Below are 57,671 nucleotides of genomic sequence, written 5' to 3' on the forward strand. Positions count from 1 at the left end.
CTGCATCCACCGGTTGGCTGTGCCATGCCTGGCACCAAGTTGAACTGTGGATTGTGGACGTATGCTTCGTAATATTTCCCAGCCAGGTCGTTCACGATCCAAGCCTGGCTGTCCGGATTGAGCTGGGCGCTCGCCTGGAGAGAGGTAATATTCTCCGGGAGAATTTCGGTATGCTTCACACAGTGAATCTCTCCATCCACGAACTGATACGCAGGATTATCTTCCATCCACGTTTCCCAGTCATTTCCGTACTGGCTCCCTGGACCGGGGCAGCCATCGCCGTTGCCAGATGGATCAGCTTCACAGGTGGGCGGATCCTGCACCTGCTCGTACCAGGTCAGCACCACTGGCGGAATGATAACCGAAGCCTGGATGTCCGCTCCGCGTTTAGCCGGGTCCTGCCCGACTACCAGGGGATGATCCGGGGCGATTTTCTGGATGGCCAGGGTGGGCGGGTTCTGAGTGATGGTAGCTTCCGGGCAAATCGAGGGATTCGGCAGGCAGTTACCTTCAGGGCATGGAGGCAAGAGCCCTTCGCATCCGCCTGGGATGTTAACGCAGTTGGCCACACCGTTGAGGTAGAGCAGCAGGGCATTAACCAGGAAACCACTGTCCCATGACATTTTGATGAGCTCGCCCAGGAAGTTAAAGTTGATGATCGACCAGATATTTTCCTTGCCGTCGATGACTGCCTGGAAGAACTGGCTGGGGTCGATGTAACCCTGGCTTGCAAGATCAGCAAGCTGCTCGGGGGTGAGCGAATTGCCGATTAGCAGCATCAGGATCGACACGCCATTGCCCAACATGCTCTCGGCATCGTTAAGACCGCTCTCCTCGGGGTGCAAGGCCATGAAGAACAGGGTGACTGGTTCAGGAAGGACCAGGACGTTCCCACTGGGCATCTGATAGCGGTGGAAAGTGGCATTCTGATGCACCACCATCCCACCAGGCAAGGTGATATCCATCCAGTTGGCGGGTTCGCTGGTCACGCCAAGATCTACTAGATTATTCCACTGGACGTTTCCGTCCGGGTTGAGGATTTCAGACCATGGCGAACCGTCATCTGCCCGAACCGCTGCGACTGGAGTGATGAGGGACGCAAGAAATGTAATCAAGAACAGGAGACGAATTGCCTTCATGGTTGGCCTGCCTTATTCTCGAGGGCATTCGCTTCGTCCTCGGTAAGGAAGCGCTCGAACTTCCAAACCCCGTTTTCACGCACTACCAATGCCAGCGCCGGGAAGCTGGTCAGGGGCGTCTCTTGCGCAGGCCAAGGCTCAGAAAGTTGGATGGCCAGCTTCCAGACCTGCTGAGGAACATCGACCAGAGGGTTGACCTGGTCGAGCACTTTCTCCTGCGCCGACACCTTGACCGATGTGCTTGTTTTGCCTGATTCCAACTGCGGCCACAAGGCCGGAACGAAGACGTTCTGATCCATGGTGCAACCGATATTTGTGCTAACTGCGCACAACTGGTCGAGCCAAGCCTGCTTTCCCATCTGGTAATCCACGCTGTAGAAAGCTTGCGCCCCTGCCACAGCAGCTGCTTGAGCCGGCAGATCTGCGTCCGGCGTTGAGAGTGAAGCAGCCGCGACAGGTTGTTGAGCTGCCTGCCGACTGGGTAGAAGTCGCCATAAGGTATAGATGCCAAAGGCCACTGCAGCCAGCAGGATTATGGCAAGGAAAAAGGTGAACAACTTCTTTTTTGAGATTGTGATTTCATTCATGCCAATATCTCCTCCAACATTGCGAATTAAAAACACCACATGTGCGTATACCTTCTGGCAGACGCTACGTGTGGTGATTGGATTTCCAACGGTGGCCGGTTGGTCAGGTTGACCCTTCCGGCGGAGGCCATCTCGCACGCGGGCAGGATGGCAGTGATTCTCAATTCAAGAAGTGGTACAAACCTCCCTTAAGTCGTTACCCCGGTTCGTACCAGGTACAAACCCGGTTTGAACCAGGGGGTTCGTACCAGAAGGGAGGAGTTCATACCAGGGGGTTCATACCAGCCTCCCCTCATGAAAAAGACCGGTTTAGGCGAACGTCCAGCCAGATTCCGCCGTCTGCAGCGCGTTTGCCAGCTTGAAGATCCGCCAGGTTAGTCATACAGCACTGGCCAGCTTGTCGACCCAGGCTGAAGTTGATCTCGCTGCGAATGCTGCGCATACAAGACCGGTTGTCACAGAACACGTAGATCTCCCCGCCGCTAGCCTGCAGCTCATTGCGCCACTTAGCCTGGCGCTGCTCGTGATTTTTGTTGGCTTCCACCTCAACCTCGACGTAGAGGGTTTTCCCATTGGGGTCGATTGCCACGATGTCTGGCTTGAACAGGCTGCCATCCGGCAGGTGAATATCAGGTGGGAATGAATTGACCTGGTACTCCGCTTCACACAACACGTCGGCAGCCTGCAGGTTGAGCAAGGTGTGCTCGGGAGAAATGTGACGCGTTAGCAGCGCATCGTATTCGTTTTGAACTGGGTCGGTGCCCGCCAACAACCAGTAGGCCAGGCGACCGTGTGCAGATAACCGCAGCAAATCGGGTGTGCGCCCGCCTGTCTTGGCGCCGCTGTTATCCCAGGGGCGAAAGAACTCGATCAATTGCAGCCCCTCCAAGCGGTTGAACAGGGATTGCAGGCTTCCTCCAGCTTTGCGAATTCCCAACCGTTCCGCCGCCTGCAGTTCGATGAGGGGCCTGCGAGCCAAGCCTGTCTCCCCCAGCAGGCGCAGGACGGTGGCGTCACGCATGAAGGTTTCCGCTTTACGCCATGAAATCATCCAGTCCGGTTCAGGAGCGCCTTCCTTCCGGGGTGATTCTTCTGAAATTTGTCCGTTCGGAGCCGGAACAGGTTTTTGCACCTGCGAAGCAGAGACTTGTTGAAGCGCGGCAAGCTGGTTGTTCAACCCGTCGCGTTCCTCTCTCAGGTTTCGTGCTTCAGAAGCCAGGTGACGATTCTCCTCCCGCATCCGGTCAATTTCACCCTGGATGGTCAAAAGCTGGTTTTTTAATGCTCGCAAATCCTCGCTATTCCCGGTTCCATTAGTCACTTCCTGAGCCTTGCGCAAGTGAGAATTAATTTGCTGATTGATGAGTTGCCCCAGCTCGTCGACCTTCAGGCTGTCCAGGGGTTGACTACTTTTCAACCGCTGCTCGACCTCTTCGGGAGCGAAGGATTCCAGCAGCGAAACCAATATCCGCTGCGCCTGCTGCCAGCGACTTTCAGCCTGCTGGCGCAGATCGGCCTGCACCCCCAGAAGCTGGCGGAGCTGATCCACGGTTATCTCATCGCCAGCCATTTGCTTTCCCTAAAGGTATTCAATTGTAACCGGGCTTGCGCCAGGCTATTTTCGGCATTCGTGCGGTAGGATTCCTGCGGCAGGCTCACCCAACGCAGGGCCAGCCGCGCCGCTTCGAGGTAGGCAGAGGCTGTACCGGCTGCTACTTCTCGCAGACCTTCCAGGGCTGGTGGGGCAGTCTGCACGTCGACCTCCTGGGTAATGCGCAGGGCATGTTCAAAGGCAGCCTGCGCTTGCCGGGACTGGGTAAAGAGATCGGTGTTTTGCCCTGCCAGAAGGGTGGCTATCTCGCCATCCAGCAGTTGCATTCCGTCAGTTGCACTGTTCATCGATCGACGGTATTCTTCCACGGCTTTCACTTCGGGCAGGAGCAGGAGAGGCCTCCCCTGTGCATCACGCGGCGAGGACAATGCGCCCAGCAATATTAGGAACAGCGCCAGAGGAAGCAGTAACCAGCTCCAGGAGAGGCGAAGGGTGTGGTCATCCACCGGCTGCCTCCTCCCTGGAAATTACATCCTCTGGTATGGCAATGGCCAGGTCGTCCAGCTGTGGGGTGTCATCCAAAACGGCATCTGCTCTTCCTCCGCCATCACGATCTTTTCCATTGTGAGAAGGGCGGAGCAAGCCGCGGTTCACCAGATCCTGGCGGACGCGGGCGCCGGTTTCCCATTCGATGTTGCGCAAGAACTCGACTTCTTCAGCCACGATCTCGAAAACCATCTTTCCCTCGCGAGTGGTACGCTGCTGGATGTGGCCGATCACCCCCAGCCGGCTGCCCTTGCGCACGTGCCCGTAAACCAGCTCGGCCAGCGGGCCGTATACGCACACGCGCAGCCCCTTGACTGCTGCCGACCCGACCACGCCTTTGATCATCAGGTACAGGCGAAGATATTGGACATCCTTCGAATCCAAATGAAAGTTATCGTAATAAATGTCGCCGGTAATATCGCCTTTGATCCAGGTCAGGTTGTTCCTAGTCACGCCGTATTACTCCTTGGTGGATATAGTTCGTGTGGTGCGTGTATGATGATTTTAGAAGAATTGGGGGGTGAAGGCGAGAGGTGTATGTCCCGTTGAGGTGGGGCAATTATCCCGTTGTGGGAGGGATATTTGTCCCGTTATATGGTTATTACTTGCTCTGGCTTCTTAATATTCTACAATTAACTAAGTTCTGAGTTTTATCAGATAGTAATGTTTCCTGGTATTGGCAGGCTAAATATCAGCGACCTCACCCCTGACGCGCTGATCCAGCTAGCATACAAGCTCCAACCAGGTAATTAATATTACTGCTGTAGGATGCGGTTCGTCTCGTGGATAACACGATCCCGGGATGGGATATACGGTATTTGCCCTTGCAGGCGCGGATAGACGGAGCTTGGTGAATGTCTGCTGACGGCGGTGCGGGCATGAACAAAATTTAAGAGCAGAAAAAAAACTCGATGCGAGGAAAAAGCCCGAAAACGCTGCAGAATCCCAGCCGTCCAATGCTCACATTGTTAGCCTGTGCATTTATTGTGCTCTCATGCATTACGGTCGTCAATGATCCTAATATCCGATACAGCTACTTGTCCCTCGCTGACTGGAGCGTTGTCAACATGTGTTGACCATTTAATTAACAGCCCATCAAGGTCAACTTTTTCAAAGTCTCCGCGCAATATTATCTCCCATGTGCGAGATAGCCCCGGCAAAATAGGATCGTATCTTGATGGTCCATACTTAGGAATGGATAAGTATATATTGCTTTCGACATCCACAACGTCCCGAACTGTGTTGTCCTCATAATACTCGTAATATTTTTGACCTTCTTCCACTATCATTTCCTCGTTTTCATGCTTGATTTGCTCAATTGTCAACTCATGCAGAAGAGGAAGTGGTATCGATATAAATGTATTGACGAACTGGGCATATATTCCGCCTGTATTGCGAGCAGTAACCTTTAGAACACAACTTGTTTCTATATGTTGTTTATTTTCAAATTGGCTGAAATAGCGTTTGGTTGCAAGTTCAATCTTGAAATCCAAACCAATCTTTGGATATTGCTTTCTTCCCATCGTGTCCCGTATTTCGTAATCTTCCATGGGAACAGCCTGAAAATTAAAACGCTTGTAGTATCTCCAATCAGTTGCCTGATGTGCAGTAGTGCTTTGGGGTATTTCTACGACATAGGCTACGTGATTTAGCGCCGAGTCTAGTTGTATAGGATAAATTAGCAAGCCATCTATTCGTGGACGGATATTGTTTATAACTTGCTCTAACCATTCTTTGGAAATTTTATCTTGTTCAATTGGATCTATTTTTTCTGGGAGATGCTTTTTATCTGGCGATCCATATTCTTTGACCCCATAAATAATCCTTCCACCCGACGAATTTGCCATTGCAGAAACGTCTTTGGTAATTTCTCTCATTTTTCCATCGCTCTTCCCAAGTGCCTCGGCAGCTTTATATTCCAGAACGAGACTTTCTTGAATTTCAATATCAATGTACTGTTGAACTGCTTGTTGATTCCATAGATCAGTCATTACTCACCTTGTCCATTTAGGAATATATTAAGTTCATTATCTAGTAGGCTAAAGGCTGGCGTATGTGGTGATGAGGCGGTCGTGGATTCCGTTCGGGTGTAGAAAAAATTCGAAGCCAGAAAAATATACGAAAACAGCGTCGAGTCCCCGGCGTCTACTGCACACTGTGTTTGGCAGTGATTGCCATTGTGGTTCATTGGTTAATGCCAACATAGATAGGCGTGGAATTTGATAAATGTCAAGTTGGCAGCCATTTGGTGAAATAAGTGATTATTCCGAGATCGCCCACGTCAAGCGAAATATCAACAGTTGCATTTCCGGGTAATGCCTTAAGCTCCAGTAATTTCTGCTGTGTATCAGGTTCCAATGTGGCACTAGGCAGTATTATTGACCGTGGACCAAGATCAAGATCCATTCCCATGAAATGAAGCTTTGATTCAGGATTACCGAATTGCCACTTCGTAATTATACTTTTTTCATAGGCAGAAGCTAACTTTAGCGCAGCATCTATAGGCAGAGTAAAAGTATATTTTAGAGCATTAGTTCGAATCGAACCATATGTCAGTACTTCTACAAGAACTTTCATTTTTCGTCGTTCCGCAATCGTTATCGTTTCAGGGAATTGAATTAGTTGTCCAGTTTTCTTTTGAATTAATGCCAAATCATCAATCATTTCACAGAAATCATCCGCTAACTCTAAATTAATATCTTTGGGTAAGCTCTCTTTGAAAGAGAAGCCAGTTGTCAGATTGGTGATTTGAAACCATCTTCCATTCTTAGTAGCAAGGCTAAATTTTAAAAATTTTTGAATCTCTAATACATTACTACCCGCGAAATAAAATCTAAAATTAAAAGTGGATATTTGTTTTACATAATTCAATATCCATTTTACTTTCAACGGGATTGGTTGGTGCTCGTTCGAAAGCGTCGTTTCTTCTGAGCCGGCTTGAACAACTCTAAAATCAATATATGGAATTTCTCCTAGGTTATTATCATGTTCGTCTAATATTTCGAGTTTTCCTATAAATCCTTCATTTGTCTGTGCCGTTCCGATTTCGATTTCTCTCGTTTCAAACTTTCCTAAATGAGCAAGAAGGTCAGGAGCTATTTGTGCGGGATCGAACCCTTCAAAATAACGTGAGTCAAGTTTTACAGTTTCACCTGTTTTAAAGGCATTTTCTAGCGCTTTACGAGCCTCCTGCGCCTCTTGGCTTTGATCGAACTTAAAAATGCCACTCAATTCCACAGGATGGTCATCTAGAGCTCCTGGGTATTTACCATATGCTTCAATTTTAACGCTTTCTTCATCGAGAGCGGAGATACGATAGCCAACATATGGATTTTGAATTGTTTGAATTGCCGTTAGCCATAAATTTTGACCATGTGCTTTCAAAACTCTTTGTTCTATTTCTTTTACAGCTTTTTGGTCAAGTTTATACTGCATCGGAATACGAATAGTGGCGGTTATTTGATTACACCAGTCCGTCTTGAGGTTATTGCGAATAAAATCTTGAATCCATATCCAATACCCCACCTTCTCTTTAGAATCATAAATTGAAAATATAACGAGTTCTGTACGCTGTAAGAAGTATTGTAAGGTGCTTGTATTGCAACTATAGCTGATATATCCGCTTTTTAAGATTTCTAACGAATCCGTTCCCTTCAACTGTAGTAAGAAATGGGCGCCAGAAACGTTACCATTAATAACAATTTCTACTACTAAGTCAATACCATAATCTTTATAACCATTTTCAATTATCCATTCAGAAGGGAACATTTGTCTAATAAATTGCCTTGATTCATCATCTAAAATATGCTCTCTGGGTCTTTGAGGTAGTCTAACCATTTTTTAAACCTTTGTTGAAATGTCGACTGTGTACGCGTGACAAGAATTCAATGGTTGTCAGCGAGGAGTTTTAAAGATGCCAAAAACAGAACTGGCTAACGATTTGCATTACCAGCTGTCGGGCGGAACGTGGTTTCGGTTTGGGAGCAGGAATCCGATTAGGCGTAGAAAAAATCTGTATACCGCGCAGACTCCGACCACTCAGGTGCAATCTGTGTGAACTATCGTTCTCCCTTCCGTAGGCATGGCTTCGTCTTCAGTCAGTCCTGAGAACTCAATACTGCGAACTTAGTTATAAACCACTTAGCAACTTGTTTGGGGCTCTCGTCCAGTATTTACCCTCCAATGAGCAATATAACAAGCCTGCCAATTTTGTATCATAACATGGTTAATTACTATCTTCATCTATTTCCTGGGGGTGGCGGTGACGGCTCTGCTGGTGGCTCTGGCGGTGGCTGCGGTGATGCCTTTAGCTGCTCTTGTATATAAATAATTGCCATGATATTCACCTCCTTTCTCTGAGTGATTTAATTGCATAACATTGATGTCTCTCTCAAAAAACAAATATTATCGTTCAGAGAGTACAAGTACAGGATCGTTGTCTTCCCCTTCTACCTCGTATATATTAAGTAATTCATTGCCATGCTCTTTGTTGACAAAAGACCAGTAGTTTTCAGCAAAGTACCGCGCAGCCCGTCCGTTTGTGTACGGCCAAGGGCTAAAAAGGACTAAGACCGTATTGTCTGCTTCCGCTCGGGATTTATAGATTAGGAAATTCATATGGTCTTGATTCGGGACAAAAAGGTTGCCTCTTATTTCGTAACAATACTTAGGCACTTCACTCGTCTGTCTGTAACGAATAAGCCCCTTTGATATCCGGTAGAGGATTCTATTACCTTGTGATGTTTGCCCGAAGATGATCAAGTTCATGCGCTCATTCTCATCAAACTGGTCACTGAGATTACCTTCCCCATCACTGAGCACGAGCCTCAGGCCTTTAGACTTTCCTATCTCTGCGAGGAAGGTATAAATGTGAGAGAGACCTATAGCTGAGTCTACACTGAGTACGTTTCTTATTCCCGTGAGTTCTCTTACCAGGTGAGATCTTGCTAAAATAGTCGTTTGATTCCTATTGTCTCTCATGTTTCCAAAGAATGATGAAAGATCATTATGGCTAGTTAAGATGCGCTCCGATACTGAAGACCACTTTCCGCCGATTGCTTGGCAGAGTTTCTTCAACTCCGCTGGCTCATAGATAAGTTCAGAGAGGTTGCACCAGATCGGTACTTTTAATAATGTGGGTACCGCATTTATGTCTAATACAACAGGTATCGCCTTATTATTTAGGAATCCAGGATCTTGATGACGCACCTGTTCTAGTTCATCTTGGCAAAACTTGGAATTACGAAAGTTCTCAGTGCAGATGAACAGGACATGTTTAGAGGTGTCGATGTATTCATAAATCGTGCTTGGCAGGGGTCTGCCAGGTAAGAAATCTGCATAATCAATTGCGTACTCTACTTGCCAAGATTCGATCATGGGTATAAGGAAATCTTTGACCCATTTAATATCATTATGGTTGTAGCTTATGAATAGATCCCGCATTGGATGATCACCTTCTTTATTCATTTATAGTGCTTAAGGTACGACTTTTTTTGTGGATAAAAAGTGCATATGACGCAACTTTGCGGTATATTTTGCTGTCTACACGCCTAATAAATATTATACATCTAGGGTAGCATGCTTCCGCTGAAAAAAGACTTTATGATCAGATCAGTGATTAGTTGCGGCTGAAGAATTAAGCTTACCGGACAAAGAAATCGGATCTGTATTGGATCAAACAATAGACTCAAGATTTATTCCCCGCTGAGACCTTGTCGAGATATACCAGATCTTGCTCAAATCGTGCTGCATAGCAAAACCTATTTACTGATGTATTATTTTATATATCCCCGCTGGTTGGAAACAGACATTGACTTTATTTTTATTTACGTGGCTAGATGTTGCTGAACTTTTCTCAGGCTCGCTCATCCAGCCATCGGACCAACTCCAACCAGGTAAATTGCTTTATCCACCCATTCTCAAGCAAATCATCTCGAGTTTTTATCCATTGGTCTGGGATTTCAACGACCATGGATTTTCTCCCCGATTGCTCCAGCCAGGCTCCTGCCATTTGGAGCATTGACGGTATTAAATCCAGACAATCTTTTTCGACGATAGGTTGAATCAATAGGCCTTTTTGCTGCCGGTCCTGAAAACCAGCGCACAAGAAGCCGATCGTTTCACCCGAAGAAACGATGGCTTTGATCCATCTGGAATACCTGGTAAATCTGGTATACAGTTTTTGCCACCCAGATAAAAAATACTGGGTTTCAGCGCTGCCTTTGACATTCAAAACGGGGTGAGGAGTAGACTTGTTCTCAATTTCTTTGAATAATACCCGATCCGCTCGGTTGATTTCTCGGGCTGATATCGGCTTGCTTGAACCATTAATTTTTGGCAACGGTAAGGTATGTTCGTAGACGGAATACCGATTGAACACTTCAAATCCCTGCTTCTTCAAGTTTTGGAGGGATGCTGTGTTTGTCTCCAGCACTTGCGCCATGGCAAATGGGAAGCCACGCTGGGCTATTCGTTCCAAGCGCCGGACAAGAAGCGCCTGCCCTACTCCCTGTCGCCGGTATTCGGGATCGACCATCAAATTGGTGACCGACATCCGTTTATCACGCCCGATGTACATTCCCCCGCCAACCACTTTCCCATCCTTCTCGGCCACAAACCCTTCCCATTTAATTCCCATCAAGGTCGTTAGCATCCGATACGGTATCATTTTCCAGCGAAATATCCTGCGGGTTTCCCTCTCAAAATCTTCTGGAGTTAGGCCTCCTGCGATCCATTCTCCGGCGAAGGATAATTTAGAGATGCGGATGAAGTCATCCACGTCCGTGTAATTAAAATTCCGGATTTTCAGGTCATTCATTTCAATTTATCCAAAGAGTAGCGGCTTGATTTCACGTTGAACCTGTATACTTAGATCTTCAATTTTACCGAAACTGTCGTTCCTTTTCCTAGCTCAGTGGCAATGTTCAAATCCGCTCCAATCATGGTGGCTCGTTCCTTCATATCCAAAAATCCATAATGCGAACCGACCTGCCCCTGGCCGTCATTCGAAATCCCAATGCCATCGTCCTCGATCGTGAGTTCTAAGAAACCGTCGTCTTGTCTTGCAGTGACGGTCACCTGGTCTGCCCGGGAATGCTTAAGAACGTTGAAGAGTGATTCTTGTACAATCCTGTAGATCGCGGTAGCCTGTTCATCCGGTAACTTGAATTCTTCTTTCAGGCCGTTACGCCAAAGGATCAGGAGATTATCACCGGCCAGTTGCTCCATATCGTTGACCATGTCCTTCAGCGCCAATATAAGCCCCTGATCCAGCAAGCTGGGTCGTTGTGCTTTAATGGTTTGCCTTAGCATTGTAATCGATCGATCAACAAGAGCAGATGCCTCGGTATCAGATTGAGTCAGGCGTTGCTTTACGAAGAAAAGATTCTGCAACACCGAATCGTGCAAATCGCGGGCAACCTTTTTTCGCTGTTCTTCATCCGAACGGACTAGTTTTCGTGTCAAACCTCTGAGCGCTTCGACGAGAATAATATTGGCGATGGATAATGCAGCTTGCTGCCCCACCGTGCCAACAATCTGAAGATCCTGATTCGAATAAATGTCCCCGACTGTGCGGTCTCCTAAGATCAAGACGCCGTATAAAGTTGCGTGGTAAAAGATAGGTACAAACAATTGAGCCCATTGAAATTGCTTCCAGAGTTCAGCCGTGTCAGGGTTGACTAAATTCCATATATTCTGAGCACGGATCGGCCTTTGATCTGCGGACAACATTTTACTTATTTCATCGCCTTGTGCGATGGAAAAGGTATTATCGCCACTTTCTTGAAGCACCAGGTTATCACCTTCTAATAACAAAAGGGCGCTTTTTTCTACCTTCATTTCGGCTGGAAGGTCATGTGTCAGCAATTTTATGAAGGTGGGACGATCAATCGCTTGCGCCAATCGATTCGATAACGTAGAGGTGACAGAGGTAAAGTCATAGTAGCTCCCATACAGTATACGGTCCACCTGCATTTGTATCCTTTTCTGAAATGCAGCTGAAGGAAGGGTTACCAGGACGCATAGGATACTACCTGCAATAGCCACCTGGGAAGGCAAATTGAACGGGATAGAAATCACACTCAGAATGATCAGTGATGTAAACAGGATGCCCAGCGTCATCAAAAAAAAGACAATGGCCCGATTAATGATGAAATCGATTTTTAATAGCTTGTGTTGATAAATGACGTACCCATACGAAATCGGAATCAAAATCATGAAGAGGATACTGATATAGCTCGGGATGAGGATGAACCGGCTATTTGGACCGAATATCAAGTTGGGGAGTTCGCTAAACAAGAAAAAGGGGATGAAACCTGTCAAGGTTCCCAGGAAAATAATACCTGTCTGCCTTTTAATATCTTTGTCCATGATGAAAAAGCGGTTTTTCAACAATAAGCCTATACTCAGAAGGCAGGAAAGGTAAAACACGTAGTTTATCGCGTTAGCCGTTATGGTTGTTCGCGGATACACTTGATGAACCGCATTAAATATTTGCTGGGCGATATAAGAAATCGCCAGTACCAGAGATAAACCAAATAAAATCCGAAGTATGATATTACGGGCCCGACTCGAAAACGTGGGGACAGGAAAGTATAGATGGGCAGCGGTGGTAATGAAAATCGAAGCAGAGAAAGCAAGCATCGTCCATTCCGGTGCTAACCACGTGCAGCTAACATAACCGGGTCCCGTGGTCGTGATCACCACGCCTGCCAATACCCAGACGATTGCCACTAAACGAGCGCGAATATCCGCAGGGCGAGAAAAGAACAGAATGACCAATCCCAAGCTGTAAAATGCCAGGGAGAGTAATTCAATAGGAATTATATTCGCCAGGTAGTCGAGATGGTCTGCATAACTTCCTACTTGAACGGGGATCGTAAGTGTCTGCTGACCGCGCTGGACAACGTACACTTCAATATCCCCAGACTTTTTCGGTTGATGAACTGGGACGTTTAGATTCTTTATTTCGCGTCCATCAATCGTTTTTACGATATCCCCCACACGAAGACCTGCTATTTCACCCGGCCCCCCTGAGTTGAGCCTGCCGATAATGGCTGAATTCTGGGCTTGACTATCGTAATCCAACCAGACCCCGGTAACCGGGACAAAGACATAATAGGTAACGTTATAGAAAAGGATCAGCAGAAACGTCACGAAAGTGAAGCCAACTTGAAAGCCCGTACTTTTGACGAAATTAATAATTTTAGGTAAACTCTGATCGGTTGTTATATTCATCAACCACCTCATTGGCAAGTGAGGGGATTCGTTTAAGGATTAGAGACGGAATTCTTTCCAGGATAAGTTTTTCCCGGGATGGGGGAAGAGAGCTCAAGCTTTCCAATGCTCGCGATTTCCATTGCAATAAGAGCTCTGCTATCGCATGGATCACCCCAGTCTTTTGTAATAAATCACTCCATTCAGCTCTGGAATTTATTTTAGGGAATATAATGTTTTCTTCACTGACCGTCATTAAATATAAAAGGAGAGGCAATGAAATTTCCCAGTTAATCGCCTCTTCGGAATTGCTGAATGCATCCCGACAGTCATCAAAGAGCTGTAGTATCACTCCAAGGGCAGTGCCATAATCCCCCAATGCCTCTGAAATCGTTTCGTTAGCGCCTGCCACTGCAGCACCACCCTGCGTAGCAGCTCGGAATACGCTGCCTGCTTTCAGAATGATGTTTTCCCAATAAGTATTCAGAACCAATTCGACTGCTAACTGTTCTTGAATCAAGTCCCGGTGCTGTCCATAGGCAGCATCAAGGCCGCAGTTGGATAAAATCCTGGTAATTTGATTGGCCTTGGTTGCATCTTGAATTGAGGTTAGGATCTGAAAAGAAGTAAAAATAAGGCCGGTAGCGATGTTTGACGCCACTTCGGGAGAAGTCAAGAATTGATCTCCTGTCAATTCTTTATCTTCGACATTATCCAGAATTTCAGATGCAAGATTAAGAGAGGTCCAAGCAGAGGCCAGGATAGCCCCATCGTCGATTGAACCGCCGGCAGCTATACAGGCAATGACTGGTATTGCAATCTGCCAGGCCGGCATGCTCTGGACGTGGGAAACCAGATAACGAGTGCAATCGGAAAAAGTAGACGATAACTCAATAGATTTCAGTTTTTCAATGACCGGCGACATATACTCATTGAAGAACGGGTCATTTGCTTTGTTATTCATACTAAGTTTCCCGCATTAAAAGACAAAAGGCTATCCTGCCTCTTGCCTTATGCACCCTCGATGATGTGCTTAAGAACAAAATGAACTCAAACGATCCGGTCTATTACTTTTCAACAGATTGAGTGAATTCATCAATTTGGAACCGGGATCATCGATCTTCCTAATCCAATCGATTAAATAACAGACCACCAACCCTTATTTGGAGTGGACGAGACCAGGTTCATTACCGCTAGGGAAACAACTATCACAGAGGGAGTTGCTAGAGTCCGTACGATTTGTTTGTCTTGCACTAACTTCTTACAAGAGAGACTGCACGACCTGGCCAAATCTGCTAGCTTTTTCTTATCCATATTGCCTCCAGTTCTTGACATATTTTTTGTACTCGAAAGACCTCTACCGATGGTATTTTTATTGTATATATTTTCAATTAGGTTCTTAAGAGACAAATGTCCCGTCCAATACGGGACATTTGTCCCGCTGTCCAACCATTTGAATCGGCTCGCCTACTCCTTGGGTATCAATCCTAATTCGCGCCCTTTATTAATGGCAGCGACCCGTGGTGAAACGCCCTCGACCCTATCCACAGCCAACTTATCACAAATAATGACGAGAACATTCCTTACTCTTTTTTCTGAAACACCTAGATTCTTCGCAATCGTGTCAGTTGACAAGCCCTGGGAGAGCAGATTGAGCACCGATAATTCTCTAGGTGTCAGCTTATCCAAATCATTATCCACGATTTTATCGGCCACTGCGGGGGAGAAAAATTTACCACCCATGTAAAGTGCCCTGATCGCCTGTGGAATGCTTAATGAGAAATCATCAGACTTGAGCATGTACCCGCTGGCTCCGGCCTTGACCAATTCACGCACCCAAAGCCCGTCATCGTAGCCTGTCAAGATCAAGACTTTTACGTTTGGATGCTGCTCGTGAAGGGTTTTTACAGTGGATATTGGGTCAAAGGTATCAGCTGTCATTCCTAAATCAACGATCGCGACATCGGGCTTATTGTCCCGGACCAATTTCAGCAACTGCGATCCCTGGTTGGATGTGGCTACCAGCTCAATATCTGGATATCCTTTGAGCAAATCTGTAAGGGCTTTTAGGATCAGGTGATGATCGTCAATGGCAATTACCCGAATGGTCATTTACGCCTCGGTTATATTTCTGGGTAATAAGAATATGGAGGGAAAGAAGGCAGGCATCGAACTACCAATAATAGTAATTTCTATCGCCGACAAAAGCCATCTAAATCACGATTTCAGGTACCAATAATTGATATTTCTTCCTATATGCCTATTTATTTTACTTGTTTAGTCCTGTTTTTGGAAGGTAGCAGGATGACGCACAATAGATATTGTTGGTCAGGGTTTGCGGACTCTGCGTTGTTGCCAAGCTGTTTTAAGGCAATTTACTCAAGAAAATGATGACTAACAACCTGATGACCAGGATTAAAGCGCTTTGGTAGAATGCATAACCTAACGTTTAATAATCTTCCTGATACACTTGATCCCATACAATTTTCGAAGATGAAGATCATGATTATGGAGAAAAATTATTTGACGCTAATACGATAAAATGTAATAATATATAACTATTAGATTAAATCCACCAAGTTGGTCATAATTTCTCCAAGTATCATTGGTAAAAATGGATCATGTAAACGCGGATATATCAACCATAGAAGAGACATCAGATTTATTAAAGCTACCACACTCATTTATTATAGAACCTGGCTCAGGAGGACAAATTCCCTGTCAAGAAAGTTGGCCGTCATTAGCGCTTTCAACGGAAATCCATTAACTAGAAGTCAGGAAAGATGACGAGATTGAAATACGTGCGTTAATTGAGCGATGGTTCAATGGTCAAGTTAGGAAAATTACTGTGAAAGATCACAATGAACTGGATGAATGAGTAGCCTAACCTAAACTAACTGTAAAATATCTCTCTATCACCTCGAAGGAAGACTGTGTGGATACTAATAGCTTTGAAAATCTTCTGAATGAAAGCGAAAGCAATTATCTAGACTTCAAGCAAGATCAATACCGATTCGACGGTGCAACAGAAGAAGAAAAGAGTGAGATTTTAAAGGATATCCTCGCTTTCGTGAACGCTTGGAGACGAACAGATGCCTATATCCTTATTGGTGTTCGCGAAGTTATCGGAGGACGTAGCCAGGTTGTTGGAATCTCAACGCATATCGACGACGCTTCTATTCAACAATTTGTTAACAGTAAAGTACAGAAGCCTATCTCTTTCTCCTACACTGCTTTTGAGTTTGAAGGCAAGCAGGTAGGCATTATTCATATTCCAATACAAGAAAGACCCTTCTACATAAAACAGAAATACGGCAAGATAAAGCCACATACAGTCTATTTGCGTAGGGGTAGTTCAACAGACGAGGCAGAACCGGATGAAATTGCCCAAATGGGAGTTGCATCTGTCAACAATGTGCTAGCGCAAACTCCAGCGATTGATTGCGAATTTGCCAATCCCATTGCACGAAAATTATATGGAAAAGAAATAGAGGTGACTTCTACAGTATTGGAAGTAAATAGCCCTATTCCCAATTTCTCCCCTCGGCAAAATTCTTTAGGTATTACAAGCATTACAAACAGCCCCAACCGTAGTTATTACCGTGATCTTTACAAGTACTATGATTGTAAATATTTGCTTAAAGCAATTAGCTTAAGATTATTTAATACGGGTTCTGTAACCGCCTTTAATGCACGTGTTGAGATAAATATTGCAATAGATGATTTATTATTTATAACGAAGAGTGATCTTCCAAAACGGCCTCGAAAGTTTCTCGATTACTTAACTCCGCTGAGTGAGAGAGTGTCCATCCCGGCTATGGATCAACTTGGATCCCGCCTATGGATTGGTAAGAATGGTGCAGGTTGGATTATCACAATCAACTTTGGCAGCATACAACCAAAAGCGGAGGACTGGTTGGAAGAACCTATCTATATTGGTTCCAGAATACCACAAGACGTTCATCTTGAGGCAGTAATTTACGCCGACAATGCCTCGAATCCTATTCGTGTCCCGCTATGTATACGCTTTCAAACGGAACAATTAGTTCGAACTATAGAGGATATAGAATTAGAGCACGAGGCAATCATCAAGAAAGAGTTAGACGAATTCCTATCTGATGATGAATAATTCCTCCTTAACCAAAGCTTAGCGTAAGGATTCCTATGCCCACACTCGACTGGATCGGCAAAAAAGCCGTCTTGAACCACCACAACGAAGTCCCCTTCCACCTACTGCGCTGCGATCCGGAACTATCTGTCGGCGAGGCCAGCGGGAACCTGCTGGTGCAGGGCGATAACCTACTAGCGCTGAAAGCCCTGCTTCCTTACTACTCCGGCCAGGTGAAGTGCATTTACATCGACCCTCCGTATAACACCGGGAACGAGGGCTGGGTTTATAACGACAACGTCAACAGCCCTGAAATGCGCGATTGGCTTGGGAGAGCGGTGGGCAGCGAGGCTGAAGATTTATCGCGCCACGATAAATGGCTGTGCATGATGTATCCTCGCCTACTCTTACTTCGAGAGATGCTGAGCGATGACGGCAGTTTATGGATGAGCTTAGATGACAATGAAATGCATAATGCCAGAGGAATATTAGATGAAATCTTCGGGGCAAACAATTTCATCACAACTGTAATTTGGGAAAAGAATTACTCACCCAAGAGTACTGCAAAACATTTGTCCGCGAATCATGACTTCATCCTGGTATATGCAAAGAATTCCAGTAAATGGCAGAGAAACTTGCTACCTCGCTCCGAGGAACAAGATAACAGGTATCGAAATCCAGATAACGACACAAGAGGCATGTGGAAACCAGGTGGATTAGATGCGCGGAATTATTATAGCGAAGGGACCTACCCAATAACCACACCATCAGGAAGGGTGATTTCTGGGCCACCTAGGGGGTCCTATTGGAGGGTATCATTCCAGAAATTAATGGCATTGGATGCAGACAACCGCATCTGGTGGGGTGAAAACGGAGATAACGTCCCTTCAATAAAACGATTTTTATCTGAAGTACGGCAAGGTGTAGTTCCTGAGACAATTTGGACGTATGAAGAGGTAGGGCATACACAAGAAGCTAAACAACAAATTGTTCGCATATTACCAGATGCAGCAAATGTCTTTAATACCCCTAAACCCACACGTCTGATTGAACGGGTAATTCAAATAGCATCAAACCCTGGTGATTTAATTTTGGATTCATTCGCAGGAAGTGGCACAACCGGACAGGCATCGATTAGGTTGAATAGGAAATTTATTCTTGTTGAAATTGATACTGTAATTGCCTCAACAATAACACGTAAGCGTTTACAACAGGTTATTCAAGGATATGCTTGGCTGGATCAAAGAGGCAACTCACATCAAGAAGAAGGCCTAGGTGGAGATTTTCGCTACTGCGAACTTGGCCCGACCCTCTTTGATGCCTATGGTCAAATCAGATTGGAAGTCGTCTTTTCAGACTTGGCCCGGCACGTTTTCTTTACTGAAACCGGTCAGCCCTTGCCTGGCGGAGAAGATGAAAACGCTCTCCTAGGCGTGTGCAATGGAACCGCCATCTACCTGCTCTACAACGGTGTAATGCACGATTCGGACAACGTGCTCACGCCACAAACGCTGGCAGAGCTGCCGGCATTCGATGGCCCCAAGGTCGTTTACGCCGATGGCTGCAAGATTGGGCTCGAACGGTTGCGAGAGCTGAACGTAACATTCAAGCAAATTCCTTACCAGATCAAGGTGCGGTGACCTATGCTATCCCTCAAAGAATATCAACAGCGCGCCCTTGATAATCTACAGGCCTATTTTCGCCTCTCTCTGCAGTTGGGTGACGCCGATACCGCTTTTTACCGCCTGACCCGCGAATCTTTTGGACACGGTATCCCCTATCAGCCGGTCGAAGGTCTCCCCGGGCTGCCCTACGTCTGCCTGCGTATCCCCACCGGCGGTGGGAAGACGTTGGTAGCCAGCCACGCTATCGGTATCACCTCACACGACCTACTGCATACCGATCACGCCCTGGTGCTCTGGCTGGCGCCATCAAACGTCATCCGCGATCAAACCCTGCGCGCCCTCTCAGACCCCAACCATCCCTACCGCCAGGCAGTAGAATCGCGGGTGGGGCCTGTCACAGTGATGAACGTCAGCGATGCGCTGTACGTCCAGCCGGCTGTGCTCAACTCCAGCACGACCATCGTCGTCGGAACCATTCAGGCTTTCCGGGTGGACAATACCGAAGGCCGCAAGGTGTACGAATCGTCCGGCGCGCTGATGAGCCACTTTACCGACCTCCCCACAGACTTGCAGGCCGGGCTGGAAATGATAAATGGAGAGCCGAAGAAATCACTGGCGAACGTGCTCTACATGCGCCGCCCTATCGTCATCGTAGACGAAGCCCACAACGCCCGCACCCCGCTTTCCTTCGAAACCCTAGCGCGCTTCCACCCCGCCTGCATCATCGAGTTCACCGCCACCCCAGCCACCCAAGACCATCCTTCCAATGTACTGCACTCCGCTTCTGCTGCTGAATTGAAAGCGGAGGCGATGATCAAAATGCCCATTCGTCTAAAGGTACGCCCTCAGTGGAAGGAGCTGCTTTCGGACGCCATCGCCCAGCGCAACCGGCTGGAAGCCGCCGCTAGGCTGGAGCAGCGGCAGACCGGCGAGTACCTGCGCCCGATCGTGCTCTTACAGGCCCAACCTCGCAGCCAGAGCAAAGAGACGCTAACCGTAGAAGTCGTCCGACAGACGCTGCTCGACGATTTCAAGATCCCCGAAAGCCAGATCGCCCGCGCCACTGGTGACGTGGACGAAATCGGCGACACCGACCTCAGCCAACCGGACTGCCCCATACGTTACGTCATCACTGTCCAGGCGCTGCGCGAGGGCTGGGACTGCCCATTCGCCTACGTGCTTTGCTCAATTGCAGAGAGCAAATCCAGCACGGCGGTGGAGCAAATCCTGGGGCGCGTGCTGCGACTACCGAAAGCCACGCACAAAGAGATCGAACCCCTCAACCTGGCTTACGCCTTTGCTACTTCAGAGAGTTTTGGTGTGGTGGCGAACCAATTGCGCGACAGCCTGGTGCAGAACGGCTTCGAACGCTACGAAGCTCAAACGATGATCCAGACTCCACCCGAACAGATCGATTTACCGCTGTTTGGAGAAGGATCGGATTCTGCCTTGCCCGAACCGGCCACCATTGCCGTTCCTACTCCGCCAGCGTTAGAAGATATGCCCCTAGAAATCGGCGCGAAAGTTCAATACGACGTTACAACGCAGGCATTAGTGATCCGAGAGTGGCTTGAACCAGAGGAGGCTGCCTTACTGGTCGCCATGCTGCCCATCGCAGTTGTAGATACTGGCGTCCGGGCAGTCATCGACCGCGTTACCCGCCCGAATCCGCTACCGCCCACTGTATCTCCGGCTGAACGCGGCGAAGTACTGTATGTCCCGCAGCTTGTCCTGCGACGCGGCCAGCAGTTGGAGCTTTTCGAAGAAACTGCCTTCCTGGATTATCCGTGGAATCTTTCCCAATGTGAAACCCTGCTGGCCGAAAGCGAATATTCCGGCCAGCGTCTGGGCGGAACCGAGATCGAGTACGACGTGACCGACAAGGGCAAGCTGAAAGAGCAATTCATCGAAGAGCTGCAGAACACCATGACGCTCTTTACTACCGATCAAGGCTGGACGCCGGCGGAGGTGGTCTACTGGCTCGACCACAACATCCCTCACACCGACGTTACCTTCCGTGAATCGAACGCTTTTCTCACCCGCCTGGTCATGTGCCTGATCGACGAGCGCAGCTTCACCCTAGACCGGCTTGTCATGGACAAGTACCGCCTACGTGACGCTGTGGCAGCAAAGATTCAAGCGCACCGGCTCGAAGCACGCAAGCAAGCGTACAACCGATTCCTGCTGCCCGATTGTCAGACCCCACTGGAAGTGCATCCTGAAATTTGCTTCACCTATCCGCGCGACGCCTACCCCTACAACACGCTCTACCGCGGCGCGTACCCATTCAAGAAGCACTATTATACCCAAGTCGGTGACCTGGAGGATCGGGGCGAAGAGTTCAATTGCGCTGTGTTCCTGGATAGCTTGTCAGATGTGAATGTCTGGGTGAGAAATCTTGAGCGCCGGCCCAATCACTCCTTCTGGCTGCAAACCTCCACGGATCGGTTCTATCCGGACTTCGTTTGTCTTCTGAATGACGGACGCTACCTGGTGGTCGAATATAAGGGAGAAGACCGCTGGAGCAACGAGGATTCTAGGGAGAAACGGATCATTGGAGAGGTGTGGGCGAAAAGGAGCGATGAGAAGTGCTTATTTGTGATGACGAAGGGACAGGAGTGGAATATTGTTAGGGAAGTTATATAATTGGAAAACATAACAGGAATACTATTTCAACACATGCAAGCCCGAAAATTACTAGCGATAATGTACGTCAGGCTTGTTTGATAAGACGGTGTTTTTACTAGAGATAAGTTAAAGCCCTAAATATGAAACTTCAAGAGACTCAGAATCGAATTAGAGACTTGCTATCATTATTTGTGACAATGATTAAAGCAGATACCGCTATGGGCAGGCAGGATTTGAATAAAATCGCGGAAAATTTGTTAATACCTATTTTCGCCCTAACTTTTGATTATCAATCTTTAGAGAATCTGAACTTTTCGGAGGGTGGAAATTTCCCTGCCATAGATCTCGGTGATAAGACGGCACGTGTTGCGGTTCAAGTAACAGCAACCACAGATAGCGAAAAAATAAAATATACGCTTTGTAAATTCGTTGAGTTCGAGCTCTATAAAGAATATGACCGTTTGATTATCTATATCTTGAGTGAAAAGAAATCATATTCTGGTAAGGGTTTTGACGGAATTATTCAGGGTAAATTCACTTTCAACAAAGAACAAGATATTTGGGATTACAGAGAGATCCTCACCAAAGTTGCTGAATTTCAGATTCAAAAAGCAGTACAAATCCTGGATATTTTGGAACAAAATATATCCAGTAGGGCAGGGAGAACTCCATATGACCACAGAAACACAATCTTTCTTAGCTCCTTACAGTTAGAGGAAGAAGATTTTGTTCGATGGTTAGCATTTAAGCTCATCTCAGCTGGATATTCTGTATGGTGCACCCCACTCAATAAAAAAGGCGGAGATGATCTTAATCAACAGACACAAGCAATTATTGAACGAACAACTGCTTTATTTCTTTATATTGTTACGCCTAGGACGAACACTGATCCGGCATCGCTTGCAGAACTCCAAAAAGCCTATGACATTATGAGAAGGGATCAGCTGGATGGTTTCATCGTACCTTTGCTTCTAGATACATCATCGCTTAGCTCAATAAACATTCTTTTAAAAGGACTCCAACCGATTACTTTTTATGATAGTTGGGCTAAAGGATTAAGCGATTTACTCAAGGTATTGGAAGAGCGCGATTTTCCGAAAGATGCATCGTTGTCACCAAATACTGCAAATATCCTGTGGCGACAGCAATTTGAACCAGAGCGAGGAATAATAAGCAAAGAAGAGGAATATCTTTCTAACTGGTTCCCTATCACCCTCCCAGAATATATCTATTTTCATGAACTTCAGCGAAGTAGCACTGGTCCAATCGAAATAAGAAAAAACTTACCATTTCCTGGTTTTCAGCATAATATATACCTCGTTTCATTTGCAGAAGCAGATGATTTTCAAGGCCAACTCGGAACATATATATCAATAAAATCTTCTAATCCTATTTCAATCACGAATTATCTAGATGAAGAATACGACCCGAAATTGGTAAATCCTGATCTCTCTTGGCGTTTTGTAATACAGTTATTGCAGCAAACGTGGGAGAGGTACATGTATCAAAAAGGATTAGGCATGTACCAGTTAGCAAACGGAAAGAATGCTTATTATTTTCAAAGGGGTTTTAGTGAAAAGAGGATATCATTTATCGGGACAGATGGTAATATAACGAGCCGGGCATTATCTGGCTATAAAACAGTAAAGCTATCCACCGAGGAGAAAGTTAAGAGATATTGGTTGTTCGGGATATCTGGGAAGCCAATACTGTACCCCTTTCACGCTTATGTGATTAAGGCACATGTTGTCTTCAGTGACGATGGGTACCAAATCTGGAAAAGTAAATCCAGGCTTCATCGAGCTCGAAGAAGTTGGTGTTCTGACTGGTGGAACGATGATTGGCGGGATCGATTGTTAGCAAGTCTATCATGGCTCAGCAACAACCAACCATCGTTACAATTGCCGGTTGCAAAAAACACTAATCTTGTCGTTGAACGTCATTCGGCTGATTTTCGAAGCCCTGTTACCTATAACGATCCTAATACTGATTTACCTCAGACTAAAAACGAAGTAAATGATGATCTTGATGAAGTGGAAGGAGAAGAATTCAATCTTGAAAACGATGATTCTTTATTGGACGACGAGGAAGAATTAGATGACGAATAATCTCCTTTTTATTGAAGAGCCGAAGCTATTATTTGGGCATGGACAAAGTGTCGAAGATCCACGCGATGGCTTGATTCTTTTTGGCCCCTTGGAAAAAGGAAAACCATACGGAGTTCATTATGGAATCATTGGAACACAGGAAGGGATAAGAAGGTTTAGAAGTTGGGCAGAACGTCTGAATCAACCCATTCATGATAGCAAGAAGAGTATTGCGAGGCCTCCTTTTTTAGGTTTCGAAACAATATTTGATACTCCCTGGTCATTAAGTCCTGACTTAGAGCTGGTAATACCGACTGAAGATTTATTCAAGGCAATTTATCTAGATGATAAATACCAAAGGGTTTATAAGACCGTTGAATTATATTCTTCACGAATTATCAGGGCAATAAGTGAAGAAGAAACTAAAGTTGATATATGGTTTGTTATAGTGCCTGATGAAGTCCATAAGTATTGCCGACCAAAATCTATTATTGATGTGACAAAACTAATGCAAGCTGACACAAAGATGGACCCAAAATATGCACGGAGTTTACGGACACAGCCCTCTCTACTTTTTCAAGACGATAATATCAACGCAATTCCATACCAGTATGAAGTGAATTTCCACAATCAGCTAAAAGCTAGGTTATTAGACAAACTCGTCCTAACTCAGATTGTTCGAGAAAGCACAATTGCCCCGGGTGAGCTGCTGGATAGATTTGGACGTCCGGCTAGAGGCATGGATAAATTACAAGCATCTGCAGCGTGGAATATTTGCACCGCTGTATTTTACAAAATCGGTGGAAGACCCTGGAAAATAAGCGGAATACGTGAAGGAGTTTGCTATATTGGTTTAGTATTTAAAAAAACGATGGATTCTTCAAACGCTGATAATGCATGTTGTGCTGCTCAAATGTTTTTAGATTCTGGTGATGGTATTGTTTTTAGAGGAGATGTTGGGCCTTGGTACAATCCAGACAAAGGAGATTATCATCTGAAACGGAAGGCTGCTCATGAACTAATTGAAATCGCTGTAAATACTTACAAAAGATACTTCAATAAGCCCCCAGACGAATTATTTATTCATGGAAAAGTTGAATTTAACTCGGAAGAATGGCAGGGTTTTCAGGATGCGGCCGATGATAAGGATACAAACTTAGTCGGAGTAAAAATACAAGATAGCAACGAGATAAAACTCTTTCGAAAATCGGATCACCCTATCCTGAGAGGATTAGCTTACATTCGCAGTAAGCGGTCAGCATATTTATGGACAAGAGGTTATATCCCACGTTTACAAACATATCCTGGTCTAGAAGTACCCAACCCTCTTTATATCAAAATCTGTAGAGGCCAAGCTGATATTGAAATAGTACTTCAGGATATCCTTGCTCTTACAAAGTTAAATTACAATGCCTGTGTTTATGCGGATGGTGTTCCAGTTACGCTAAAATTTGCAGATGCAGTCGGTGAAATCTTAACAGCGGGGCCAATCAAAGGAGATGTACCTTTGCCTTTTCGTCACTATATTTAATATACAGAAACTCCAGCCGATGATTAAAATTATCTCCTATTATTAAACTTAAAATCAGACAGAGCAATGCTCCAAACAACTTTAAAAGTTCCACTGTTTAGTAGAATCTCCTGTCTTTTAGTGCCTTATCCTTAATGAATAATATCGCTTCCTTCACACTCATCAAGACTGATATCAAATATACATAACGTCAAGAGAAAATTTCTTTCTTCTCAATCGGTTTACAAATTGTTATAAATATGCTATAATGTAAACCGTAAGGACGCGAAAGGAGGCCGCGATGACCATCGGTCAGCGCATTAAACAAGCTCGCAAGGCGAATGCTCTGAGCTTACGAAGATTGTCGGAAAAGGCTGAGATCAGCGCGATGGCAATCTCGAAGTATGAACGGGATCTGGATACGCCCAGTTCAGGTGTATTGCTACGCTTGGCGTCGGCACTCAGTGTCTCAATTGACACCTTTTTCCGTCCACAGACGATATCGGTTCAGCTCCAAGCCTATCGCAAACATGCTGCATTGGGTGTGAAAGAGCAAGAAGCTGTCCAAATGCGGATCCAAGAATGGTTGGAAAGATATTTGGAAGTCGAAAGCTTTTTCCCAAATGAAGGACGGGCGATTTCTCTGCCAATATATTCGATACACTCGATAGAACAGGTGGAAGATGTTGCCTTAGAACTGCGCGGAAACTGGAATCTGGGCTTAGATCCAATAGAGAACCTTACCCAACTGCTTGAAGATCAGGGAATCAAAGTTGGAATAGTCCCTGGATTTGAGCATTTCGATGCCAGTACGTTTTTAGCAAACGGAGCTCCTGTAATTGTCTCAAAGGCTGAGTTACCCGGTGACCGGCAACGTTTCAATTTGTGTCACGAATTAGGCCACCTGATCTTGAACGTCAATGAAACGCTTGATCCAGAAGCTGTCTGCCATCGGTTTGTTGGGGCCTTTATTGCCCCAGCACAGGCAGTCCGCTTCGAGTTGGGTGCCCGACGCACTATGCTAGACATAAATGAGCTACTTCTGCTCAAACATAAGTATGGACTTAGCATGCAAGCATGGATTTTCCGGGCAAGAGACTTAGGAATCATCTCGGAGAGTATAGCTGCACGACTTTTCCACCATTTTCGAGCAAATGGCTGGCACCGGCGTGAGCCTGGTGAGCCAATACCCAGTGAAAAGCCCTTACGTATGGAGCGATTGATATTTCGCGCCTTAGCCGAAGATTTGATATCACACTCCAAAGCACAAGAGTTGCTTGGTGAGCCCTTACAAATGCCCTGGGTGATGGAGGCAATGCAACAGGATGACGTTGCAGTCGGTTCTGGTCACTGACACAAATATCTGGGTTGACCTTGAAAATGGCGGCGTTCTGGTCGAGGTCTTCCAACTGCCCTATCAGTTTTTGATACCTGACTTTGCAATTTCCGAGCTTCTTCATCCAAGGTGGGAGACTCTGGAAGTATTAGGTCTTCGAGCACACGAACTACCAGGTGAAGAAGTAATTGAGCTATTCCAATTAAGACAGGTCCATAAAAACCTCTCAATTATTGATTTGTCAGCTTACTTACTTGCTAAAATGCTGGATGCAACACTCCTGACCGGTGACTGGCACATTAGCGAATTAGCCATTGCCAGCGGTCTTTCAGTGCACGGTGTCCTCTGGTTATTGGATGAGATGGTACATTTCAAGGCTCTTACACCAACGCAAGCCGTTACGGCCCTCAAACGGATGCTCAAATTAGGTGCAAGACTACCTGCCGAGGAATGTAATATCCGATTAACGAGATGGTCGATATGACCAAAGGAGGTGATGAAAATGAGCAAAGCCAAAACGCCAACTTACAGGCCAGGCCAGAAAGCTCCGGAATCGGGGCAATATGGCGTCATTGGACCTAAGGGCGGTAAAACCGGCAATGAGGTGACGGTATCGAAAGGTGAGACGTTACCGCCTACTCCGAAACCTGGTCAGACCTTCGTGCTGGTAGACAAAACCAAGCACAAGCGTGACGATTAGGTACTATAGAGGGCAAAATCAAGCTACCCCTGCAAATAACAGGCCGGGGTAGTTTGCGTTAATACGAAAGCTATAATGTTTCAAGGGGATTTAACAATCGTCCAATTCACCTATCGCATTTGCTAAATCCTCTTCTCCCGGTGTTGTATAAATCCTGGTTGTATTCAAGTTGCAATGCCCCAACAGTGCCGCGACCTTTTCCAGAGATACGTCTGCATCGATCAATGCTTTTGCAAAACTATGCCGTAAGGTATGGGGAGTAATGTTCTTCAACCCAGCTTTCTTCGCAAAGCGCTGTACAGCTCGCTGAACCGTCTTGCTCTGCACACCATCATTTCGTTGACTAAGAAAGAGATCATTTTTCTCCGTGTCTGGCCTCATATGCAAATAATCGAGTAAAGCCTTTCGTGCTTTTGAATTCAACGGGATCTCCCGCCGTTTCGTTCCCTTCCCCTCTCTGACGACCACACTCCCCTTGCGCTCATCCAGAATAATATCGCTCACGCGCAATTGGATAATCTCACCCACACGCAGCCCAGCAAATAAAATCAGTTTGACAATAGCTGCATCCCTTAAGTACATTAATCGTAGGCGCGGGTAACAGCGCATAGCATCTTCAACTTCCTTATCCACTGCACGAAGTAAGGCTGCACGTTGCTTCTTATCCAGCCATTTCGGAGCCAGTGCCACCTCTTTCACCGCCTTAACTCCTTGCACCGGGTTACGACCATTCTTGACATATCCAGCCTGCTCTAACCAGTGGGCATATACTGCTAGAGCTGCGAGCCGCCGGTTGATCGTCTTGGGCTTATTGGCCTGGTCAAGTAGATATTGCTTGTATCCTCTCACGGCATCGTTTGTTAAACCTTCAGGAGTCAGTGACTCTCGGTTCTGCTTTTCGAACCACTGCGCGAACAGACACACATCCCCGGTATACCCCACGATTGTCACCGGCGAGCGATCCTCTGCAAGTAGATAAGCCCGAAATTCATCCAGATGCAGGTCGTCTATCATTTTTATATCCATCCTTCTTTGTTCGTGTTTACCCTATTCAGGGTGATTTTTATTCCGCATGACCTGATATAGCCATTTGCTTTGTTGCGAAGCTCCTGGGCCTTCCTGGTGGCTTAAAGGACGTCCTATCTCAGCAAATGCAGTATTTGGTAGGACGCCCTAATAGGACGTCCTTATAGGACGCCCCATCTTTTTCCATAGGACGCCCTATCGCGGACCATTTTCACCATTTCGGAGAACCTCCTCGGCGTGTCGGTTGAGGTCGATATTCCACTCAAATTTCCTGCAGCCAGAGGACGCCTTGTAGCCCCACAAGCTGATCATGCGTGTCTCCAACCGGAGCACCGGTTCATAAAGCAAGAAGGCAACCAACTGGCTGACCGGCACACCTTCTTTCTTGGCCAGGATCTCCAGGCGCTTTTTTAAGTCGACCGGCAGTTCCAGGTTGACCCGCTTTGCCAAGCGCTTCTGTGCTCGCTCCCGTTCTTTCTTTCGCTGAGAGCGCAGGTTTTTCGGTAGGTGAGATTCGACGTTGCGGCGCGCTCCCTGGTCCAACAGGGACTCGACGGCTGGGTCGATACCGGGAAGATCGTCAAAACCGGTGAAGCCTTGCTTGCTCGTGTTTTTCATATCAGCTCCTGGATGCGTTCTAAAACTTGAATGTATCCACCGATACGCCTATTGCCCTGGTCATAACCAGTCAGGGCTTTGGCGTTCGGTTCGTAATCCCACAGGGTCTTCCCGAAACGACTAGCAACCCTACATTGGGTATCCTGTGGGATAGGCGGCAGCACAAGCTTTCCAAAGGTTTGTGCCAGGTGGATGAGTTGGTCATGGCTCTCCAAGGTTACCCGCTCGTAGAAAGTCGGGAGGATGCCCGCCACTTGGCAATGGCTGATCCGCTTCAGCGCCGCCAGGGTTTGTAAGGCATCCCTCACACCATTGACCGCCAGTTTGTCCAGGCGGGTGGGGATTAGCAGATAATCGGCAGCGACGATTGCTGCAAAGTGCAGTAGATCCACGGAGGGGGCGCAGTCGAGGGCGATCACATCATAGTCTGAACCTTGCAATACATCCGCTAGGATATATTCCCGCAGAGTCACGCCTGCGAGGGTTTGCTTCAAGGAGGTTGTGCTCTTGTCGGAACGGATGATTGCTAGGCGGTCCAACCCACTTGGGGTGATTGCCTGATCAAGCGGAATGTGTAGATCGGGAGAGAGAAGGCGACGGAGATCGTCACCGTGAGGCAATCCCAGGCTATCAGCAACGTTTCCTTGGGTATCCAGATCGACTAGAAGCAAATGGTATCCCATTCTGGCTAGACCTGAGGCCAGCGTGACCGCGGTAGTCGTTTTACCCACTCCGCCTTTCTGATTCAGGATTGCGAAGATTGTTGGCATATAACCTCCTTGAATTTAGTTTTCATATTGACCTACTGTCTAGCTCCACAAATCATGAGGTATATCCAGCAAATCATCAGTGTCAGCATCCTCATTGCCTTGGGAGAGCAACTGGGTGAACAGCCACTGCTGTTCAGTGGGCATTTGCAGTCAGAGATCGGTTTCTTCGGTTTTCCTCGAGTGAGCATCCGGGTCATCAATCCACCTGCTGGAGACGAACTCATGGTATGCTCGCCCAATCCGGATCAGCCGCCGGGCGATGAGATACATAGCCAGAACGAACAGCACCGCGAAGGCTAATGTCACCAATAGCAGAATCAGGGTTTGAGCGCGGCTTATGTCGCTGACACCCTGGTTAGCTAGTTGAGCTGTTCGCGTTGTTTCGAAAATGCGCGGAGCCTGGGCGGTACCCACCGCGTTGCCTCTTGACCCATAGGCAACCAGCACAGGTATAATCAGGATGAAGAATCCGATCTTTTTCATGTCACACCTCTGTGATTTTGAATGAACCATTAATAACCAGTATCAGGAACAGGTATGCCCAGCTGATCCGCTAACGTTCGCAAGCGATCTCGTGGCCCGCCTTCCATTGCTTTCCGCCAAGCCTGATCCCAGGGACTTTGTCCAGCCAATTCCCTGGTCAGCATGTCTGCCAGCTCACTGGCTGGTAATTTAGCAAGCTTATCCAGAGCACCTCCCGCGCCGTGAGTTGGATCAGGAATCAGGCGGCTAACAGCATGTGCGATGGGATCACGTATCCCAACGCCCGCCAGGCTGGCTGAATAGAGAAGCCAGGAAACAAATGACTGAGCATTGAGGCTGTTTTCCATGAGCATTTCCTGGTTTTTTACACCTACCCGGTTTCGAGAGAGTAATTCTGACAAATTCCATTCTGCGCCTACCACCCCCTTCTCATGCCTAGCGAAGGGGTCCGCAAGGTCAGATTTAATGCCGTCACCGGCGGTGGTTGGAGTATTTTTCTTGGGAGTTAAACCAAGCGCTAAGGTATTTAAACTGTGCCACTCGCGCCAATCAAAGGTGACAGCTGCGCCATTCTTATGAGTGTCATTCCCGCCAAGAGATGTACCATTCGCGCCAACAGGAGTGTCAATCGCGCCAATATAGGTGCTAACTGCGCCAACGGGAGCGTTGATCGTTTCACTGCTAATGGTGTCAGATTCGCCTTTATGGGTGTCAACCGCGCCAATAACGCTATCGGTTCGTTTATCCCTAATAGTGTCATTTGCGCCAAAGCCTCTCTTGGCTAACATTCCATTTGCCCGTATCCGGTCTTCCTCAGTCATCGGCTCACCCAAGCAAACTTTGAAGCGGCGTGGCGATTCTTCCCAATCATCGATCTCATGCCTTATCTCGCGAACAAACCGGGCGACATCATCAATACGAAGCCATTCCCAAATGGTTTTGACGCGTTTCAAACCCAACCAGTCAGCAATCTCTGAATAACCCTGGTCTACCAGAGCTTCATCCCGGATTTCGCCTGTACGTGGGTTTAGGTAACATCGATCGCGGATCAGCACCACGAACCATCCCTGCCCATGACCTAATTTAGGCAACCATCGGGTTACGAAGTAGTGCGTCAGGAAGACCAGGTCTCTGGGAGGCATCAGGTGTTGCGCCAGCTGATCAGCGAGTTCCTGGAAGTGCGACCGGTCGTTTTCCGATATCGGACCACACACGGCATGCAATACATCTTGGACTGAATGGAGTTCGATGCTTCCATCTCTATATGATGGTGTGTTCTCATGTCGTGGGATCAGCTCATCCACCGGGATTTCTAAAGCATCCTGGAGCGCTGCAAGTGGGTTTTTTCCTTCAGCCAGACTCTTGTAAAGCCAGGCGCGGAGAGAAAGCTCGTCGGCTGGAGTTAGGGGGAGGGTCATCGCCACCCGGTAGTAGCGAGGTGTCCGGTGGGGGTGATTGTCATTTCCATATTGCCACTGGGGTTTATCCTCAGCAGGTGTAACCAGATCGCGTAAGCGCTGCCATGTATCGGGGTTTGCAGAGTACCGCCGGAAGGTGCGCAGGCTCATCCCAGAGTACCTAGCTACGTTCTTCGCTGGAGCGCCAAACATCTTACCGGGCTGCTTGGCTGCACCAGCTTCGTAAGCTGCCTGGCGAAAGCCAATGTACAGCCAGGCCAGATCCAAACCAAGCACCGAAATGAACCGGAGAAAGTATCCAGGAACGACGATCACCTGGTGGGGCTGGACGATCTCATCGTAAATCGACTGGTATTCCGCCTGAAGCGAGAGCACAGCTGGATCTTCCATGGGAGCCGAATTTTCGTCCTCATGGGGCTTTTCGATCCCGTCTTCACTCGTTTCTTCTACAACAATGAATCGAACCTCCACCTTTTGGTTCAAGATCCCGATCAGCAAGCGGGTGAAGGTACTGGTCAGGCGGCTGGCGAGCCACTCGCGGCCATACTCATTCGGTGTGCCCACGGTGAATATTCCCTCTTCAAAGGAGATAAAGCTTGCATCCTGTACCCAGGTATCAAAAGAGGATTTCGGCATATCTAATCGCAGCTGATCGAGGGTTATTTGCAAGGCTTTCTCTGGGCTAAATGATGCACCTTTCATGGCCGCTATCGACCGCTCGCTTTCCGATCGGCAACAGATTTGTTATAACCGTTCTTATTCAGAAACTTTCCAACGGCATCTTCTGGGACACGGAAAGTGCGAGGGCCGAATTGAATGGCTTCGAGATTGCCATCCTTGATCCAACGATAAACGGTTTTCGGGTGGACGCGTGCCCATTCTGCAACTTCGAGCACTGTGAGCAAGTTCCTGGCATTCCAGGTGCTCGACGGTGGGTGGACAGATTGTGTTGTCATCTCATTTTCTCCCACCGGCTTTTCGGGAGAATCAAAAAGCCGGCTCTCAATCTGACTTGTCAAACATAGGTTCAGATCGAGAGCCGGCTAATAATTACTTTTAGCTCACTTTACGCTCTGCGGAGAGGGTGGGATTCGAACCCACGGTGGGGACGAGCCCCACAACGGTTTTCGAGACCGTCCCATTCAACCACTCTGGCACCTCTCCCATGCGCGCAGACCATTATACCAAGATGTTTTTATTTCACAGCCTGAAGATTTCATGCCCGGCTTGTTCAGCCTCTGCAATGATCTTCTTAGCTTCTTCTTTGACTTCAGGTGTAGCACTGGGTGTTTTCGGAATAAACTGGACCAGCTCGCGTGCCTGGCGTAACAATCCTTTCACCTCAGCCATGTATGATAGATCGTACTTCCCACCCCACTCTGGAACGGGGTAATCACGCGCCTCCTGGATTAACCCGCGAGCTCGTTTGATGCGCTCCGCAGCCGTTATCAAGCGTGCCATGAATCCTCCTTTGCAGCTCATCCTCTCCAATTGCATCTTTTGACTTCACCGTTCGATCTCCACGCTTTCTTGCCAGGTGGGATAAATTGGTTTTTCCATGCCAGCTTCAACCAGTTTCTCAGAGAGTGCTTCAGCTGGCCCAGTCTCGCCATGTACCAGGTATAGCTGCTTCACGCTGTGCTTAACCCGCAAAGCATATTCCAACAAAAAGTCTTGCCCAGCATGCGCAGACAGCCCTCCAATAGTCGCCACTTCAGCTTTTACAGCATACTCCTCACCATATATCCGCACCCTCTTTTCCTTATCCGCCAACCTGCGTCCCAGCGTATAGGGTGCCTGCCAGGAGACGATCAGGATGGTGTTCCTGGGATTTTCGATATTATTACGCAGGTGATGCAGGATTCGCCCAGCCTCTGCCATTCCCGAGGCTGATATGATAATCATCGGATCGGTGCGGCTGTTCAATGCTTTCGATTGCTCCACCGAACGGGTATAGATCAGCCGGTCGAATCCCAGGGCAGTATGATGTTTATCAGCCTTGATAAACTGCTTGGTCTGATCATCGAAGCACTCGGGATGCAGCTTGAAGATATCGGAGGCGTTAACTGCCAGGGGGCTATCTACATATACCGGAACACTGGGAAGCTGATGGCTTTCGATCATCTGATGAAGCGCATAAACGATTTCCTGCGTCCGGCCAACGGCAAAGGCTGGGATGATCACCTTGCCCCCTCGTTTCAAAGTCCGCCCGACAACCTGGCGCAGTTCATCATAGGCAATTTCAGGGTCAGTGTGCGGTTTATCTCCGTAGGTACATTCCATGATGAGAATGTCTGCCCCGTCAGGCAGGATGGGATCGCGGATTAAGGGCAGCTTACGCCGGCCGATATCTCCGCTGAACCACAGGCGTACTTTGAGCCCTTTTTCCTCGACATCCAGCACAACTCCAGCTGATCCTAAGATATGCCCCGCGTCCACGAGTCGTGCGGTTACACCTGGGATGGGCTCAAAATCCTGGTCATATTTTACCGGATTGAAATACTGTGCCACCTGGGCAGCCTCCACCTGCGAATAAATGGGTGTAGTCAAAGGTTGCCCCTGCTTGATCCGACGCTTGTTTAGGAATTCAGCATCAGCTTCCTGAATGTGCCCGGCGTCCATGAGCATGATGTTCGCCAGATGAGCAGTCGCGGAGGTAGTATAAATTGGACCGTTGTAGCCCTGTTTCACCAGGTTAGGCAAGTTGCCACTGTGGTCAATATGGGCATGTGAAAGGATGACCGCATCGATTTGCCACGGGGAGAAGGGGAAGTTACAGTTTCGATCATATGACTCCTGGCGTTTACCCTGGAAAAAACCACAATCCAAGAGTAATTTGGCACCATTGATAGTCAACAGGTGTTGCGATCCTGTAACAGTCTGGGCCGCACCGTCAAATTTTATCTGCATATAGCCTCCTTGATCAGTTACCTTGTGTATTATAGCCCAAGGGTACCTGCATAAGTAATGAGCAACCTATTCAATACAAGCCTGACAGATGAAAATTCCGAGGCTAAAACACCTTTGTTTGTGCTAAAATAGTAATCAGCCAAAAGTGTTTTCCAAACCGAATAGGCTATTGATCAATGTCTGATAAGGCATCAATCCTGGTTATTGATGATGAAGAAAGCATACGCTGGACGCTGGCAAAAATCCTCCAGCGTGAAGGCTATGAGGTAGCAACCGCAGCCACGATTAAGGATGCCTGGGCATGCTTGCAAGGCAGCTCTTATGACCTGGTATTCCTGGATATCAAGCTACCCGATGCCAATGGGCTCACTGTACTGCCTGAGCTGCGAAACCGATTTCCAAGAACACATGTGGTGGTTCTCAGCGCTCAGGATAAATTGGATACCGCTCTTGAGGCCGTCGTAGGGGGGGCTCGTGATTACCTGCTGAAACCGATTGATCCTCCCGATCTGCTGTTACGCATCCAAGAGATCCTCTCCGATAGTTAATCAAAGCAATTGCATCAAATAATTTCTGTTTTGATTGCAACCGGTGAACCCAGCATGCATTCGATTTTTTATTTACCTGATATGGCTCACCAAATATTGTGACCTGCATCCCCCTTTGATACACTCAAAACGTCTTAACGAAGACCACCTTTATGCAGTCACCTTTCCCGATAATAATTTTTCCGCAGGAATATTCTTGCGGATAATTATCTGCGTGATTCAACCTTCCTAAGCAGGATCAGTATTTCTTCCCCATATTGTTCCTGTCTCCAGGGTACGCCGTGTAAAACTTCAGATAACTCATCCATATTCCCAGGATTCTTGCTAGCAATATCATGCAACAGATCGCGGGGGAGGATGATGTCAGATTCAACCTCCAGTTCCTTCGCCTTAAGCTTACGCCACTGTTTCAAGGCTTCAACCCGAGCCAAAAAGCGGTCGTCTGGTCTCGCACTCCGAGGTCGATGGACGGGATCGGATTGCAAGCCACGCTGAACCGCCTGAAGGATGGCCTTCCCATGACGGTCGAGCTGGTGCTGGGTCATTCCCGGCAGACTTTTGAGCTCTTCCACGCTATTGGGTGAAGAGCTGGCGATTGCCTGCAAGGTACTGTCACTGATCACCTTGAATAAGGGTCTGTTTCGCTGGCGAGCCACATCATCACGGTATTTGCACAGCTCTTGCAGGATGGCTGCTTGCTGAGGTGAAAGTTTATGCACTCCATTCACCTTCCAGTAGGTTGTTTTACCGTTTTCTGGGTTGGCTTCCACGGTGCAGAGACGAATGAAATCTTCTCGAGCCAGTTTTTCCAACCCTTTTTCTTCCAGCTCTGGTTGAAGCTTATCGCGTAGAGGTAAAAGGTAATGTGTATCCTGGCGGGCGTAGTCAAGAAGGAAATCAGGCAAGGGTCTCTGCCCCCAATTGGCACGCTGATGGCGTTTGTCTACCTGAATACCAAATTCTGCTGCCAGGATAGATCCTAACCCCACTTCCGTGCGGCCCAGGATACGGGCTGCCAGCATGGTATCGAACAGATTGTTGAAGCTGAACCCAAAGTCACGCTTCAGGCAGATCAGATCATATTCAGCAGCATGAAAGACTTTTTGGATGCGTGCATCCGTAAATATCGGACCAAGCGGGGAGAGGTCGTCCAGTGCTAGCGGATCAACGAGGAAATCTAGATCTGGGATGGAAAATTGGATCAGGCACACCTGTTCACGATAGGCGTACAAGCTGTTAGATTCGGTGTCCACTGCGATGGCAGGCTGAGTAGCCAGGATATTTGCCAATTTTTTCAACCCATCTGGTTTCGTGATAGGTTTTTGTGTGTCAGGATCGGGCATGGGGGTATTATAGCCCAATTATTCATTTAGCCACGATTTAAGACTTCCGTCTGGAGCGGGAGTCATTGCAAGTGTGGCAGTTGTTACAAGCTGATTTTTGTCTTTTCCATGACCAAAGCGGCTTCACCGTCCTGGTAATATTTTGTCCACTCCCCCACTTTACTATAGCCTAACTTCTCATACAAGCGAATTGCCACATCATTGGTGGGCCGTACGCACAACCTGATCCGGTTCACCGGCACCTGTGCTTCGCATGCCTCGATGAGCATCGCACCGATCCCGCGACCACGGTACTCAGGAAGCACGCCCACAGTGGCTATCCAGGCGACACCTTCCGTTCGGCGCACATCCCCAGCAATAAAACCCACCATCTGCCTGTCATGAACTGCCTTTAAACGGACCACTCCCCGGAAGGACAATACACTGATCAGATCCAGTAATGGCCAGGCATCTTTGGGAAAGCAGATTTGTTCCAGGTGGCGTAAAGGACCCAGGTCATGTAATGTCGCTGCTTCGATGGTTACGTTAGTAGCTGAATGGATATCTGAGGTGGTATTCATGAGTAGGAAAGTGAATTATCGCTAAAATACACGCAATACGGAGCACCAGCGAAATGTACTCCGTATTGCGTTATTCATCGGCTATGTACTATTTCTGCTCTTCCTTCGCTTCACCTTTCATAAAACTCGATAGCAGGCTGGTGAATTCCATCGGGAAGATATACTTCGTGGAGGCACCTAACCCGATTGACTTCAGGGTTTCAAAGTACTGTAAGGTCATGGTCTTCTGATCCACGGTCTTGGCGCTGGCGTAAATCTTCTCCAAAGCCATCGAGAAACCTTCAGCGCGTAGGAGCTGCGCCTGCCGCTCACCTTCTGCACGCAGGATGTTACCCTGTTTCTCGCCCTCTGCACGCAGGATGGCACTCTGCTTCTCACCGTCAGCTACGTTAATGGCGGCTTCACGGGTACCAGTGGATTCGGTCACCACGGCACGGCGGATACGCTCAGCAGACATCTGGCGGTTCATGGCATCCTGTACGTCGCGCGGTGGGATGATCTCACGGATTTCAACGTTGGTTACCTTGACACCCCAGCGTTCGGTCACCTCATCCAGACGGGTGCGGAGCATGTTGTTGATATGCTCACGCTCGGAAAGCACTTCGTCAAGCATGATCCCACCGATGACAGCACGCAAGGTAGTGGTTGCCATACCCAGGGCGGCTGCCTCAAAACTCCCAACCTGCAACACGCTATCCATCGGATTCAGCACCTTGTAGTACCACAAGAAGTCGATACTGATTGGGGCGTTATCTTTGGTGATGGAAGTTTGATGGGGCACTTCACGCACCTGTTCCCGCAAGTCTACAGAGACGCCCCGATCGACGATAGGGATCAGGAGAACGATGCCTGGGCCACGTGCGCCTACACAACGGCCCAGCCGAAAGACGACCAGGCGGACATATTCCGGCACCACCCGGATGGCGCTGGCCAGGAGGATGATCGCCAGGATGATCAAACCTCCAACCAGGCACAAGACAATGGTTAACTCAGTACTTCCCATAATTAGCCTCCTTGGAAAATGGGTTGAACGATATGAATATCAATCATAAGGTGTTCTCTTCTGGTGATGGCACCAGCTCGACCTCCAGAATAAAACCATCCCGTTTCACCACCTTCACTTTACTACCCGAATAGATTTTTGACTTGCTGCGTGCACTCCACAGCTCTGAGCCAATCTGGACAGAGCCTTCATCCAGGATATCGGTTTTGGCTTCGCCTATATCGCCAATGATTTTCGCTAGGTCGTGTTTTGGCTTCAACTTCTCTGATTCTAGGACCTTGGTGCCTGCGATCCAGATAAACCCACACGCAAGAACAGATCCAATGATGGCCAGTGCAGGGTTCACCCCAGGTAGCCACCACTCCTCGCCCTGAAACAGGTACGCTGAGCCAAGCGCAAAGGCAATCAGGGCGACAACCAGGAAAGCGATATTACGCGATTTCCGTACAGCCAGGATGAATGGGACCACACCTAAGATCAACAATCCCAGGGCCCAAAAATTGATGGGGAGCTGAGTCATCTCCCAGCCTGCCAGCAATAGGACAAACAAGGCGCTGACTTCCAGGATTCCCGTACCTGGGGCAAACAATGCCATGACTGTCAGGACCACACCAACGACCAGAATGATATATGCTACATTAGGATTGATCAATATCTCCATACGTATGCCCTCCAGAGGCGATTTGATTATACATCAGATTGATTTTTCGTCTCTTGACACTAATTATGCAACCAAATTCCCACAGGTGGCTGAGGGAATCTTAGGATTTGGTATGATTAAGCCATGCAGCCATTCTCGATGATCATCGGCTTAGGCGCGTTAGCTGGTTTGCTGCTCGTAACCTGGCGTGCGCCGCAAAAAGAGCGCTTGCGATATGTAGACGCAGGAATATTAACATTATTGGGTTCATTGATTGGCAGTCGCCTGATGACAGTTGCGGTAAATTGGTCTTACTATGCATCCAACCTGGGTGAGATATTCAAAGTATGGATGGGTGGTCTATCTGGAATAGGGGCCTTGACTGGAGGAATTCTGGCAGTTTTGATCCTGTCGTTATGGTGGAAAACCCCCTTGGGAGTACTGGCGGATGCCTTACTTCCCCTGGCTGGAACGGTCACCATTGCAGCCTGGCTGGGCTGCTGGCTGGATAGCTGCAGCTACGGGTATCCATCAACAGCCTGGTGGGCAATCCCAGCCAGGGACGAGTGGGGGGTAAGTGCCAATCGCTTCCCTGTCCAATTCATCGGAGCGATCCTGACCCTGATCATGATCTGGAGTATTGACAAAGCTGGGTTGCACCTTCAGGCTCAAGGTTTAAGCGCGGCGTTAGGTTTGTTCGGATTATCTGCAGTAATACTCGGGCTCTCCTACTTCAGGATCGATCCGACACCAGTCTGGCATGGATTGAGGCTGGAAGCCTGGGGGGCACTTGCGCTGATGATATTCTCATCTGTAACAGTGGTGGTATTATTGTTGCGCTGGATGTTAAGTAAAAAGTAGATATTCCCAGGCTGATGCATTCCAACCTGGGGAGGTGAACATGAAGTTAAAGATCGCCTTAGCCCAAATCAATACCCACCTGGGTGATGTGAACGCCAACCTGGACAAGCACCTTGAGCTGATCAAACAGGCACAAGAATCCGGTGCGCAGTTGGTTGTGTTCCCTGAGTTATCGCTTACCGGTTATTGTTTGCAAGACATGGTACCCAATGTAGTCCATAAGGCATCCAGCGATGATCCAATATTCGGACCACTGCTTACAGCCAGCCAGAATTCAGACATCGTGGTAGGTTTTGTTGATGAAGACCAGCGGCATCGCTTCTTCATTTCATCAGCTTATCTGTCGGGCGGGCAGGTGTTACACGTCCATCACAAGGTGTATTTACCCACCTACGGGCTCTTTGATGAGGGGCGTTTCTTCGACTGGGGTGATTCAATCCGGGCATTTGACACGCCTTTTGGACGGGTAGGAATCCTGATTTGCGAGGATTTCTGGCATGCTTCCCCACCCTACCTGCTGTGGCTGGATGGAGCCGACATCTTCCTGCTTACGTCTGCTTCTCCAGGACGCGGATTAGGTCCCGAGCCTGTAATCGGATCTGCTCGCTGGGTAGAGGACGTAAACAGGGCCTACTCCAGCTTATTCACAACCTTTATAGTGCACGCCAACCGGGTCGGCTTCGAGGATGGTTTGAACTTCTGGGGCGGATCGACCATTTACGACCCGAATGGTGAGCTGGTCGCCAAAGCTCCATACTTTGAGGAAACCCTGCTTTTCTCTGAAATAGACCTGAACCAGATGCATCGCACACGCGCTCGCCTGCCGTTGCTGCGTGACGAGCGTACCGCCCTCACAATGCACGAGCTTCGCAGGATCTTGGGTACAACTGATCCGACCAATACCAGATAGTGAGCAGATGATGGTAGTATGGATGATTACCTCAAACAAGACTATTGAATGGGTGAGCCTATGAAACACAAACAAGTCGACCTGACCATCAACACCGATACCGCCAGGCAGATCCTGACCGGTTTCATCCACTCGGAACTCACCCGGGCAGGTTTTTCAAAGGCAGTGGTCAACATCTCAGGCGGGTTGGATTCCTCATTATCATGCTACCTGGCCTGCGAAGCATTGGGAGCCGAGAACATCCTGGCGCTGCGCCTGCCATATAAAACCTCGGCAGCCGATGCCAATGACCACGCTCAGCTGGTGATTGATGGACTGGGTATCCAATCCCTGACCATCCCCATCACTGAGATGGCTGATGGACTGATCAGCCAGTTCCCAGACATGAACCGGGTGCGCCAGGGGAATATCATGGCGCGCATGCGCATGACCGTCCTGTACGACCAGTCAGAAGCTTTCCATGGCCTGGCGGTAGGCACCGGCAATAAGACCGAGATTTTGCTCGGATATACTACCCTATATGGTGATTCAGCCTGTGCGGTCAACCCACTGGGTGACCTGTATAAGACACAGGTGCGCCAGCTGGCCAGGGCAGTGGGAGTCCCGCAAGTGATCATTGACAAGCCGCCCACCGCAGACCTATGGCTTGGGCAGACTGACGAAGGCGAGCTGGGCTTCACCTATGCCGAAGTGGATCAGCTGCTTTTCCTGCTCGTGGACCAGCGCTACAGCCCGGAGGATTGCATTGAAGCTGGTTTCAGTGAAAGCTTCGTGCGGACGGTGATCGAAAGGATCAGGCGCAACCAATTCAAACGCCTGATGCCCCCGGTTGCCAAGCTAAGCAACCGCACAGTCGGTTATGACTTCTTATATCTCCGCGATTGGGGGACTTGACGACCACCATTGTTGCCCACGTCTCCATCATCAAACCAGTCGCCTCCTGACAAAGCTCACACGAGGGGTAAGCACCGATTCCGCATCCACATCCCGCCATCTCTCCATCACCGGCGCTACTTCCTGCTGTGGCTAGGTTTATTGATATCCATAACCGGCTCACAAATGCAGGTATGGGCGGTTTTGTGGCAAATCCGTACGCTGACTGACCAACCGATTGCCCTGGGAGGCGTTGGGCTGGCGCGTATCATCCCGGTGATCGTCTTCTCCTTGATCGGCGGAGCTTTCGCAGATGTGCATAACCGGCGCCATATCCTGTTTATCACCCAATCGGGGATGGCTATCGTAGCACTGATCCTGGGTTGGCTGAGCCTGACAGGGAATATCGATCTCTGGCATATCTATTTGCTGATGGCCTTGCAGGCAGTTGCCATGGCATTCAACGGCCCCGCACTTCAATCGCTGGTGCCCAACCTGGTGCCAGGGAAGGACTTGCCGAATGCCTTCAGCATGAACTCGATCGCCAACCAGGTTGGATCGATCGTTGGTCCAGCACTCAGCGGCATCGTCATCGCAGCCGGAGAACTATCCTACGTCTATATAATCAATGCAATTTCCTTTATGGCGGTGATCGTGGCGTTATTCCTGATGGGACCTGTCGAGCAACAGAAGACGGCTGGCGCAAAGAATGGAAAGGTCAGTGTGACAGCCATTGCAGAGGGTGTACGCTTCATCTTGAACCAGCCACTGATTCTGTCAACCATGATCTTGGACTTCTTCGCCACATTCTTCGCTTCGGCTAACACGCTTATGCCGATCATCGCCCGTGACGTCCTGCATGTTGGGGCAGTGGCGTATGGATGGCTTTCTTCCGCACAGGCGATCGGGGCAATGGTCGCCGCGCTGGTTATCTCGCAGATGCACCAGATCCGCCGCCAGGGGATGATTTTCCTGTCAGCTGTGATTGTTTTCGGGGCAGCTACAATCTTTTTCGGATTCAGCCGTAGCTTCATCCTGGCAATGCTGGCCTTGATCGTTATCGGTGGGGCCGACACGGTCAGCACGATCATCCGCAATACCATCCGCCAGCTTTCCACACCCGATTACATCCGCGGCCGCATGACCAGCGTTAACCAGATCTTCTTTCAGGGTGGTCCGCAGCTGGGTGAGGTTGAAGCAGGCCTGGTAGCACAAATCACTTCTGCCCCGATTGCTATTATCACTGGCGGCATTGGATGCATCGTAGCCACCATCTGGATTGCACGACGCTGGCCACAAATTCGCACGTATAATGGCGATGAGCCGATAGCTGCTGGGAAATCCGCACCCTGAACACCTCTGCTATAATCACAACACCATGGTAGTCTCTGACCCAAGCGAAGTCTATATCTGCGTGGACGTGGAAACCTCCGGGCTGATCCCAGTCGACTATTCACTGCTTTCCATCGGTGCCTGCACGATCATCGAGCCGCGATCCACATTCTATATCGAGCTAAAACCCATCAACGAAAACTCTACTGCTGAAGCAGCCAATGTGCACAAACTCTCATTTGAACGCCTGATGCACACTGGTGTTTCTCCCGTGACAGCCATGCAGAATTTCGCAGGATGGTTGGAGCAGCAAACCCCGCCAGGTAAACATGCTATCTTCGTGGCGTTCAATGCGCCCTTTGATTGGATGTTTGTTAACTACTATTTCATCCACTATATAGGCCATAATCCCTTTGGCCATGCAGCCCTGGACATCAAAGCGTATTACATGGGCCGGGCAGGAGTATCCTGGTCACAAACCTCCTGGCGGTTCATCAGCCCAAACCTGACAGAAAAGGAAAGCCTAACCCACCATGCCCTCCAGGATGCGATTGACCAGGCAGACTTATTCCTGAAGATTCTCAAGGAGACATAAACCAGTGACTGAAGCACAAGCACCCACCCCCGGCGCCGATCTTAGGCGCATCATCGATTCAGCCCACCGACTCGGTATCGAGCTGGATGAAACCGAAGCCCTCCAGTGGCTGACGGCGATTGTATCCTTTAAATCCACCATGGACATCTCTGTGGACGCCGATACCGGAGTATTCGGCAACAAGATTGTCATGCTGGATTTCAGCACCCAGGACCTGGCACATTTCCGTGAGGTGGGCCACCTGGTGGAATTCTACGACGAGCCTGGTGTGGTTGAAACCGCTCTGGCACTCTCTGGGTCATCAGCCCAATCCAAGATCCAAACCTACCCTGGGGACTGCGACTATTTTGAACGGATCAACATCATTGCCACGACAAGAGAGCAAGCCTGTCAGATCCTTTCGCGCCTGATGCGTGATAAGGCCTTGAGCTCAATGAAAGGGCCCACCTACCAACTCCTGGAAGTCAAGTTCGGCAGTTACCCATTTGACTTACTGAAGGGTGACCGGCAGGTGCGGGCTGGCACCCCTATATCCTGGTTGCCGGATGAGATCCAAGCAGGACAGATCGATGGCAGGCTGGCAGACGGAGCAACCGCGGCTGTTCGTTGGGAGGATGTAGCAGTCAACCCCGGCTGGTGCAAGCTAGACTGGGTGATTGCTGACCCAGTACGCGGTCAGCTTTCCAATGCCAGTAACATGCTGGATGTGACCTGGGAAGCCCCGGATGGCTCAATCACGCCCCTGGATGGATACCTCGACCCATATTTTCAGGAGGTTTACCTGGATGCACAATCCATCCCGATCTTCTCAAAGCTATCCAGGCACGTCTCGGCAGATGCGCTGGATGAGTACGTGAGGCAGCTTGAACACGAAGTGAACAAGTACCTGACCAAAGATATCAACTACGGCAAGGTGGCCAAGCGCCTTTATAACATCTTCCGGCTCACTGGCCGCTATGAAGACGCGGCCTTCCTGCGCGACTTGTTTGATGAACCAACCACCCTGCTGTACCAGGTATGGTCGCTGATCCGCACCATCGACGATGCATTCAAACCTGAAACATCGATCACGCTTGACCAACTGCTTTCACAGGCTGACCAGTTGATCTTGGGTGTCATCCGCGTGCTGGAAGGCGACCAGGAATCAGAGATCGTACGCCTGCTGCTCAGGCTGAGAGACGCTTTGAGCCGTCAGGAACCCGGGCAAGCGCTCAGCGGAGCTGCTGAAGCTGCTCGGGCGGAGGTAATCAACCTGGTCAACAACTTCTTCTATGAAAAGCTGACTGCGGTCCCGTCTATCAAAGAGTACATGGATGGCATAAGGATGGCTGGCTAATCTTCTGGGGAGGAACCATATCTTATGACAGGGTTGACTGATCAGGCAGGCGGCATGAAGGTGACAGGTGGCGAGGCGATCGAAAAGGCGCACCAGGCCTGGCAGGAGAGCATGCTGAAACAGCTGGATGTGCTGCGCAGCGAGATCCTGGCGACCCAGCCAGGCAGGCTGGCAGCAAATTGCGCAGGCACTCTCAAGGACCAGCAGATTCTACTCAGATACTGGGGGCAGGAGGTGAGCATCTCCCTTCCTGACCTTCGGGCTCACAAGCTGGCAGATGGCACTGAATGCTCGGTGTATGATTCCGGAGTGCTGTTGTACTACCTCCGGGAAGCCGATGGCACACCCATGGCAGACCATTGGATCGGCTACCGCGAGCTGCCTGGTGGCAGTTTTTACAGCCAGGCTTTCCAAGGCTACAGCGGTGACCGGCTGGCACGTGTCTTCGGTGAGAATGCGGACGGCTATACACAAGCAGCACGTGCCATCGGAGGGACAGCACTCACCGGTTTACCCGGGCTGGCGTTTAGCTTTTTACCCTTGCCGCGTGTCCGCCTGGCAGCGATCCTGTACCCAGGGGATGAAGAATTTGCGGCACGTGGCTCGGTTCTGTTCGACGCGGCCGCCAGCCATTATATGACCACCGACGGTTTGGCGCTGTTGGGAGCAGGGTTGGTGGGCAGATTGGTTCGGGTGGGAGAAGCATGAAGATTTACGGGGGTAAGTAGAGTGTTGGGTTTTGGGCTAAAATGCAGCCCTCAACCGGTAAAGAACATGCCAGGTCACCCTAACCTATAACTTCGCTTATGTAACAAAAGATCAGATCCCGGCATAGCCCACCGGGCTGGTGTTTCGGGGTTGGAAAGACACCAAACCCTCTCAATGACAAATAATTTTGTCTACATCTGCCATCACATTGACAACTGATTTCGGGCAAGATAGCCCTTGTGAAGTCCTAAAAAATCCTTTGTGTCCTTTCTGTCCTTTGTGTTTTTCTTTAAAAGCCTTCCAACTTTGACATATCCGCCACGCTGCTTCCAAGGGCGACGATGCGTTGCAGCAATGCCAGGCGATTCTGGCGCAGGAGGGCGTCCTCAGTCATCACCAGCACTTCATCGAAGAAGCGATTGACCTCTGGGATCATCGGCAGGAAAGCCGTCAGGAAACTATTGACAGTGTGGATGCGCGACAGGTGGACAGCTTTTTCAGCCTGCTGCAGGGCAGCATACAGGCTTTCTTCAGCCTTTTCGGCAAATGCCTGCGGGTCCAGATTGAAGGTCTCGCCAATATCGCGGGTGATGCGCACGCAACGGGCATAGGCTGGGAGGATGTCATGCCAATCGGGGCGGATGACCCAGCTGGATAGCTGGGTGACCGACAGATAGGTACGGGCCGGGTTATACCCCTGGGCAGACACTACTGCTTCAACGACATCGTAGTGGTAGCCACTCTCGAGTAGCAAGTTGCGCAGGCGTTCGATGATAAACACCTGGCAGGCAACCAACGTGTCCGGCTCAATGGCAATCGGCAATTGCCCAGCGGCGAACCCCAGACCCATGCACAGGTCGAGACTGGCATTCTGAGCGATGAGGGCCTGCACTAAACCCAAAGCAGCCCGACGCTGGGCGAATGGATCACGGGCACCGGTGGGGGCCATCCCGGCGGCAAACAACCCCACCAGCGTATCCAGGCGGTCAGCAGTACCAACGACCAGCCCTGGGCAGGTTTTGGGTGGCTGATCTCCGGCGAAGCGTGGCAGGTAGTGCTCATAGATGGCTTCAGCAACCGCTTCACTTTCGCCGGAAGAGAGGGCGTAATAACGTCCCAGGATACCTTGCAAGGAAGTCATCTCGATGACCATCTTGGTCGCCAGGTCAGCTTTGCACAGCTCTGCCGCCCGGTGAGCAATCTCCGCCTCTGCAGGGTTAAGACTGAGCATAGGTGCCAGTTGATCTGCCAGGGCGGTGATGCGGTGGGTTTTATCGAGCATTGAACCTAGCTTGGCCTGGAAGGTGAGCGTACCCAACCTGGGCAGGAAATCAGCCAGCTTGTGTTTCCGGTCATCGCGCACGAAGAAATCTGCATCGGCGAAGCGAGCGCGAATGACATGCTGGTTTCCTTCGATGATCAGCTCAGTGCCAGGGATGGGATGTATGCCTCGTGAAGGATGATTGGCCACGGTGATAAAGTAAGGTAGCAGCTCACTTTCATCGGCAGGAAGCAGGAGCTCTGAAGGAATAGATGTACGCCCGGAGGTGGGCGGCTGGATTGAAAACACCGGAAAATAGCGTTGATGTTTCTTCATCACCGAGATGAGCACTTCGCGTGGCAGGTTCAAGGCAGCCGCATCGAACGAGCCAAGCACGGCAGTGGGGGCTTCAACCAGGTTGGCAATCTCCCCCAGCAACGCCTGATCGGGTATGCTGCGCCCATGGATTTCACTGACCAACCCATCTAGCTGTGTTTGGATCAGAACGGTTCGATCAGCCTTTTCAAGGATGATGCCTTGCTCTTTAAGCCGCCTGAAATAATCGATGGCGTTCTCCACGGGGAATTCAGCCGGTGATATCGTGCGCAAGCCGCGCGTGCGGTTTGATGATCTCAATCCAGCGAACTCAAAGGGGATTACCAGCTCACCAAGCAAAGCCAGCAGCCAGCGGATGGGGCGCGAGAAATATACATTGGTCCGGTTCCAGCGCATCGATTTATCAAAGCGCAGGGAGGCGATCAACCCCGGCAAAGCTTCACCCAGTACTTCAGCTGCCGGTCGGCCTGCCTGACGGACCGTGGCAGCTACATAACGCCCACCGTCCAGGTCTACGACCTGCAGGTCGTGCAGGCTGACACCTTTGCTGCGGGCGAAGCCTTCGGCTGCCTTGGTAGGGGCTCCGAACGAGTCGAAGGCCCGGTCGGCCGGTGGGCCTTTGACGAGTTGTTCCAGATCGGGCTGGCGGGGGGAGACAGCCATTACATGCATCACCAGGCGGCGCGGTGTTCCCGAGACATGTACATCCCCATGAGCAAGGCGCAGCTCATCCAGCAGGAGGGGAAGGCGCTTGTTCAGCTGTTCGATAGCCGAATCCAGGTCACCAGCGGGGAGCTCCTCGGTGCCGATCTCAAACAACAGGTCGGCGGGGGCCGAAAGGGAGGTCGTCGCTGATAAGGAAATTCTTTCAGCCTGAGCTTGCTCTGCAATCTGGTCTTCATCCAGGAAAGGATATTCCAGGTGCTGCCGCTGGGCAAGGTAGGCTTCAGCCACGCGCCTTGAAAGGTCGCGCATCCGTCCAAAGTAAGCCTGGCGCTCTGTGATTCCGATAGCACCACGCGAATCGAGCACGTTAAAGGTGTGCGAGCATTTCAAGACGTAATCATGCGCAGGCAGGACCAGGTTCATATCCAGGCAGGCTCTGGCCTCCTGCTCGTAAAGGTCATACATAGCTTTCAAGCGGCCAACATCGGCCACCTCGAAATAGTACGTGCTCTGTTCCTGCTCAGCTTGCAGGTTTACGTCTCCGCTGGTGAACCGGTCATTCCAGCGGATGTGGGTAAAGCCATCCACACGCTGCAGAGCGATGGCGATGCGGTCAAGCCCATAAGTGATCTCGACAGAAACTGGGTCACACAGCGCTCCTCCGGCCTGCTGGAAATAGGTGAACTGGGTGATCTCCTGACCATCCAGCCAGACTTCCCAGCCCAATCCCCAGGCACCCAGGGCAGGGCTTTCCCAGTTATCTTCCACGAAACGCAGATCATGTAGAAGTGGGTCGATACCGAGGGCAGCCAGGGAGGCAATATACAGCTCCTGGGCGTTGCCCGGGTCGGGCTTGAGGATCACCTGGAACTGGTAGTGCATCTGCATGCGGTTGGGGTTCTCACCATAGCGACCATCATCCGGGCGGATGGATGGCTCCACATAAGCCACATTCCAGGGTTCAGGCCCAAGCACACGCAGGGCCGTAGCTGGGTTGAGCGTGCCAGCGCCTACCTGCTGGTAGTAGGGCTGCCAGATGAGGCAACCTCGCTCTGCCCAGAAATGCTGCAGGGTGAGGATGATGGATTGGAAATCGAGTGTTTCAGTCATGGCTACTCTTTAATGGTCATGGTTTGGATAAATCAGGGAGATTATAACCGTAAAAAGTGTTGGCGGTTCTGGATTTGTAATAAATTAGGAGTTGGGATGACCGGTAGAAAAGGTCTGGGCTTTGTTGAAATCACACAACCCAACCAACAAAAAAATCACACTGGAAACATAATTATATGTGTGAGATAATTGGACAATTCTTGTGTTATTTGTGGAATAATTTTCGATGATGTCCAGAGCAGGAGCAGGTTTGGAGCAGTGCGCAGATGATTTGGCGATGAAAGTCTTAGTAAGCGGTGCAACGGGAAATATTGGCAGCAAGCTGATCCCACGCCTGGTGGCGGCAGGCCATGCGGTGAGTTGCATGGCCAGGCAGCCAATATGCCTGGAAAGGTACCAGTGGCAGGGTGTTGAGATTCACCAGGCTGATGTGCTTGACCTGCCCAGCCTGTCGAAGGTCATGCAGGGTATTGAAGTGGCCTATTACCTGATCCACTCGATGGCAGACGGGGTGAAGGGGTATATCGAGCAGGATATAAAGGCAGCCGAAAATTTCAGCAGGAGTGCCCGCCAGGCAGGCGTACAACGCATCATCTACCTGGGAGGTCTGGGGGTATGCGAACACGACCTGACATCCCATCTGGCATCCAGGCAGCGCGTGGGTGAGATTTTACGGGCTTCGGGCGTGCCAGTTACCGAATTCCGTTCGGCAGTGATCATTGGGACAGGCAGTGCCTCCTTTGAAATAATTCGCTACCTGATGGAGCGGATCCCATTGATCCTCGCACCCCCCAGCATACAGACCTACTGCCAGCCAATCGGTGTGGAAAATGTACTGGAATACCTGACAGCCTGCCTCTTAGCACCTCACTCGATCAATAAGTTATACGAAATCGGCGGACCAGATATCCTCAGTTATCAAGAGATGCTCAGGGAATATGCCGTAATCCGTAAGTTGAAACGAAAAATGGTGCGTATACCTGGGCTTTCACCAAAACATGCTGCGCGGATCATGCATTTATTTACACCCATCCCTATCGCATATGCCGAACCGCTGCTAGATGGGCTTGGCAGCGAGGTGATCGTGCGCGACCCGAGCGCACAAGAGGATTTCAAGATAAACCTTACCAGGTATGCTTTCAGCCTGAGGCAGGCGCTGCAACGCACCGGTTCTGGAGAGGTGGAACATTACTGGCGTGGAAATCATCCGGGGCTTGAGCCCGGCGTAACCCACCTGGATATTGAAGGTATGTTCATCGAGCAGCGACGAACCACCAGCTCAGCCAGACCGGAAATGCTGTTTACAGCTTTCGCAGGAATTGGCGGCCGGCATGGATGGTATTATGCCAACTGGCTGTGGAAGCTGCGCGGCTGGGTGGATAAGCTGGCAGGCGGCATGAGCCGGCCAGCTAGCCGGACTAACCCGGACGAGTTGCATCCTGGTGATATACTGGAAGGGTGGAGTGTGGAGAAGGTCGAACCTGGCTACTTGATCAGGCTGAAGTTCGAGATGAAAGCACCAGGCCCAGCCTGGATGCAGTTTGAAGCTCAAGCATATAAGGACGGAGGATCCCTGCTCATCCTTACGTCTTTTTTTGAGCCTCATGGCATCGGCGGGTTGATCTACTGGTACTGCCTCTACCCTTTCCACCAATGGATCAACAAAGGTCTATCAAAAGCGATCGTCAGGCAAGCAGAAGATATAAGCCATACCAGCGACGCATCCAGTAGTAACCTTGGAAAGACCAACAACAACATCGAGGCAAATTTCATTGAGAACAATGGTCGAAATCCGTACTGATGATAAGGTATGATCACTCAACAGAAATATCAGGGTGAAGGTGATAAACAAAGGATGATCGAACTGGCGGTTGCTACCCAGGCCGAAAATATCCATTTCATTGACCTGCCTTACCGGCTGAGCTCATGGGCGCTGGATGAAACGGAGAACATCGGGCTGTGGGTGGATGGGCGTGGGCAGCTGGCGGCTTGGGCTGTGATGCAATCTCCATTCTGGACAGTGGACTGTGTGATCCGGCCAGACAGCTTCAGAAGCGGCTACAGGCAGATCCTTGAGTGGGTAAATAAACGCTCTACAAACCTATTGAACACGGATTATGGCCATCCATGCTGGTTCATGAACGCCTTCCCACAGCAAGGCGAGCGCAGGCAGGCACTTGAGCAAGCCGGGTATGTATGCCAAGCTTACCTTCCCAAAGATGCCTGGTCATCGGTGTGGATGGAACTCGAACGGATAAAGCAGATTCCAACCTATCATCTTGCTGAAGGTTTCACTTTCCGACCCCTGGGGGGACCTGGAGAAGTGGATGCCTACGTTGAGCTGCACCAGGCCGTATTCGAGACCAAAAATATGACCAGTGACTGGCGCGGGCGCACACTGCAGCAACCAGTTCATAAGCCCGAGCTGGACATGGTGGCCGTCGCACCTGACGGAAAGCTGGTGGCTTTCTGCATCGGCTGGCTTGGGACAGATAGGCAAGGAAACCTGGTGGGGCAGATTGAACCACTGGGATGCCATGCCGACTATAGAAAGTTCGGGCTCGGGCGGCAGGTGCTGTGCGAGACGCTCAAGCGCTTGCGGCAATACGGCGCAGGGAATATCTATGTTGAGACGGATGACTTCCGCTCGGCAGCCTTTCATCTCTACCAGGGCATCGGATTTGAAGTTGTAAATCAGGTGTTGGTGTACCGCAAAGATGTCGGTGAGCCCGTAACAGTAGATGATATGGTCAATCAATAATCATGGAGGAACATGTTGATCAATTGGGATGGATGGAATTATCTGCTGGGTGAGTGGGAAGGTGGGCATGCAGTCCACCCGGAGCAGGGGCAGGGAACATTCAGCTTCAGTTTTGAGCTGGACCAAAACATCCTGGTGAGGCGCAGTCGCACGGTTTTCCCCGCCACAGCTGAGCGTGAGGGCTTCAGCCATGATGATTTGCTGATCGTGTACACCGAATTTACCGGGGCGAAACGGGCGATCTATTTTGATAATGAAGAGCATGTCATCCACTACGAAGTAGGAATCTCGCCTGATAAGAAGAATATTGTGCTTGAGAGCGATGCGGTTCCCTACGCACCCCAGTTCAGGTTCACTTACAGCAATACGGGTGAGGATACGCTGGAAGCCAAATTTGAGATGGCACCACCCGGGAAGGCGGGTGAATACTTTACCTACCTTCAAGGGACAGCCAAACGTATAAAATGACCGTGTTTATCTCCTTGCTGCAGGGTATCAATGTGGGGGGGCAAAAAAGACTGGGGATGGAAGCGCTGCGCAAGATTTACCAGGATCTTGGGTTTTCTCTCATCCGTACGTATGTGCAAAGCGGGAATGTCGCATTTTCTACCGATGAGGAAAACTGCGCACTACTCAAGGATAAGATCGAAGTAGCTATTACCAGAGCGTGTGGATTTTCCACCCGGGTGTTCATCCGGACAGCGGGTGACCTACAGCGTATATTGAACAGTAATCCTTTCCTGACCAAACGCATGGAAGAGGCAAGTAAGCTACATATATCGTTCCTATACCAACCGGTTGAAAGTTCTGCGTGGAGCAGGCTGTCAGTACCCCAGGGCAGCCAGGACGAATACGCACCCGGCAAGATGGAGGTGTTCCTGTTTTGCCCGAATGGCTACGGTAAGACAAAATTATCAAACAGCTTTTTCGAGCGAAAATTGGGTGTGCCGGTGACCACTCGGAACTGGAATACACTAGAGGCGCTTTACAGGATGGCGCAAGATGTTCCCTGAACGCTATATCGAACAATATCTGCTGCAAATTCCTCCTGAATTACGCGATATTGTGCTGGAGATCAGGAATATTGTTGCTAGCGTGGCACCCGGTGCCACCGAAAAACAGCACAGCCGCGGCTTCAGTTATTATCACAAAGAACGGGGAGGCCCGGTGAGTGCGGGGATTTGCCAGATTGGCATCTTCGGCGATCACATCCGCCTGGCTTTCATCCACGGGGCGTTCCTGGATGACCCGGAGGGCATGCTGAGAGGTAAAGAAAAGGCCAAGAGATATATGCCAATCTATAGCTATGAGGAGGCTCCCTGGGAGTATATTCGAAGCTTGATTGAGGCCCATTCGCGTTTTGACCCCTACACTTATTTCAAGAAAAATAATGAAACTGCATAAAGGAAAATCAATTTTTTTATTGTTTTCTCTGGCGATAATTGTTTCGGCCTGTGCAGCACGGACAGGCACCCCAGGCGCCACCCTCAACCCGGTGTCTGACCCCACCCAGACGCCCGCCCTGCTGGCGACACCCTATGCACAGCAGCCTGCAGCCGGGATCTGTGCGAGCCCCGATGGCCAAGCCGTGGTCATCACTCTCAACCCGGATATCCCTGACCCGCGCTGCAGCAAAGCACGGCCTGACCAAAAGCTCATGGTGATCAACCGCACTCAGGCTAGCCTGCTCGTTTCGATTGGCAAGTTCGAAGATTTACTGCCACCCGGTGGGCAATTCACGGTGGATGAGCCTTTTGGAGAGTACCTTGCAGCCGGGGTACATCAGCTGAGTGTTTCGCCCTGTTGCAGCGCTGAGATCTGGCTGGAGGAGAAATAGATGAAATTAACCCCCAAGATCATCCTGGAAGGCACACGGCTAACCCACAAGACTGACATCGCCTTCGCCTTGAATGAACACCCGCGCATTGTTGGACCGCGCAAATATCGCTACCATTCTCCGCTGGTGTCAGCGGAATGGTGCGGCTTCACTAACTTTCCCTGGGGGCGCGGCCTGATCAATTTCGACCCACAGGAAGAAGCCCTGGCAATGGATACCTACCACACGTGGGTGAAGCTCTTCCAACAATTACGATATTACTCATGGATCGTCGACCGCTTTCACATCTCAACCCAGACATACCAATTTATCCAGCGGGCGAAAAGCTATGATTTTGTCTGGCTGGAGCAGACCCTGAAAGAGCTGGATTTCAGGCTAATCTTCTGTACACGCTCAGCTGGTTCATTCGCCCAGGCGCGGGAGCAGAGGATCAAAGTGTCGGGGAAGCCATCGCAATATGATGACCTGCAGATTTTCGTCAAGGAGCAGGAGGTGATGCAAGGGTTTATTAATGCCTCCAGGCTGCAAACGCTGAAGGTGGATATCTCAGATGATGATGTGACCAGGGTAGTCGAAAATATTGCGGACTGGATGGAACAAACCGGTGGATTATACTCAAACTAAACCAGGGCTGGAAATTGATGTACATATTCCTGATGCCCCTGCTGATTGGTTTCATATTTAACTCCCTCAGCGCATTTACCTGCTATCTCAGCCAACGCCTGGGGGAGCGGAATGGGCGGGTTGCTTGCATCATCCTTCGGGATGTACTGGGAATACCGATGTGGGCAATCGGCTATGCCATGGCGGAAAATGCAGCCTCAAGTCTGATATATACCCCCCTGTGGTTCATTTCCGTATTGGCTGGCTTATTGATGCTTGCGGGCGCAGCTAGCATTATCATCGGGCTGGCGTCAATCGCCGGGCGTGCCTTTGCGCCCTCCACCAAGGACACACTGGTGAGCAGTGGGATCTACGCCTATATTCGACATCCGCTGTACAGCGGGTTAATGCTCGAGCTTGCTGGCCTATTTTTATATATTCCAAAAACGACCGTCCTCATAGCCTGCCTGCTTGGATTTGGGTGGGTGCTGATCCAGTCGCGCCTGGAAGAATACGACCTGGTAATACGACTTCCCGCATACCATGAGTATATGCTGCGGATACCTCGCTTTGTGCCAAATGTGGGAAAGCGTAAGGTGGACTAGTGAGTGTTTGAGGGCAGGGGGATGGTTACATCCGGACGTGGTTGGATAGTCATAGTCCGGGCCAGCGTATGCGCGACATTTTTTAATATCCGGCCAGTTTGGTCCCGGCAGCTCGGGAGAAGCTCGGATACTGGCACGGCAACGTGAACCTGCTGCCAGATTTCAGAATCGATGACCTGTCCATCAAACAGAATGATATCCAAATCAATTGTGCGCGAGGCATTCTTGTCATCCGAGCGTACCCGGCCCATGCTTGCTTCCAAAGGACGCAGGATCCGATCTCGCAGGTTTTGCCGATCCAATTCGGTGGATACCAGCACTGCCATATTGAGATAATTTGGATAACAGCAGTCTGCTGAGGGTGTTTCATAAACAGATGAAACCCGCACTATGGTCAGCTTTGCCTGAAGCAAGGAGACTGCCCGGGGAATGTTAATTTCAGGCTCAATATTCGAGCCAAGCAGAAGGCAAGCTTGATGCTTAAGAATCATCATATCTCTAGGCTACACCAGATGGCGACCGCCGTCAAGGTGGATGATCTCGCCCGTGACGTAAGCAGGACCGGCTAAGAGAAAGACCAGGGCCTGACCCACTTCAGCTAAATCAGCCCACCTGCCAGCGGGGACGTTTTTAAGGATATTGGACGGTGCTTCGCCTTCACTGGGGGGTAACACCGCACCCAAGGCCAGGCCATTGACGCTGATGCGCGGTGCAAGCGATACCGCCAGCGCCTGGGTAAGAGCCGCCAGGGCAGCCTTGCTGATCGTATAAGGCAGGTGGTCCGCTGTAGGGCGTAAGGCGCGCCAATCCAGGAGATTGACGATACGCCCCCAGCCATCCGGGTACAGCTGCTCGGCAAAGGCCTGACTGAGCAGGAAGGGGGCGGTGAGGTTGACCATCAGGTGATGATTCCATTCTTCCAGATGGGTAGTCTGCCAATTCAAGCTGCCGAAAATAGCCGCATTGTTAACCAAACCATACAGGGTCCCAAATTCTTGGGTCCGCCGGACCAGATCTCTCACCTGGGTCGGATCATTCAGGTCGGCCTGGAGCAGGTGGGCTTTCTGTCCTATTGCCGTGATTTCGTCAAGCAGGCTTTCAGCCTGGGCCTTAGAATGCTGGTAGTGAATGACCAGGTCACCCCCATTACGGGCAGCGGTGAGCGCCAGCTCGCGTCCCACCCGTTTGGCGGCGCCAGTGATCAGGATCAGTTTTCCATCAAGCAGCATATTCCGCCTTCTTTCTAGAGTGCATGCAGGTGCAATGAACAATTATCAACCACCTGACTGCCTCCATAACGATTATATCGGGTTCAGCCTTTGTAGGTCAGCACCCGCCCCCACAGGCTCTTGGTGCCCCAAATGCCAGCCCGCAGAGTTTCCAGCTGGACGATCTGACTGTGATCAACAAACAGGTTGACATCAGCACCGTAATTCTTAATATACCAGGCAAACACTTCTGGGTCGGCAGCCTCAAACATGGGCTTCTCGAGACCGATGGCATTGATGATCTCGGCCACTACATCAGTCCGCCAGGTGGTGACATTCTCAGTGATGCCTTCCGACTCGATCATGATCATATATGCACCGGCATCTACGAAGCGCCTAGCTTGCTGGATGGCCCAACCCGGATCACGGGTGCCTTCCGCTGCCAGCTCGGCGGCGGCTGTGGCTCCACCTGCACCGAATTGGATGCCCACCTCTGGCTTGGCTTTCAAGCCAGCCTTCTGCACCTTGTCCACCAGACGCAGCCAATCGTCGGTGGGTATCGTGATGAAACCGGAAGAAATCTCAATGATATCAAAACCGAGATTCTTACACTCCTGGATATACTGGTCGACCGCTTGAGGACCTAAGGTGAGAACGTGCTCGATGAAGCCTCCCGTTGAAACCAGCACGTCGTAGCGATGGCACAGGTCCAAAAGCTCCTTAACGGCTGGACGCGGCATGAGGCTGAAAGAACCCCCGGCAAATTTCAACACATCCACGTATTCGCCCATGGTCTCCAGGATATCCTCCAGGTAGCGTTTGCCCATGGGAGTGTAATATGGCCCACGGATCTCTGTGATTCCCTGGCGGCGAGGCTTAGGCTGGCGTTCATTAATGCGCAGGAAAGGGAACGCACGCTTATCGATGGGACTTTTATCTGATTTATCCATATTTACTTCCTATCTCTTTAAGTGATCTCCCCCAAGCAGCTGCATGAAATCACGAATTTTAAGGGTTTCCAAATTTAATACAGCTTCTTCAAGCATTTTTTGCATTATTGAGGAGATACGCGAATGGGTTAATCCCTCAAATTTATTCACCGCTGTGTGCCAATGCATGGGGCGGGTGAGAAAGCCCTCGTAATCACGCTTCTCATTGATCAATTGGATACCATCCTGCAGAGTGATGGTGATGCGGCAGGGCATTTCGTGAGGAAAACGCTGGCTAAAATCGGAGCGGGGGCAGATCACCACCTTGCGTAACAAGGATTGCACATCCTCCTTCTGGATACGAGCGGGACGATACTGGTCCGGTAGCACCTGGTCATCCAGCAAGGCGACTGCTACGATATACGGCAGGCTGTGGTCGGCCTCTTCCTTGGTGCGCACGGTGTACTTCTCTCCTTCTTCACCACCGCCGATGATATTGTAGGCAACCTCAAAGGTCTCGATATCGATCGCCTGTATGCTATGTGGATTGAGCTGATGCTCGTGTTTGAGCTCAAGCACGCCTTCCACCGTAGCCTGGGAATGAATCTCAGCGTTATACCGTTTAACGATGGTCTCGGTGATCTTTTCCAGGTTCTCCCTCGGCCAATCCAATGAGAAATGACCCGCAATAGCATCCATGAAACCCTTGTTGCCTTCAAAGACCTCCCCGGGGCCGGTGATACCCCGCATGGCCAGGAAGGCGGCGTGGACGGCGGCCATGGCTGTATTGGGATAAGCCAGGCCTTTCCAATTGGAGAGTAGCCCGGTGCGGGTGACGCGCAAGGCATTATTCGCCGTACCAGCGATGGCGATCGCATTCGCCGTTTTGGCTTCATCCAGGTTGAGGGCACGGGCGACCCCGGCAGCCAGGGCATAAGCGCCTTGAGTCGTGTGGTCGAATCCACGGGCACGCACTGGGGCGACTTCGCTCAGGCGACAATGCACCTGATAGGCAACCGCCAGGGCAGTGAGCAGGTCACGGCCTGAACCACCTGCGTATTCACAGGCAGCCAGCACCGCAGCCAGGTTATCACTGGGATGGCAGGTCTCGCCCCGGGCCAGAAAGCTATCGTTGAAATCAAGGTAACGCACCAGGGCGCTGTTGTAAAACGCAGCCCGGTCGGGGGCAGTGCCCTCGCCACCGATCTGGGTGCAGAGTGGGTTGCCCCCAAACTCGGCGTTCTGGAGGGCGAGGGTATTAATCACACCAGCATCCAGGGCGGCAATGGCGCACCCGAGCGAGTCGAGCACACGGACCTTCGCCTGAGCCCTGGCAGCTTCGGAGAGCTGATCATAGGTAGCGTGCACGACAAACGAGGCCAGCTCA

General features: G+C 49.7%; 53 protein-coding genes and 1 tRNA gene (2 of these 54 running past the window's edge). 24 read left to right on the top strand and 30 right to left on the bottom strand.

Going from position 1 to position 57,671, the window contains the following annotated elements; all coding sequences use genetic code 11:
* The 12 genes from C3F13_16425 to C3F13_16480 all read right to left on the bottom strand — a co-directional run.
* Positions 1-1,139 carry the 5' portion of a hypothetical protein gene (locus C3F13_16425; protein PWB50537.1) on the bottom strand. 217 nt of this gene lie to the left of the window's left edge, so only the first 1,139 of its 1,356 coding nucleotides appear in the window; the start codon lies at positions 1,137-1,139; the stop codon falls past the left edge of the window.
* Positions 1,136-1,726 (bottom strand): hypothetical protein, encoded by a 591-nt coding sequence (locus C3F13_16430; protein ID PWB50538.1) that lies wholly within the window; start codon positions 1,724-1,726, stop codon positions 1,136-1,138. Before C3F13_16430 ends, C3F13_16425 begins: the two co-directional genes overlap by 4 nt.
* Positions 1,727-2,018: 292 nt before the next feature.
* Positions 2,019-3,296: a hypothetical protein gene (locus tag C3F13_16435; GenBank protein ID PWB50539.1), complete on the bottom strand. Its 1,278-nt coding sequence runs from the start codon at positions 3,294-3,296 to the stop codon at positions 2,019-2,021.
* Positions 3,278-3,784 (bottom strand): hypothetical protein, encoded by a 507-nt coding sequence (locus C3F13_16440; GenBank protein PWB50540.1) that lies wholly within the window; start codon positions 3,782-3,784, stop codon positions 3,278-3,280. The genes C3F13_16435 and C3F13_16440 overlap by 19 nt, the downstream gene beginning before the upstream one ends.
* Positions 3,777-4,277 (bottom strand): hypothetical protein, encoded by a 501-nt coding sequence (locus C3F13_16445; GenBank protein PWB50541.1) that lies wholly within the window; start codon positions 4,275-4,277, stop codon positions 3,777-3,779. Before C3F13_16445 ends, C3F13_16440 begins: the two co-directional genes overlap by 8 nt.
* A 539-nt stretch (positions 4,278-4,816) precedes the next feature.
* The gene (locus C3F13_16450) at positions 4,817-5,815 is read right to left on the bottom strand and encodes an ATP-binding protein (GenBank protein PWB50542.1); all 999 of its coding nucleotides are present in this window, start codon (positions 5,813-5,815) and stop codon (positions 4,817-4,819) included.
* Positions 5,816-6,053: 238 nt separating this feature from the next.
* Positions 6,054-7,661: a hypothetical protein gene (locus C3F13_16455; protein PWB50543.1), complete on the bottom strand. Its 1,608-nt coding sequence runs from the start codon at positions 7,659-7,661 to the stop codon at positions 6,054-6,056.
* Between the two features lie 567 nt (positions 7,662-8,228).
* Complete coding sequence (locus C3F13_16460) at positions 8,229-9,290, bottom strand: hypothetical protein (GenBank protein ID PWB50544.1); 1,062 nt, start codon at positions 9,288-9,290, stop codon at positions 8,229-8,231.
* A gap of 388 nt (positions 9,291-9,678) precedes the next feature.
* Positions 9,679-10,641 (bottom strand): hypothetical protein, encoded by a 963-nt coding sequence (locus tag C3F13_16465; GenBank protein PWB50545.1) that lies wholly within the window; start codon positions 10,639-10,641, stop codon positions 9,679-9,681.
* A 50-nt stretch (positions 10,642-10,691) separates the two neighbouring features.
* The gene (locus C3F13_16470) at positions 10,692-13,073 is read right to left on the bottom strand and encodes a hypothetical protein (protein PWB50546.1); all 2,382 of its coding nucleotides are present in this window, start codon (positions 13,071-13,073) and stop codon (positions 10,692-10,694) included.
* Positions 13,030-14,004 (bottom strand): hypothetical protein, encoded by a 975-nt coding sequence (locus tag C3F13_16475; protein ID PWB50547.1) that lies wholly within the window; start codon positions 14,002-14,004, stop codon positions 13,030-13,032. Before C3F13_16475 ends, C3F13_16470 begins: the two co-directional genes overlap by 44 nt.
* Before the next feature lie 503 nt (positions 14,005-14,507).
* Positions 14,508-15,152, bottom strand: coding sequence for a hypothetical protein (locus tag C3F13_16480; GenBank protein PWB50548.1), 645 nt, complete (start codon positions 15,150-15,152; stop codon positions 14,508-14,510).
* An 802-nt stretch (positions 15,153-15,954) separates the two neighbouring features.
* On the opposite strand from C3F13_16480, the gene C3F13_16485 reads away from it, so the two are divergent.
* From C3F13_16485 to C3F13_16520, 8 genes are all read left to right on the top strand, one after another.
* Entirely contained in the window at positions 15,955-17,169 is a 1,215-nt protein-coding gene (locus C3F13_16485) for a hypothetical protein (GenBank protein ID PWB50549.1), read from the top strand.
* 35 nt (positions 17,170-17,204) lie between these two features.
* Positions 17,205-18,788 (top strand): site-specific DNA-methyltransferase, encoded by a 1,584-nt coding sequence (locus C3F13_16490; GenBank protein PWB50550.1) that lies wholly within the window; start codon positions 17,205-17,207, stop codon positions 18,786-18,788.
* Positions 18,789-18,791: 3 nt separating this feature from the next.
* A complete protein-coding gene (locus C3F13_16495; GenBank protein PWB50551.1) occupies positions 18,792-21,419 on the top strand; it encodes a restriction endonuclease subunit R in 2,628 nt (875 codons plus the stop codon).
* A 122-nt stretch (positions 21,420-21,541) separates the two neighbouring features.
* Complete coding sequence (locus C3F13_16500; protein PWB50552.1) at positions 21,542-23,509, top strand: hypothetical protein; 1,968 nt, start codon at positions 21,542-21,544, stop codon at positions 23,507-23,509.
* Positions 23,499-25,019 carry a hypothetical protein gene (locus C3F13_16505; GenBank protein ID PWB50553.1) on the top strand — a complete coding sequence of 507 codons (1,521 nt, stop codon included), beginning with the start codon at positions 23,499-23,501 and terminating at the stop codon, positions 25,017-25,019. The genes C3F13_16500 and C3F13_16505 overlap by 11 nt, the downstream gene beginning before the upstream one ends.
* A gap of 280 nt (positions 25,020-25,299) precedes the next feature.
* Positions 25,300-26,352, top strand: coding sequence for a hypothetical protein (locus C3F13_16510; GenBank protein ID PWB50554.1), 1,053 nt, complete (start codon positions 25,300-25,302; stop codon positions 26,350-26,352).
* On the top strand, positions 26,324-26,818 hold the full coding sequence (locus C3F13_16515) for a nucleotide-binding protein (GenBank protein PWB50555.1): 495 nt from the start codon (positions 26,324-26,326) through the stop codon (positions 26,816-26,818). Before C3F13_16510 ends, C3F13_16515 begins: the two co-directional genes overlap by 29 nt.
* Positions 26,819-26,836: 18 nt before the next feature.
* The gene (locus C3F13_16520) at positions 26,837-27,034 is read left to right on the top strand and encodes a hypothetical protein (protein ID PWB50556.1); all 198 of its coding nucleotides are present in this window, start codon (positions 26,837-26,839) and stop codon (positions 27,032-27,034) included.
* A 90-nt stretch (positions 27,035-27,124) separates the two neighbouring features.
* Here the strand turns inward: C3F13_16520 and C3F13_16525 are convergent, their stop codons facing one another.
* From C3F13_16525 to C3F13_16565, 9 genes are all read right to left on the bottom strand, one after another.
* Entirely contained in the window at positions 27,125-28,060 is a 936-nt protein-coding gene (locus C3F13_16525) for an integrase (GenBank protein PWB50557.1), read from the bottom strand.
* A 195-nt stretch (positions 28,061-28,255) separates the two neighbouring features.
* Positions 28,256-28,678 carry a hypothetical protein gene (locus C3F13_16530; GenBank protein ID PWB50558.1) on the bottom strand — a complete coding sequence of 141 codons (423 nt, stop codon included), beginning with the start codon at positions 28,676-28,678 and terminating at the stop codon, positions 28,256-28,258.
* On the bottom strand, positions 28,675-29,448 hold the full coding sequence (locus tag C3F13_16535) for a hypothetical protein (protein PWB50559.1): 774 nt from the start codon (positions 29,446-29,448) through the stop codon (positions 28,675-28,677). Before C3F13_16535 ends, C3F13_16530 begins: the two co-directional genes overlap by 4 nt.
* Before the next feature lie 150 nt (positions 29,449-29,598).
* Complete coding sequence (locus C3F13_16540; protein PWB50560.1) at positions 29,599-29,931, bottom strand: hypothetical protein; 333 nt, start codon at positions 29,929-29,931, stop codon at positions 29,599-29,601.
* A 29-nt stretch (positions 29,932-29,960) separates the two neighbouring features.
* Positions 29,961-32,051, bottom strand: coding sequence for a hypothetical protein (locus C3F13_16545; protein PWB50561.1), 2,091 nt, complete (start codon positions 32,049-32,051; stop codon positions 29,961-29,963).
* Between the two features lie 5 nt (positions 32,052-32,056).
* Positions 32,057-32,305 (bottom strand): hypothetical protein, encoded by a 249-nt coding sequence (locus C3F13_16550; GenBank protein PWB50562.1) that lies wholly within the window; start codon positions 32,303-32,305, stop codon positions 32,057-32,059.
* Positions 32,306-32,425: 120 nt separating this feature from the next.
* Positions 32,426-32,513 (bottom strand) — tRNA-Ser (locus C3F13_16555).
* Between the two features lie 36 nt (positions 32,514-32,549).
* Positions 32,550-32,810 (bottom strand): hypothetical protein, encoded by a 261-nt coding sequence (locus C3F13_16560; protein PWB50563.1) that lies wholly within the window; start codon positions 32,808-32,810, stop codon positions 32,550-32,552.
* A 45-nt stretch (positions 32,811-32,855) separates the two neighbouring features.
* On the bottom strand, positions 32,856-34,259 hold the full coding sequence (locus C3F13_16565) for an MBL fold metallo-hydrolase (GenBank protein PWB50564.1): 1,404 nt from the start codon (positions 34,257-34,259) through the stop codon (positions 32,856-32,858).
* A 176-nt stretch (positions 34,260-34,435) separates the two neighbouring features.
* On the opposite strand from C3F13_16565, the gene C3F13_16570 reads away from it, so the two are divergent.
* Positions 34,436-34,807, top strand: a complete 372-nt coding sequence (locus C3F13_16570) for a hypothetical protein (GenBank protein PWB50565.1) — start codon at positions 34,436-34,438, stop codon at positions 34,805-34,807.
* Positions 34,808-35,013: 206 nt separating this feature from the next.
* On the opposite strand, the gene C3F13_16575 is transcribed toward C3F13_16570, so the two are convergent.
* The 4 genes from C3F13_16575 to C3F13_16590 all read right to left on the bottom strand — a co-directional run bounded on the left by C3F13_16575 (position 35,014) and on the right by C3F13_16590 (position 38,374).
* Positions 35,014-36,168, bottom strand: coding sequence for a hypothetical protein (locus tag C3F13_16575; GenBank protein ID PWB50566.1), 1,155 nt, complete (start codon positions 36,166-36,168; stop codon positions 35,014-35,016).
* A 65-nt stretch (positions 36,169-36,233) separates the two neighbouring features.
* Entirely contained in the window at positions 36,234-36,710 is a 477-nt protein-coding gene (locus tag C3F13_16580; protein ID PWB50567.1) for a hypothetical protein, read from the bottom strand.
* A gap of 88 nt (positions 36,711-36,798) precedes the next feature.
* Positions 36,799-37,713, bottom strand: coding sequence for a hypothetical protein (locus tag C3F13_16585; protein PWB50568.1), 915 nt, complete (start codon positions 37,711-37,713; stop codon positions 36,799-36,801).
* A gap of 43 nt (positions 37,714-37,756) precedes the next feature.
* Positions 37,757-38,374 (bottom strand): hypothetical protein, encoded by a 618-nt coding sequence (locus tag C3F13_16590; protein ID PWB50569.1) that lies wholly within the window; start codon positions 38,372-38,374, stop codon positions 37,757-37,759.
* 123 nt (positions 38,375-38,497) lie between these two features.
* Here C3F13_16590 and C3F13_16595 point away from each other — a divergent pair, with 123 nt between their 5' ends.
* Genes C3F13_16595 through C3F13_16625 form a run of 7 tightly spaced genes read left to right on the top strand, consistent with a single transcriptional unit; the run spans position 38,498 to position 44,968 of the window.
* Entirely contained in the window at positions 38,498-39,214 is a 717-nt protein-coding gene (locus tag C3F13_16595; GenBank protein ID PWB50570.1) for a hypothetical protein, read from the top strand.
* 40 nt (positions 39,215-39,254) lie between these two features.
* Complete coding sequence (locus tag C3F13_16600; protein PWB50571.1) at positions 39,255-40,124, top strand: hypothetical protein; 870 nt, start codon at positions 39,255-39,257, stop codon at positions 40,122-40,124.
* Positions 40,125-40,184: 60 nt separating this feature from the next.
* A complete protein-coding gene (locus C3F13_16605) occupies positions 40,185-41,018 on the top strand; it encodes an NAD(+) synthetase (protein ID PWB50572.1) in 834 nt (277 codons plus the stop codon).
* Between the two features lie 9 nt (positions 41,019-41,027).
* Complete coding sequence (locus tag C3F13_16610) at positions 41,028-42,350, top strand: MFS transporter (protein ID PWB50573.1); 1,323 nt, start codon at positions 41,028-41,030, stop codon at positions 42,348-42,350.
* A gap of 25 nt (positions 42,351-42,375) precedes the next feature.
* A complete protein-coding gene (locus C3F13_16615) occupies positions 42,376-42,924 on the top strand; it encodes a DNA polymerase III subunit epsilon (protein ID PWB50574.1) in 549 nt (182 codons plus the stop codon).
* A gap of 4 nt (positions 42,925-42,928) precedes the next feature.
* A complete protein-coding gene (locus C3F13_16620; protein ID PWB50575.1) occupies positions 42,929-44,260 on the top strand; it encodes a hypothetical protein in 1,332 nt (443 codons plus the stop codon).
* A 24-nt stretch (positions 44,261-44,284) separates the two neighbouring features.
* Entirely contained in the window at positions 44,285-44,968 is a 684-nt protein-coding gene (locus C3F13_16625; GenBank protein PWB50576.1) for a hypothetical protein, read from the top strand.
* 289 nt (positions 44,969-45,257) lie between these two features.
* On the opposite strand, the gene C3F13_16630 is transcribed toward C3F13_16625, so the two are convergent.
* Positions 45,258-48,341 (bottom strand): glycine--tRNA ligase subunit alpha/beta, encoded by a 3,084-nt coding sequence (locus C3F13_16630; protein ID PWB50577.1) that lies wholly within the window; start codon positions 48,339-48,341, stop codon positions 45,258-45,260.
* A gap of 226 nt (positions 48,342-48,567) precedes the next feature.
* On the opposite strand from C3F13_16630, the gene C3F13_16635 reads away from it, so the two are divergent.
* Genes C3F13_16635 through C3F13_16670 form a run of 8 tightly spaced genes read left to right on the top strand, consistent with a single transcriptional unit; the run spans position 48,568 to position 54,147 of the window.
* The gene (locus tag C3F13_16635; protein ID PWB50578.1) at positions 48,568-50,142 is read left to right on the top strand and encodes a DUF2867 domain-containing protein; all 1,575 of its coding nucleotides are present in this window, start codon (positions 48,568-48,570) and stop codon (positions 50,140-50,142) included.
* Positions 50,143-50,151: 9 nt separating this feature from the next.
* The gene (locus tag C3F13_16640) at positions 50,152-51,102 is read left to right on the top strand and encodes a hypothetical protein (GenBank protein ID PWB50579.1); all 951 of its coding nucleotides are present in this window, start codon (positions 50,152-50,154) and stop codon (positions 51,100-51,102) included.
* A gap of 12 nt (positions 51,103-51,114) precedes the next feature.
* Entirely contained in the window at positions 51,115-51,570 is a 456-nt protein-coding gene (locus tag C3F13_16645; GenBank protein ID PWB50580.1) for a hypothetical protein, read from the top strand.
* On the top strand, positions 51,567-52,115 hold the full coding sequence (locus C3F13_16650; GenBank protein PWB50581.1) for a hypothetical protein: 549 nt from the start codon (positions 51,567-51,569) through the stop codon (positions 52,113-52,115). The genes C3F13_16645 and C3F13_16650 overlap by 4 nt, the downstream gene beginning before the upstream one ends.
* Positions 52,105-52,506 carry a hypothetical protein gene (locus C3F13_16655; protein ID PWB50582.1) on the top strand — a complete coding sequence of 134 codons (402 nt, stop codon included), beginning with the start codon at positions 52,105-52,107 and terminating at the stop codon, positions 52,504-52,506. Before C3F13_16650 ends, C3F13_16655 begins: the two co-directional genes overlap by 11 nt.
* Positions 52,493-52,939 carry a hypothetical protein gene (locus C3F13_16660; GenBank protein ID PWB50583.1) on the top strand — a complete coding sequence of 149 codons (447 nt, stop codon included), beginning with the start codon at positions 52,493-52,495 and terminating at the stop codon, positions 52,937-52,939. Before C3F13_16655 ends, C3F13_16660 begins: the two co-directional genes overlap by 14 nt.
* Positions 52,940-53,563 (top strand): hypothetical protein, encoded by a 624-nt coding sequence (locus C3F13_16665; GenBank protein PWB50584.1) that lies wholly within the window; start codon positions 52,940-52,942, stop codon positions 53,561-53,563.
* Between the two features lie 17 nt (positions 53,564-53,580).
* Positions 53,581-54,147, top strand: a complete 567-nt coding sequence (locus C3F13_16670; GenBank protein PWB50585.1) for a hypothetical protein — start codon at positions 53,581-53,583, stop codon at positions 54,145-54,147.
* Here the strand turns inward: C3F13_16670 and folK are convergent.
* The 4 genes from folK to C3F13_16690 form a co-directional block, all read right to left on the bottom strand.
* On the bottom strand, positions 54,144-54,641 hold the full coding sequence (gene folK / locus C3F13_16675; protein ID PWB50586.1) for a 2-amino-4-hydroxy-6-hydroxymethyldihydropteridine diphosphokinase: 498 nt from the start codon (positions 54,639-54,641) through the stop codon (positions 54,144-54,146). The two genes, C3F13_16670 and folK, sit on opposite strands and share 4 nt — an antisense overlap.
* Before the next feature lie 9 nt (positions 54,642-54,650).
* A complete protein-coding gene (locus C3F13_16680; protein ID PWB50587.1) occupies positions 54,651-55,376 on the bottom strand; it encodes a short-chain dehydrogenase in 726 nt (241 codons plus the stop codon).
* Positions 55,377-55,459: 83 nt separating this feature from the next.
* A complete protein-coding gene (locus C3F13_16685) occupies positions 55,460-56,281 on the bottom strand; it encodes a phosphosulfolactate synthase (GenBank protein ID PWB50620.1) in 822 nt (273 codons plus the stop codon).
* A gap of 33 nt (positions 56,282-56,314) precedes the next feature.
* Positions 56,315-57,671 carry the 3' portion of a 2-methylcitrate dehydratase gene (locus C3F13_16690; protein ID PWB50588.1) on the bottom strand. It continues 14 nt past the right edge of the window, so the window shows 1,357 of its 1,371 coding nt (coding positions 15-1,371); its start codon lies beyond the right edge, outside the window; it ends in the stop codon at positions 56,315-56,317.

It is taken from the genome of Anaerolineales bacterium (assembly GCA_003105035.1).
In the GTDB taxonomy this organism is placed as follows: domain Bacteria; phylum Chloroflexota; class Anaerolineae; order Anaerolineales; family UBA4823; genus FEB-25.

What these genes read in the sequence shown, in the direction of transcription:
- folK (PWB50586.1), bottom strand. Translation starts at nt 54,641, where the DNA reads ATGATGATTCTTAAGCATCAAGCTTGCCTTCTGCTTGGCTCGAATATT.
- C3F13_16565 (PWB50564.1), bottom strand. Translation starts at nt 34,259, where the DNA reads ATGCAGATAAAATTTGACGGTGCGGCCCAGACTGTTACAGGATCGCAA.
- C3F13_16475 (PWB50547.1), bottom strand. Translation starts at nt 14,004, where the DNA reads ATGAATAACAAAGCAAATGACCCGTTCTTCAATGAGTATATGTCGCCG.
- C3F13_16570 (PWB50565.1), top strand. Translation starts at nt 34,436, where the DNA reads ATGTCTGATAAGGCATCAATCCTGGTTATTGATGATGAAGAAAGCATA.
- C3F13_16455 (PWB50543.1), bottom strand. Translation starts at nt 7,661, where the DNA reads ATGGTTAGACTACCTCAAAGACCCAGAGAGCATATTTTAGATGATGAA.
- C3F13_16560 (PWB50563.1), bottom strand. Translation starts at nt 32,810, where the DNA reads ATGGCACGCTTGATAACGGCTGCGGAGCGCATCAAACGAGCTCGCGGG.
- C3F13_16525 (PWB50557.1), bottom strand. Translation starts at nt 28,060, where the DNA reads ATGGATATAAAAATGATAGACGACCTGCATCTGGATGAATTTCGGGCT.
- C3F13_16545 (PWB50561.1), bottom strand. Translation starts at nt 32,051, where the DNA reads ATGAAAGGTGCATCATTTAGCCCAGAGAAAGCCTTGCAAATAACCCTC.
- C3F13_16510 (PWB50554.1), top strand. Translation starts at nt 25,300, where the DNA reads ATGACCATCGGTCAGCGCATTAAACAAGCTCGCAAGGCGAATGCTCTG.
- C3F13_16605 (PWB50572.1), top strand. Translation starts at nt 40,185, where the DNA reads ATGAAACACAAACAAGTCGACCTGACCATCAACACCGATACCGCCAGG.
- C3F13_16660 (PWB50583.1), top strand. Translation starts at nt 52,493, where the DNA reads ATGAAACTGCATAAAGGAAAATCAATTTTTTTATTGTTTTCTCTGGCG.
- C3F13_16435 (PWB50539.1), bottom strand. Translation starts at nt 3,296, where the DNA reads ATGGCTGGCGATGAGATAACCGTGGATCAGCTCCGCCAGCTTCTGGGG.
- C3F13_16500 (PWB50552.1), top strand. Translation starts at nt 21,542, where the DNA reads ATGAAACTTCAAGAGACTCAGAATCGAATTAGAGACTTGCTATCATTA.
- C3F13_16495 (PWB50551.1), top strand. Translation starts at nt 18,792, where the DNA reads ATGCTATCCCTCAAAGAATATCAACAGCGCGCCCTTGATAATCTACAG.
- C3F13_16490 (PWB50550.1), top strand. Translation starts at nt 17,205, where the DNA reads ATGCCCACACTCGACTGGATCGGCAAAAAAGCCGTCTTGAACCACCAC.
- C3F13_16595 (PWB50570.1), top strand. Translation starts at nt 38,498, where the DNA reads ATGCAGCCATTCTCGATGATCATCGGCTTAGGCGCGTTAGCTGGTTTG.
- C3F13_16530 (PWB50558.1), bottom strand. Translation starts at nt 28,678, where the DNA reads ATGAAAAACACGAGCAAGCAAGGCTTCACCGGTTTTGACGATCTTCCC.
- C3F13_16535 (PWB50559.1), bottom strand. Translation starts at nt 29,448, where the DNA reads ATGCCAACAATCTTCGCAATCCTGAATCAGAAAGGCGGAGTGGGTAAA.
- C3F13_16630 (PWB50577.1), bottom strand. Translation starts at nt 48,341, where the DNA reads ATGACTGAAACACTCGATTTCCAATCCATCATCCTCACCCTGCAGCAT.
- C3F13_16645 (PWB50580.1), top strand. Translation starts at nt 51,115, where the DNA reads ATGTTGATCAATTGGGATGGATGGAATTATCTGCTGGGTGAGTGGGAA.
- C3F13_16465 (PWB50545.1), bottom strand. Translation starts at nt 10,641, where the DNA reads ATGAATGACCTGAAAATCCGGAATTTTAATTACACGGACGTGGATGAC.
- C3F13_16580 (PWB50567.1), bottom strand. Translation starts at nt 36,710, where the DNA reads ATGAATACCACCTCAGATATCCATTCAGCTACTAACGTAACCATCGAA.
- C3F13_16635 (PWB50578.1), top strand. Translation starts at nt 48,568, where the DNA reads ATGATGTCCAGAGCAGGAGCAGGTTTGGAGCAGTGCGCAGATGATTTG.
- C3F13_16655 (PWB50582.1), top strand. Translation starts at nt 52,105, where the DNA reads ATGTTCCCTGAACGCTATATCGAACAATATCTGCTGCAAATTCCTCCT.
- C3F13_16625 (PWB50576.1), top strand. Translation starts at nt 44,285, where the DNA reads ATGACAGGGTTGACTGATCAGGCAGGCGGCATGAAGGTGACAGGTGGC.
- C3F13_16590 (PWB50569.1), bottom strand. Translation starts at nt 38,374, where the DNA reads ATGGAGATATTGATCAATCCTAATGTAGCATATATCATTCTGGTCGTT.
- C3F13_16515 (PWB50555.1), top strand. Translation starts at nt 26,324, where the DNA reads ATGACGTTGCAGTCGGTTCTGGTCACTGACACAAATATCTGGGTTGAC.
- C3F13_16550 (PWB50562.1), bottom strand. Translation starts at nt 32,305, where the DNA reads ATGACAACACAATCTGTCCACCCACCGTCGAGCACCTGGAATGCCAGG.
- C3F13_16470 (PWB50546.1), bottom strand. Translation starts at nt 13,073, where the DNA reads ATGAGGTGGTTGATGAATATAACAACCGATCAGAGTTTACCTAAAATT.
- C3F13_16540 (PWB50560.1), bottom strand. Translation starts at nt 29,931, where the DNA reads ATGAAAAAGATCGGATTCTTCATCCTGATTATACCTGTGCTGGTTGCC.
- C3F13_16505 (PWB50553.1), top strand. Translation starts at nt 23,499, where the DNA reads ATGACGAATAATCTCCTTTTTATTGAAGAGCCGAAGCTATTATTTGGG.
- C3F13_16585 (PWB50568.1), bottom strand. Translation starts at nt 37,713, where the DNA reads ATGGGAAGTACTGAGTTAACCATTGTCTTGTGCCTGGTTGGAGGTTTG.
- C3F13_16650 (PWB50581.1), top strand. Translation starts at nt 51,567, where the DNA reads ATGACCGTGTTTATCTCCTTGCTGCAGGGTATCAATGTGGGGGGGCAA.
- C3F13_16640 (PWB50579.1), top strand. Translation starts at nt 50,152, where the DNA reads ATGATCACTCAACAGAAATATCAGGGTGAAGGTGATAAACAAAGGATG.
- C3F13_16460 (PWB50544.1), bottom strand. Translation starts at nt 9,290, where the DNA reads ATGAATAAAGAAGGTGATCATCCAATGCGGGATCTATTCATAAGCTAC.
- C3F13_16430 (PWB50538.1), bottom strand. Translation starts at nt 1,726, where the DNA reads ATGAATGAAATCACAATCTCAAAAAAGAAGTTGTTCACCTTTTTCCTT.
- C3F13_16480 (PWB50548.1), bottom strand. Translation starts at nt 15,152, where the DNA reads ATGACCATTCGGGTAATTGCCATTGACGATCATCACCTGATCCTAAAA.
- C3F13_16615 (PWB50574.1), top strand. Translation starts at nt 42,376, where the DNA reads ATGGTAGTCTCTGACCCAAGCGAAGTCTATATCTGCGTGGACGTGGAA.
- C3F13_16680 (PWB50587.1), bottom strand. Translation starts at nt 55,376, where the DNA reads ATGCTGCTTGATGGAAAACTGATCCTGATCACTGGCGCCGCCAAACGG.
- C3F13_16665 (PWB50584.1), top strand. Translation starts at nt 52,940, where the DNA reads ATGAAATTAACCCCCAAGATCATCCTGGAAGGCACACGGCTAACCCAC.
- C3F13_16600 (PWB50571.1), top strand. Translation starts at nt 39,255, where the DNA reads ATGAAGTTAAAGATCGCCTTAGCCCAAATCAATACCCACCTGGGTGAT.
- C3F13_16450 (PWB50542.1), bottom strand. Translation starts at nt 5,815, where the DNA reads ATGACTGATCTATGGAATCAACAAGCAGTTCAACAGTACATTGATATT.
- C3F13_16520 (PWB50556.1), top strand. Translation starts at nt 26,837, where the DNA reads ATGAGCAAAGCCAAAACGCCAACTTACAGGCCAGGCCAGAAAGCTCCG.
- C3F13_16670 (PWB50585.1), top strand. Translation starts at nt 53,581, where the DNA reads ATGTACATATTCCTGATGCCCCTGCTGATTGGTTTCATATTTAACTCC.